A 44,486-nucleotide genomic window follows, 5' to 3' on the forward strand; every position below is an offset into this window, starting at 1 on the left:
GCCAACTCCTGTTCATGTGAGGCTGTTCTGGGGCCGGAGGGCGCCTGGGACAAGCCGGAGCGGAAGTTCTGCACAGGGCTGTCCCCAGAAACAGCCCGGTCCAAGCGGCCGAGGAAGAGCCCCAAACATGCCGGGCATGAAGGGTATCTTCACGATAAGTAAGTCCGACTCGACGGCAACCATACCGACATCGCTACGTTAGCCTGCGACCCTTCGCAGGCCATTGACGGCTCTTGGAGAGGTCGAAAACCAGCATCCAGAAGAGGAGCAGCAGATGTACAAGCTCGCTTTAGTTCTGTGTGCCTGCGTAACCATTGGAGCCTGTTCGCCCACAACGACCGGAAGCGTGGCGGGAGCCACGACGGGGGCCCTCGTCGGCGGCCCCGTAGGCGCGGTGGTCGGCGGAGTCGGCGGCGCGGCGGCCGGTGCGACTGCGGGAGCAGCCACAGGCGCTCGGGTCGCCCAGGCTTCCCCAGGATACTGCTACGTCTATGATCGGAACGGCCGCATGATGATGAATGCTTCCGGCAACCCGCGGCTCCGTCGCTGCTAGCCAAAGGCCTAACGGAAGACCTGTGCTGCGGCATGGGCCTTCCGCTTTATACCCCTTCTTTAGGCGACGGCCCCATTGCCCTTCGTACCCTCTTTGTTCTAGGATTTGAGACCTGGAATCATCCGCCGCATTGCATCCACGGGTGAGACGTCACATATCCCGGAGCCGGCCTCACTTGGCCGTTTTCCCCTCTTTGAAGGCTATTGAAGGCCATGGCTAAACTCGACGAGCTGTTCAACCGCGCCAAGGCGGGAGACCCGAATGCGCGCGTGATCTCCGTGCGCGGCGCGCGGGAGCACAATCTCAAAAACGTCGACCTCATGGTACCGCGCGACAACTTCGTGGTGTTCACGGGCCTGTCCGGCTCGGGAAAATCGTCGCTGGCCTTCGATACGATCTATGCCGAGGGGCAGCGGCGCTATGTGGAATCTCTCTCGGCTTACGCCCGCCAGTTCCTGGAGATGATGCAGAAGCCGGATGTGGACCAGATCGACGGCCTGTCGCCCGCCATCTCCATCGAGCAGAAGACCACCTCGAAGAACCCGCGCTCGACCGTGGGCACGGTGACCGAGATCTACGATTACATGCGCCTGCTCTGGGCGCGGGTCGGCATTCCCTATTCTCCCGCAACGGGCCTGCCCATCGAGAGCCAGACGGTCAGCCAGATGGTGGACCGGGTGCTGGAATTACCGGAGAAGACCCGTCTCTACCTGCTGGCCCCCGTGGTGCGCGGCCGCAAAGGCGAGTACCGCAAGGAGATCGCCGAGTTCCAGAAGAAGGGCTTCCAGCGTCTGAAGATCGACGGCGAATACTACGCCATCGACGAGGCCCCTGCCCTCGACAAGAAGTTCAAGCACGACATCGACGTGGTGGTGGACCGCATCGTCGTGCGCGCCGACATCGCCGCGCGCCTGTCGGAATCCTTCGAGACGGCGCTCGAACTCACCGACGGCATCGCCATCATCGAATATGCGGACGAGAAGGACGAGAAGGGCCAGCCGAAGCGCATCGTCTTCTCCTCCAAATTCGCTTGCCCGGTCTCCGGCTTCACGATCCCCGAGATCGAGCCGCGCCTGTTCTCGTTCAACAATCCCTTCGGCGCCTGCCCCACCTGCGGCGGGATCGGCCACGAGATGCGCATCGATGAAGCGCTGGTGGTGGACGAAACGCTCTCCCTCAAGCGCGGCGCCATCATGCCCTGGGCAAAGTCCACTTCGCCCTATTACGGCCAGACTCTGGAAGCGATCACCAAGCACTACAAAGCCTCCATGACGAAGCCCTGGACGGAGCTTCCGGAAAAGGTGCGCGACGTGATCCTCTACGGCTCGGACGGTGAAGCCATCCGCATGGCTTATGACGATGGGCTTCGTGCCTATGAGGTGAGGAAGCCCTTCGAGGGCGTGATCCCGAACCTGGAGCGCCGCTACAAGGAAACCGAGAGCGACTGGGCGCGCGAGGAGATCGGCCGCTTCATGAGCGAGACGCCTTGCGAAGCCTGCGGCGGCAAGCGCCTGAAGCCTGAGGCTCTCGCGGTGAAGATCGCGGGCTTCGACATCGGCGACGCTACAGCGCTTTCCGTGAAGGACGCGCATGAGTGGTTCGGCGGCCTGTCGAAGAAGCTCAATAAGAAGCAGAACGACATCGCAGGCCGCATTCTCAAGGAGATCCGGGATCGCCTCACCTTCCTTGTCGATGTGGGCCTGGAATACCTGACGCTCGCCCGCGCCTCCGGCACGCTCTCCGGCGGCGAGAGCCAGCGCATTCGTCTCGCCTCGCAGATCGGCTCCGGGTTGACCGGCGTTCTCTACGTGCTCGACGAGCCATCCATCGGCCTGCACCAGCGCGACAACGACCGTCTGCTCGTGACGTTGAAGCGCCTGCGCGATCTCGGCAACACGGTGATCGTGGTGGAGCACGACGAGGACGCGATCCTCCAGGCCGATTACGTATTCGATATCGGACCGGGCGCCGGTATCCACGGCGGCGAGATCGTTGCCGAGGGTACGCCCGACGAGATCATGAAGAATCCGAAGTCGCTGACGGGTAAGTATCTCACGGGTGAGATGTCCGTGAAGGTGCCGGCACAGCGCCGCAAGCGCGATCCGAAACGCATGCTCAAAGTGGTCGGCGCGAAGGGCAACAACCTGAAGAACGTCACGGCAGAGATTCCGCTCGGCACGTTCACCTGCATCACCGGCGTTTCCGGCGGCGGCAAGTCTACGCTCGTCATCGATACGCTCTACAAGGCTGTCGCGCGCAAGCTCAATGGTGCGCTGGAGCATCCGGCCCCGCATGAGCGCATCGAGGGCCTGGAGCATCTCGACAAGGTCATCGACATCGACCAGTCGCCCATCGGCCGCACGCCGCGTTCGAACCCGGCGACCTATGTCGGTGCCTTCACGCCGATCCGCGAGTGGTTTGCAGGTCTGCCCGAGGCGAAGGCGCGCGGCTATCAGGCCGGACGCTTCTCCTTCAACGTGAAGGGCGGACGCTGCGAGGCCTGCTCGGGCGACGGCGTGATCAAGATCGAGATGCACTTCCTGCCCGACGTCTACGTCACCTGCGACGTGTGCAAGGGCAAGCGCTACGACCGTGAGACGCTGGAGGTGAAGTATCGCGACAAGTCCATCGCCGACGTGCTCGACATGACGGTGGAGGAAGCGCGCGACCTGTTCAAGGCCGTGCCGTCGATCCGCGAGAAGATGCAGACGCTCGCCCGTGTCGGCCTCGACTACGTGCATGTGGGCCAACAGGCGACGACACTCTCCGGTGGCGAGGCGCAGCGCGTGAAGCTTTCCAAGGAGCTGTCCAAGCGCGCGACCGGCCGCACGCTCTACATCCTCGATGAACCCACCACGGGCCTGCACTTCCACGATGTGGCGAAGCTCCTCGAGGTGCTGCACGAGTTGGTGGACCAGGGCAACACGGTGGTGGTGATCGAGCACAATCTCGAAGTCATCAAGACCGCCGACTGGGTGATCGACATGGGCCCCGAAGGCGGCAGCGGCGGCGGCCAGATCGTCGCTGAAGGTACTCCCGAGGACATCGCCAAATCCAAGGACAGCCACACCGGCCGCTTCCTGAAAGAGGTGCTGGAGCGCAGGCCTCTGAAGAAGGAAGCTGCGGGCAAGGATGCAGGCAAGAAGCCGAAGAAAGTGACGCGGCAGGAGGCGGCGGAGTAACGCAAAGACCCTGTAAGCATTCTGTTTCGGCTAGCGCATCGTGCGGGCCCGAAGGGCCACGCTAGCGAAAAGTGGATCCGGTTTTCCGCAGTCAACGATGCGCCGCCTGAAGCAGGGAGCATGTTCGAACACCCTGCGAGCCCCCACAGCCTGATATCTGCAGGGGCTTGCAATCATACTCGACATCGCTGCCGACATTTCACACCCTTGCCCGATTAGGGGCAGGAGAACGGCAATTCATACCAATCGGCGACGGATCGGCCGCCATGCTTGACGAGGTAAACTCCATCGGCGGGATAGCCATCCGGGCAGATCTGACGGGCATAGATCCAACCGCGATCACCACCGAGGAAACCGTAATCTCCGTTGCCATGGTGGACGGTCGTTCCCGCCGGGCTGTCGCGGATATAGTCGATGTCATTCTTGTAGGTTTCCTTCGGCGGGAGCGGATTGTGCCTGGACGATCCGGGCGGCTTTGGATCGGAATGAGTTCCACCTGCGATTGGCCCATTCCCTAAATTCGTGCCTCCGTACCAAATGCCTCCACCGCCGGAATTGTTGAAGAACTCATTCATCGCTTGTTGAAGTGAAAACGCCATAGTGACCTCTCTTCGACTCGATTGCGTGATGTTATTTAGTCACGCATAAGCTTAAGTAGGCGAAAGGCTCCCCTTTCAAGCAGACGTGCAAAATCCTCCATTTCATATTTCGATCTGAAAAAAATCTTTATATTCCAATGACATCGCAGATCTAAAGATCCATACCGGCTCAAACAAGGAGCGTAAGGTGCGATAGCGCATATGGCGAGGCAGCCAAAATGCCGGTTGCATGGCCGTACAGGCAGCGATGATGGCGGAGCTAGGGTGTGACACGGCAGGCGGCGGAGTAAGCCTGCCGCAGTCTCAGTGCGATGAGAGTATTGCCAGGGCTTCCTGCGCCAGGCGCTTCGTGAGTTCCCCAGCAGGAAGCTCGCAGCATAGGCGCGCTGACTGGCCCGACCAGAGGGGCATGAAGTCTCCCAAACCGAGAGGCTCGGATTTCTGACGCAAGGGCGCGAGCGCCCCGCCCGCAAGCGGAAACTGGGGCGCAGCCGCCGAGAGGGGTCCCACCTCGCGCATGATCCGGTTGACGATGCCTCGGGCGGGACGCCCGGTGAAGACATTCGTCAAAGCTGTCTTTTCAACGTCGTTGCCCTTCAGCGCTTGTCTATGAACGGACGATATCGTGGCTTCCGGGGTGAACAGATAGGCCGTTCCCATCTGCACGGCCGATGCGCCCAACGCAAAAGCCGCGACGATGCCGCGCGCGTCGGCAATTCCGCCCGCAGCAATGACAGGTATCTTCACCGCGTCTGCCACCTGTGGCACCAGCGCCATGGTGCCCACTTGGGTCGAGAGGTCTTCGGTTAGAAAGATGCCGCGATGGCCGCCCGCTTCGAAGCCTTGCGCGATGATGGCATCACACCCCTCGCCTTCGAGCCAGCGCGCCTCATCGACCGTGGTCGCGGACGACAGGACTTTGGCCCCCGTGTCCTTTACGCGCTTCAGCAGGCCCTGCTGCGGCAGCCCGAAATGAAAGCTCACGACTTCGGGCGTGAACTCCTCCACGAGGCTCAAGAAAGCCTCGTCGAAAGGCGCGCGTGTCGACGGCGGTGTCGGCATCTCCGGATCGAGCCCGAGCTCCAGATAGTAGTTCCTCAGACGCTGTTTCCACGCAGCTTCCCGCTCCGCATCGAAATCCGGCGCTTGGTGGCAGAAGAAGTTGACGTTGATTGGTTTCGAGGTTTTCCGACGGATCCTGGACAGTTCCTCCCGGGCCTTGTCGTGGCTCAGCAGCGCGCAAGGCAGCGAACCGAGACCTCCGGCTTCCGAGACGGCGATGACCATGTCGGACAAGTTGGCTCCGGCCATGGGGGCCTGGATGATGGGAATCTCGTTTCCCAGGAGGTCAAGAATTCGCCGATCTTTCCACATGGCTTCTGCCTTTCCTGCATGGCGCATCGTGCGGAACCGAATGTCCGCGTCGGTGCCCCAGAGGTCCGCAGCGAACGATGCGCCATTAAATAAGGGAGCATCGGATCAGTCCCAAAAGTGCAAATCCACTTTTGGGATCACCTCCGCTCCTCTCCTTGTATCGTCCGGTACGGAGATCCGGAACCACTTTCCAAACGCATACGCTAGGGCGTCTTCAGTTCCTCTTCGAGCACCATTCCATAGGGTGAAGTGTCGATAGCGGCCGGGCCTGCATAGGGATGGCTCAGAGCGAGGATGAAATAGAGCGTGAGCCCCGTATAGGCTCCGTAAACGGAGAGAACGGCGATATGCAGGGCCGTCGCCGGGAATACAAGAAAGAACCCGACGGTGATGACAAAGCCCGCCAAGGCCATCCACCAGAACAAGCCGGGAATGCCACGGTGAAGCAGCGCTAATCGTGCCTTCCGGTGATCCTGAAGGTTATCCATGTTCATGATCATGCGGCCGCGAAGAGATTCCTGCTGCGGAGTCTCCGCCTTCAGGTTGAGGATGCCGATATCGAGATCGTTATAAGCTCGGCTCGCCTCTCTACTGCCTTGGGGGCGGTCAGATGCCTGCCACTCTTTTTGCAAGACGGCTCTGACGTAAACTGCGAGTCGGGTACGGAGAGTGTCTTCCTCCGGCCCGTTCCATTGATCCAGCTGCAATGCAATATGCTCGATCGTTGAAATTTCCTTCGAGACCTCCTGCTGCAGGTTCGTATGCGCCGATTGGGCCTCGGCAAAGACAAGCGCCAGGATAAGGCCATGAACCGTGCCGACGCGAATAGCGACCGTTTCGGCCACATCGCGAGCCTTCGTCGGCAAGTCATCGGTCAGCTGTCTGCGGACGATGCCGAATGGCAGGACGGAGACGGCAATTGCGATCAGCATCGCAATAATGGCGCCGAACCAGGCAGGAAGCTGCAGAATGGTCGCCATGCTTGCTCCTGGTCTGAGCGCACCCCGTTTGCTGGTAGCCGATGCCGTACAAGAGAGCATGGCATGCTCTGCGCTGCCATGGCTTTTCGGGTGTAGTCGAGACGACGTTCGCTCTCTCGCCTACTCTCGCCCACACAAGCGAACCGCACCCTCGCTCCTCCTTTTGAGCCTATTGCCCGCCTTATCCATCCGCGGGATGATGGCGCGTTTTTTTGCGGCGGAGGAGACCATGAGCGCCACCGATGCAGCTTTTGCTGGCTCGATCCCTGCCGTTTACGAGCAGTATCTCGGTTCCCTTGTCTTTGAGCCTTTTGCCGAAGATCTGGCCACGCGGCTCAAGGGTGTCACCTCCGGGCGGGTTCTGGAAGCAGCGGCAGGCACGGGCATCGTCACGCGCGCGATGGTCAAGGCCCTGCCGCCTGAGGTCGAGATCATTGCGACCGACCTCAATCAAGCCATGCTCGATCTGGCACGGACGAAGCTCCAGGCGCCCAATGTAACCTGGCGCCAAGCGGACGCGCAGTCGCTTCCCTTCGAGGATAGCTCCTTCGATGCCGTGGTGTGCCAGTTCGGCGTGATGTTCTTTCCGGACAAGCCCGCGGCCTATCGGGAGGCATTGCGCGTGCTCAAGCCCGGCGGACGCTTTCTGTTCAATGCCTGGGACAGTCTGGACGCGAACCTGGTGAGCAAGGTCGTATCCGACCAGGCGGTTGAAATGTTTCCCGAGGATCCGCCCCGGTTCATCGAGCGTACGCCCTTCGGCTATTTCGATGCGGGCCGCATTGAGGGCGAACTCCAGCTGGCGGGGTTCGAAGACGTCACCATCGAGCCGGTCGACAAGGTGAGCCACGCGCCCTCCGCACGCCACGCCGCCATAGGCCTGACCCAGGGAACGCCGTTACGCGGCGAGATCGAGGCCCGCGCACCGGGCCGTCTCGACGAGGTTACGGACAAGGCGACGCAGGCTCTCGTCGAACGGTTCGGAGATGGCCGGGTCGAGAACCGCATGCGGGCCCTTGTCGTCACGGCCCGGCGATAAGGCCCGCAGCACTATTGAGCGGAGGTCAGAGGACCGGCCGCGACGACGACATCTCGGCCGTTATCCTTCGCTGAGTAAAGTGCAAGGTCCGCTTCCTGAAGCAATGTCTTGATTGCTGTTGCGTGATCAGAAGCGGCGCAGCCCACGCTGACAGTCACTTGGGCCTGAGGGCCCAGCATGGCTTTGCCGGCGGCGGAGAATGCACGTCTTACCGTCTCGGCCAGAGCCTTGGCATCTCCCATGGACATCGGCAGGATCGCGGCGAATTCCTCGCCGCCCAATCTGCCGAAGGAGCGTCCGGGAAGGTGCTCGGTCAACACCTCTCCAAACAGCATGAGAATGCGGTCACCCATCTCATGGCCATAGCGATCATTAAAGGACTTGAAGTTGTCGAGATCGAAGACGAGACAGCTGACCGGCTTGCCTTTCCTGGCATGAATGAGCCGCGTTGCGTGCTGCAGGAAAGCGCGCCGATTGGGAATGCCGGTCAAAGGATCGATGAAGGCTGCCTGCTTATAGCCCAGTTCGACATGTTCCTTGGCCATGGACAGAAAGATGAACGCCAGGGCTGGAGTATAGACCACCAGGAAAAGGGCCATCTCGGAGGACCATCGGTTGGCCAGAGCGTCGATCCAAGGAATCGACGTCACCGCGAGCCCGGGCCAAGTCCGGAAGATGTTGAAAATAGCCAGGAGCACCAGGAGAACGACGGCGATCTGCTGGGAAGCGAGGGGATGTTTGGCATGACGCCAGAGTTCGCGAGCGCTGAGCCAGGAATAGACACCCGTCGTCAGCGCAACCAGGATCAGTCGGTAATCCTGCCTCTCATAAATGAGCGGGAAAGCCGCGATCCACAGCACGACCCCGGTCCAGATGAGCGGAGGAAAACCCCTGCGGCCGTTGAAGATCCGGCAGCCGGCATAAAGAGCCACATAGGACAGAAGGCCAAGGGCATTGCCCGCCAGGAGCGCCGGATAGGAGTTATGGGACCTTCCAAGGTTCGCAACCGCAAAGCCGCCCGCGATAAGACAGAAAGCAGCTCCCCACGGCAGGAGAGCGCGAACCTTTCGATTGAGCGTCCAGGCGAACACCAGCAACGCACCGAGAACCAGCGCGAGAAGGACAAAGGCAACATTGAGGGTGACTGGATCTAGGGTCATTGAAGCGGCGGCAAGGATTCGGCTGATCGGTCGCAGTAGTAAAGGAGTCCCTGCACACCCCTTTCCCCTAGGTAATGATTGCTAGTGCTATGTTCGATTAGTCTTCGGATGTCCAGCCCTACGCGAAGCGGCATCGCCACATGAACGGTGGTGCAGGAACTAAGCCTTGGGCGCGGCATTCTTCTTCATATTACTTCCAAAGGAGAGCTCCATGGGCCGCTATCACCGTCACGGGGTGGAGAGCACGGCCGCCATTGCCGGGCATCCGCTCCACCACATGCTCGTCACCTTTCCGGTTGCCTTCCTGATCGGGGCTTTCGGGACAGATATTGCGTTTGCAAGCACGAGCAATCCTTTCTGGGCGGACGCCTCCTATTGGTTGCTGATCGCAGGCATTGTCACTGCTCTGGTGGCAGCGATCCCTGGCCTCATCGACTTCGTGAGCATCGATCGAGTGCGCAACCTCTGGATTTCATGGACCCACATGGTTGTGAACCTTGTGGTCGTGGGCGTCGCCCTTGTGAATGTCGGCGTTCGCCTGGATAACCCTGCCGCGGGCGCTCAGGATTGGGGCCTCTGGCTCTCAGGCCTCCAAACCCTGCTGCTGCTCTTCAGCGGCTGGCTCGGAGGGGAAATGGCCTATCGTTATCACGTTGGCGCGATCCAGGACGACAGCCCCCAAGTCGAGCAGTTCCTCGTGGAGGTCGACCGCAGCGGAGTCGCGGAATCCTACGACCGCCGCAGCGGCACCGGCCGTCGGTAAGCGTCCTTTTCTTCTGGGCTCCTAGACGCTAAGTTGGGAGCCCATGAACCGCATCCTCCTGATCCTCTCTGCCGCCTTACTGGCTATGGGCGGCCCTGCTCTGGCAGCCTCATCCTGCCCGCCTGGTTTCGCGCAGCTTCAGAATTCGGACACCTGCGTGCGCATCAGCGGCCGTGTTCGGGCAGAAACCATCGTCGGCTCATCTCGGAGCCGTACATCCGACAACGTGACGACCCACGCGAGTGGGCGCGTTCAGATGGATGTGAGAAGGCAGACGGAATACGGACCTCTGCGCGCGGTCATCGCTGTGGATGGGATCGGGCGTTAGGCGTTAATCTCTTCCGCCTAATCAAAGGGCGCCCGAAGGCGCCCTGTTTGGTTTCGGATCAGTATCCGTAATCGTAATACTCTTCACGATAATAGCTCCGTCTCGGAGCCTCATAATAGCGGTAGGACGGCTCATACGTGCGATAGGTCGGGCGGGCAGTCGCGCCGAGTACACCGCCAACGATGGCCCCCGTTACGCCCGCCGCGATCGCAGCATTATTATTGCGCCGCTTCACGACATAAGCCTGAGCCTTGCCGTTCTTGTAGTGGCCATAGGCATGCCCCTTGCCTTTTCCCGGACGGGCATCGGCCGCTCCGGAGAAAGACGTGACCGCCAGAAGCGCCACGCTCATCGTCAACAGAAACTTTTTCATCAGTTGAACTCCGATATTAAACTGAAAAGAATAAGATCTTTTAGCGGCGCCGGTTCCCGCTTCCATATACTCTCAAGGCGAACAGACCCGCGCGAAAACCACATCGCTAGTATCATCTCGTTCAAGACGAGAGTTCCGTGTTTCAAACAGTCCCCATCATGCTTGAACTTCGGACCACGTGGAAGCCCCCAGCGAAGTTCCTCCTTGCCGAGACTTGTCGCTGCTTTTTTATCACCACACGTCAATGGATTCGTGATCTGCGATGTGCCAGTTCTCCGTGATGTCGAGACGGGAGCTAACGCGTGCCTTCAACCGAACCCTCGAGAGCTGCCCGGCTCTTCCGGAACTTCAGGAGATGGAAAGGGATGGTTTCCAGGCAGGCACCGGAACCATCCCGGCAATCTCTTGTTGGCCAAGGCTGGGGGCACAAGGGCTCTTGCTGAGTTGAGCTCTCAGACAGAACAGGAGATCGCAATGCACGCTCATGAGATGGTCAGCACGCATCCGCATGTCAAAGGCAAGACCAATGACGCTCTGATCCGCTGCATCGAGGAATGCTTCGATTGCGCGCAGATCTGCACCTCCTGCGCCGATGCCTGCCTCGGCGAGCAAACGGTCGCTCAACTGACCCAATGCATTCGCCTCAACATGGATTGCGCGGATATCTGCATGGCGACAGGCACCGTCGCGACCCGGCGGACTGGCTCCAATGAAGACGTGATCCGCCATATGCTGAGCGCCTGCATGACAGCCTGTCGTCTGTGCGGCGAGGAATGCGAACGCCATGCCAAGATGCACGAGCATTGCCGCGTCTGCGCCGAAGCGTGCCGCCGCTGCGAGCAAGCATGTCAGCTGGCTCTCAACAGCATGGGTGCTCATCATTAAGCTCGCACTGAGAGGTCAAAATCCAAAGCAGAGGGGCCGGTTTCCCGGCCCCTTTTTCACATACTTGGAGAGCACACGCTTACTGCGCCGTCGAGCTGTTGCCCTGCGTCTTGCCCTCAGAGGACGAGCCACCCTGCTGCGGGATCGGCAGCTTCTTGGTGGAGGTCGTCGCGTTGCTCCTCTCGGACGAGGTGTTGCCGCTGGAGGTGCTGCGCGTCGAGACCGAACCGGTCGTCGAGGGCGAGCTCGACCTGTTCACTTCGGTCGAGGTGCGGGTGGAGCTGCGGCGCTGTTCAACCGAAACGCCCACGTCCGGCGACGTATCGCGGGTGCGGACCGTCGTGCGGCGGTGCACGGACACGCTCGGCTCGTTCACTTCCTCGTAGCGACGCACCGAGCGGCGACGAACCTCCACCGGCTCATCGACAACCTGATAACGGCGCTTCTTCACCGCAAATTTCTTGGTCTTTTTCTTTACCGCCACCTTCTTGGTGGAAGGCTTCTTCTTGATCACCGTGCGGTGAACTTCGGTATCGGGCTCTTCAATGGCCGTCACACTGCGACGGCGTGTGACGGAGACACTCGGCTCATCAACCTCATGCACGGTGCGGGAGCGAACCGACACGCCCGCGCGCTCGCGGGTTTCAACGCCCACGCCGACACGCGTGCTGCCCTGCTCGCGGGTCGTCGTGTTGGACTGAGAGATCTGCGAAGACCGGGACGTCGTGCTGCCGGTCGCCTGTTCCTTGCCCCCTGATTGCTGCTTTTTGGGCAGCATCATCTGGGTGTCCGAGGTCGACGAGGAGGTATTCGAGTTCGTTGTCGTCTGCGCGTAAGCCGTGCTGCTTAACAGCAGAAGGGCCGCGCCAAGCGCGATCTTCTTCATGGATTCATCTCCACTTAACTATAATGTGGAGTGTGAACGCACACCCTGGCTTCCTGTTCCCTATTCCTTCAGTAGTACGGGAACACAATACTCTCAGTCTTTTATGAATACCTGTTCATACTGCAACAACCTCCCGGTGGTTACGAAGCATTAACGCTGTCGAGCCTTTCCCAGAACTGTGCAGCTAAAATTCAGATTCATTCGTATAAGATAAGGTTATTAAGTTACTCAACGGGGATGCGCCGCCATGGCTGTCTTTCAAGCGTTCAATACCGCCGGTGTCGGCTTCAACATGTCGGGCACCAGCCCTTCCGGCTGGTCCTTCGTCAGCGCCAATCCGTATATCGAAACGGTGAAAACCTGGCAGGGAATCTGGGAGGGTGGCGATGTCGCGGGCTTCGATGTGAACGGCAGCTCCCTCATCGACCATTACACCGCCTGGTACTGGACCGACGGCTACGATGTCGTGATCGATCATCTGGTCTACGAGAACTATGGCGACACCGTTCTGTCGATCCAGAATCTCGACCTTCAAACGACGGTTGACGACCTGAACGCCTACGACTGGTACGTCGCCCTCAACCGCGGTCACGACACTTTCTACGGCAACGATTATGCGGACGTGATCCGCGGCGGCTATGGCAATGACGCGATCTATTCCTATGGCGGCCACGACACCCTGTTCGGCGATGCCGGCAGCGACAAGCTCTACGGCGTTACCGGAGATGACGATCTCTATGGCGGCACCGGCCGCGATCTACTGAGCGGTGGATCCGGCAGCGATTATCTGAGTGGCGGCCTCGATATCGATACGCTAGCTGGCGGCACGGGCCGCGACTACTTCGTCTTCGACTCCACGCCGTCGACCTACAACGTCGATACGATCACGGACTTCACCCCCGCCGACGACACCATCATGCTCGACAACGCCATCTTCACCCGCGTCGGGCCGAATGGCTGGCTTTCCAGCGCTGCCTTCCGGGTCGGCAGAGCCGCTGCGGACTCGACGGATCGCATCATCTACAACAAGGAAACGGGCGCCCTGCTCTATGACCGCGATGGTTACGGTGGTTACGCGGCCGTCAAGGTCGCCCAGCTGAAAGCGTGGCTGCCGATTACGAAATACGATTTCTACGTTCTCTGAGCGCGACGGTATGTTCATGCCGTAAGCCCCGGCCCTCGCCGGGGCTTTTCTTTCGGGGAACACCTCGTCCTGCTTGGCGTTGCGTTTCCATGCAGGACATCACGATCTCTCTCACCAACGCTCTCGAGCGATGGCAGAGCTTGTGGCCGAGCTGGCTGGTCACCCTCGCTTTTCTTAGCCTCGCAACCCTTCTCCTTCTCTTCCTTCACTCCCTTCTTCTCAGTGTTTTGAGGTTGGCGTTGCGAGGAAGGTTGGCCGAGTTTGGGCGCAAGCTGCTGCACAGGATCGGCCCGCCGACGAAGCTCGGCATGCTGGTGTTGGGCCTCGGCGTCGTGGTCCAGGCCCTGCCGCGGCGGGGAGGAAGCTATGACCTGATCCAGTGGGGTCTGCTCTTCGGCTTCATCATCTTTCTCGGCTGGAGCGCAATCACCATCGTCAACACGGCCTCGGAGATCTATCTGCGCCGTGCCTTGAAAGGCTCCGAGGACAGCCTGCTGAGCCGCAAGCTGCTGACGCAGGTGCGCCTGCTGCGCAGAACCGTTGTCTTCGGCCTCGGCTTTATCACCCTCTCCGCGATCCTCATGACGATTCCCTCGGTCCGGCAATACGGCGTGAGCCTCTTCGCCTCCGCCGGCGTCGCTGGTCTGGCCGTCGGCCTAGCCGCGCGGCCGGTCCTCTCGAACCTCATCGCGGGCGTGCAGCTCGCGATCGCGCAGCCGATCCGGCTCGGCGACGAGGTGCTGCTGGAGGGCGAATTCGGCACCGTCGAGGAAATCCAGACCACCTACGTGGTCATCCGTCTTTGGGACTGGCGGCGCATGGTCGTGCCCCTCTCCTATTTCATGGAGAAGCCGTTCCAGAACTGGACCCGGCAATCGAGTTCCATCCTTGGTTCGGTGTTCTGGTACCTGGACTATGCCACACCCATCGACGAGGTTCGGGCCAAGTTCATGGAGATCCTGAAAAGCTCCAAGCTCTGGGATGGTGAGGTCGGCGTGCTGCACGTCACCGATGCCAAGGAAAGCACGCTCGAGCTCCGGGGCCTTATGAGCGCCGCCTCTTCGGGCGCCTCGTCGGATCTCCGCAACGAGGTCCGCGAGAAGCTCATAGCTTGGCTGCGGGAAACCTATCCCCAGGCGCTCCCCCGCACACGGACCGAGGTTCTCGGCTCCTCTCCAGAACCCATTCCTGGCGCTCGGGTCCATTAACTTGGCCTTAATGTGCTATGCTACTAAAGCATAACAGCCCTACTTTATTACCGCTCCTCTTTTGCGCCGCACAGGCATATATGCTGCATCGCACACAGCAAGAACAAAGGCCGCCGACTATAGGGGTCGGCAACTATAGGAGTTTCCAATGTTCGTGTCCTACATCCTCTCTAAAGTCCGCGCTTATATGCGTTATCGCGAAACCGTCCGTGAGCTCTCCCTGCTTTCGGACCGCGAGCTCGACGATCTCGGCATCTCCCGCTTCCAGATCGAGAGCATCGCCCGCGAGCACGCCGTCGCGTAAAAATGAGCTGCACTGCAGCAAAGGTCTAGCCCGCTTCCAGCGGGCTTTTTCTTTTGGACCATGGCATTTTCCGGCGAAGTGGATGCCGGTTCGCCGTTCGAAAATGCGTAAACTAAAGCTAGCGCCCGCCTGAAACCGGCAGAATGGCTCCGGTGATATAGGAGGCAGCGTCCGACATCAGGAACAGGACCGCTTCGGCGATCTCCTGAGGCTCGCCGATCCGCTTCATCGGGATGAAAGGCAGAAGCCGCTGCAAGCGGCCTGCATCCTGGGTGCTGCGCTCATGGATGTCGGTCCGGGTCATCCCCGGCGAAACGGCATTGACCCGCACGCCTTCCGTCGCCAGTTCCCGCGCCAGTCCGATGGTGAGAGAGTCGATGGCTCCCTTCGAAGCGGCGTACCAGACATATTCGTTCGGGCTTCCGAGATGGGCAGCGACGGACGAGATGTTGACGATGGATCCGCCTCCGCCGCCCCGGCTCTGCGACAGGCGCCGTGCCGCCTCGCGGGCCACGAGGAGAGCCCCGGTCACGTTGATGTCGATGCATTCGCGCAGCGTCTCGGCGGCAGTCTCGGCGAGCTTGCCCGACTTTCCCGTAACGCCGGCATTGTTCACCACGTGGGAGATGGGACCAATCCGCTTCTCCACTTCGTCGAAAAGACGCAGCACATCCGCTTCTACGGCAACATTGCCCTGGAAGGCCTGCGCCTCTGCACCCGCAGCCCGGCAGGTCTCGACGACTTCTTCGGCGGCAGTGCTCTCGGAGCGGTAAGTGATGGCGACGTCATAGCCACGGGATGCGGCGAGTTGCGCGATCGCCGCACCTATGCCGCGGCTGCCACCTGTAATAAGGACCACGGGTCGCTGGGATTGCATGGTGCCACCTTTCTAAGACGCAACCGGCGCAACTTGACCAGGGCTCCGAGGGGAGTCAACACATCGCCTGGGAGAATGACCATGAGCAAGATCGAACCCATTCACGTCATCGGCGGCGGCCTCGCAGGTTCAGAAGCCACTTGGCAGATCGCGCAGGCTGGCGTTCCCGTCGTCCTCCACGAGATGCGCCCCGTTCGCGGCACCGACGCGCACAAGACAGAAGGCTTGGCGGAACTCGTCTGCTCCAACTCCTTCCGCTCCGATGATGCGGAGACGAACGCGGTCGGACTGCTGCATCAGGAGATGCGCACCCTCGGCTCCCTCATCATGGCCAAGGGCGACGCCAATCAGGTGCCCGCAGGCGGCGCGCTTGCCGTCGACCGCGACGGCTTCTCCGATGCGGTGACGGCCGCGCTCGAAGCCCATCCGCTCGTCACCATCGAGCGGAGCGAGATCGCCGGCATTCCGCCGGAGGAATGGTCCTCCGTCATCATCGCCACCGGCCCGCTCACCTCTCCGGCCCTGGCGGAGGCGATCCTCAAGCTCACGGGCGAAACGTCTCTTGCCTTTTTCGACGCCATCGCTCCCATCGTCTATCGCGAGTCCATCAACATGGACATCGCGTGGTTCCAGTCGCGCTACGACAAGGTCGGCCCCGGCGGCACGGGGAAGGACTACATCAACTGCCCCATGACGAAGGAGCAGTACGACGCCTTCGTGGATGCGCTGATCGCCGGCGACAAGACCGAGTTCAAGGAATGGGAGGCGAACACCCCCTATTTCGACGGCTGCCTGCCCATCGAGGTCATGGCCGAACGCGGCCGCGAAACTCTGCGCCACGGCCCCATGAAGCCCGTTGGGCTCACCGACCCGCGCAATCCCGACGTGAAGCCCTATGCCATCGTGCAGCTGCGCCAGGACAACGCGCTCGGCACCCTGTTCAACATGGTGGGCTTCCAGACCAAGCTGAAATACGGCGCGCAGGCCGAGATCTTTCGCATGATCCCGGGCTTGGAAAACGCCGAATTCGCGCGCCTCGGCGGCATCCACCGCAACACCTATCTCAATTCGCCCAAGCTGCTCGATCCGACGCTGCGCCTGAAGGCCATGCCGCGCCTGCGCTTCGCGGGTCAGATCACGGGCTGCGAGGGCTATGTGGAGAGTGCGGCGGTAGGCCTGATGACCGGCCGCTTCGCCGCAGCCGAGCGGCTCGGCCATCCGATCCAGCCCCTGCCGCACACGACGGCGCTCGGCGCGCTCATCAACCACATCACGGGCGGTCACATCGAGACCATCGACGAAGGCCCGCGCTCCTTCCAGCCCATGAATGTGAATTTCGGCCTCTTCCCGCCGCTCGACCGCGCGCCGAAGGCGGAAGACGGCAAGCGCCTGCGCGGCTCGGCCAAGGCGATCGCGAAGAAAAAGATGCTGACGGACCGCGCCCGCGCGGATCTCGCAGCGTGGCTCGCCGCCGCCAACATGCCGGCGGCTGCGGAGTAAAGCCGCTCCACTGTCATCCCGGGGCCGCTCAGCGGAGCCCGAGATCCATAATCACTAACGATAGGGAATGAAGCGCAGTACGACATGCTGCGCTTTTTCTTTTTGCGGAACGGTTATGGATCCCCGCCTTCGCGGGGATGACGCAGAGACCTAAAACGGCCCGCGCCAGAGCGCCCAGATTTTGCGCCATTGCGGTAGATCGACAGGCGTATGGAGCGGATCGTAGTCGCGTTTTTCCATCGCCTTCAGGTAAGGCTCGATCAGCGCAAGCGGACGGAAGGCAGGCTTGGCTGCAGATGGGATCGTGGAGCGCAGCGTTTTCACCTGATCGAGATGGCGGCGCGCGATGGCGCGCATGTCGGCGAGAGCGCTCTTTAAGCCAGGTCCGCCACGTCCAGTGACGATATCCTCCCGCACGACGCCGTGACGCGCCAGGATATCGGCCGGGATGTAGAGCTGTCCCTGCCGCGCATGGATCGGGAAAGCGCGTAAGAGGCCGGTGATGGCATAGGCCACCCCCGCATGGCCTGCGGCATCCGCCGTGCCGGCATCCTTGCCATCGTTCAGGACAATACTGGAGAGTTGGATCAGGCTCGACGAGGTTTCCCCGCAATAACCTTCGAGGTCGTTCAGGCTCGGCATGGGATCGTCATAGAGATCGAACATGCGCGCCTCGATCAGATCGACCAGCGATTGCCGGGGCAGCCGGAACTTGACGATGGTGTCGTCGAGCGCGGCGGCCACGGGATTGGCCCGCACATCGCCCCTCGCCTCCCCCTGCAGCGCATCGCGCCACCATTGCAGCCGGATCTCGCCGAGCATGGGCTCGCGCACGGATTCCCGCACGCGGGCGATCTCGAAATTGAAGGCATAAAGCGCCTGAAGATACGGACGCTTGTCCTCAGGCGCGAGAAGGCTCGAGAAATACCGGTCGGGATCGGCCTCGCGCACGAGTTCTGCGCAATGGGCGAAGTTGGATTGGGGATCGGCCATCTTAAGCAACGGCAATGAGGGCAGCGGCAACCTTGCGGTTTTCCGCCAGCAGGATGTTGTAGGTGCGTGCGGCTGCCCCGGTCTGCATTACATCGAGTCCGATCTTGGCATCGCGGAAACGCTCGCGAAAGGCGCCGGGAATGGCGGCGACATCGCGACCGGTGCCGAGGAGCAGCAATTCGATCTCCTCGGCCTCGGCGAAAATCGGCTCGAGCACCTCGTCGGTCAGTTCCGCGATGGAGGCGATAGGCCAGGCCTTGATGCCCGACGGCAGCGCGAGGATCGAACCGCGATGTGACATGTCCGCGAAGCGAAAGCCGCCGTTGCCGTAGGCATCGATCTGATGGCGTCCCGGCAGGAAGCCATCGTAGAGGCGGCCAGCGCTCATGGTTTTACTCCGCGGCTGCGGCCTTGCCCTCCGGCACCTTCACGGTCTCCGATCCGCGCAGGCCGATATAGATCAGCATGGGCGAGGAGATGCAGATCGCCGAGTAGGTGCAGATCACCACGCCATAGAGCATGACCTGGGCGAAGCCCTGGATCGCCTGCCCGCCGAAGAGCACGAGGGCCAGAAGCGAGAGCGCCGTGGTCGTCGCCGTCATGATCGTACGAGACATGGTGGTGTTGATCGACAGGTTCAACAGCTCTTCCGCTGGCATGGTCTTGTAGCGGCGCATGAGCTCGCGGGTTCGGTCGAACACCACCACGGTTTCGTTGAGCGAATAGCCCACGATGGTGAGGATCGCCGCAATCGAGGTCATGTTGAACTCGTGACGGGTGATCACGAAGAAGCCGATGGTCAGCACGATGTCGTGGAGCGTGCCGATGATCGACGCCACGGCCAGCTCACGCTCGAAGCGGAACCAGAGATAGAACAGAACCGCGAGCACCGAGAGCACGATGCCGATGGTGCCGGACTGAACGAGCTCGCCCGACACGCGCGGTCCCACCGTCTCGACGCGGCGGAAGTCGTACTCGTTGCTGAACGTGTCGCGCGCCTTCTGCACCACAGCCGTCTGCGCGGCCTCACCGCCGGGCTGGATCGGGAAGCGCAGCGAGACCTCGCCGGCCGTGCCGAATTCCTGCACCTCCACGTCGCCGAACCCGAAGCCTTCGGCGGTCTGGCGAATTTGGGCGACATTGGCTTGGCCGGACCTGGCCTGGATCTCCATGAGCGTACCGCCCTTGAAGTCGATGCCGAAGTTGAGGCCGACGACCAGGAGCACGATCGCCGTCGCCACCGAGATCAGCGCCGACAGCGGGAAGGAGAAGCGCCTGAAGCGCATGAAGTCGAAGTGGGAGTTTTCGGGCCAGAGGCGAACGAGGCGCACGATACTCACTCCTTAGAGCATTTTTCGGTGAAGTGGGTCCGGTTCGCCGTCAAAAAATGCGGCAAAGCCAGAAGTAGAGCCGGTTTCATGTCAGTGAAACCGACTCTAGAACGGAAGAACTTTGGGACGCATCCACTGGTACCAGAGCGCAATCATCATGCGCGTCAGGGTGACGGCGGTGATCACCGTCGTGAGGATGCCGAGAATGAACACGACTGCGAAGCCGCGCACGGGGCCGGAGCCGAGGAAGAACAGAATCACGGCGGCAATCGCCATGGTGCTGTTGGAGTCCACGATGGTCGCGAACGCCCGGTCGAAGCCGGCCTGGATGCCGGAGACGATGGACCGTCCTGCGTGAATCTCTTCACGGATGCGCTCGTAGATCAGCACGTTGGAGTCCACCGCCGTACCGATGGTGAGCACGATACCCGCGATACCCGGCAGGGTGAGCGTGGCCTCCAAGACCGACATGAGACCGAAGATCAGGCCCACATGCACGAGTAGCGCGATGTTCGCGATGAGGCCGAAGATGCCATAAGTCGCGAACATAAACATGATGACGAAGATACCGGCCACATAGGTGGCCATCTTGCCGGCCTCGATGGAATCGCGTCCAAGGCCGGGGCCGACGGTGCGCTCTTCCACGATTGTCAGCTTGGCCGGCAGCGCGCCGGAGCGCAGCATGATCGCCAGATTGTTCACCTGCTCGATTGTGAAGCTGCCCGAGATCTGACCTGAGCCGCCGGTGATCGGCGATTGGATCGTGGGAGCGGACACCACCTCGTTGTCGAGAACGATCGCGAGCTGACGGCCCAGGTTCTCGGTCGTCGCCTGTCCGAAGCGCTGCGCACCGCGGATGTTGAAGCGGAAATTCACGATGGGCTGGTTGGTCTGCGGATCGAACGCGGCCTGGGCATCGGTGAGGTCGCCGCCTTCCGCGATCACGCGGCGTTCGACGGGAACGCGCTGGCCGCCCGCATCGCGCATGGGAAGCATGTCCACGTCGGTCGCGCCCGCCTGAGCCAGCAGGCGGAACTCGAGATTGCCGGTTTCACCCAGAAGCTCTTTCAGCTTCTGCGGGTCCTGAAGGCCGGGAACTTGGACGAGAACGCGATCCGCGCCCTGGCGCTGAATGCTGGGTTCGGTGGTGCCGCCGAAGTCGACGCGGCGGCGGACGACCTCGATGGACTGATCGACGGCGCGGCGAACCTTCTCGTTGACGCCGGCGTCCGTATAGGTCAGCGCGATGGTGCCGTCCGGCGCCTCACTGATGGCCAGAGCGGCGTTACCGGTCTGGCCGAGCATGGCGTTGCCGACCGGCTGGGCCAGCTCGCGCAGGCGCGGCATCAGGCGCTCGCGGTCTGCCTGGTTGGGCACGCGGATCTGCACGCCGCGCGGAACGGTTTGAATGCCGTTCTGTGACGCAACGCGGTTGTCGCGCAGGACGCGGCGCACGTCATCGCGCAGAAGGTTGATCTGGGTGCGCATGAGATCCGACTCGTCCACCTGGAGGAGAACGTGGGAACCTCCCTGCAGGTCGAGGCCGAGAACGATGGCGCGCGAGGGCACGAGCCAGGACGGCACCCAGCTCGGCACGGCTTTCAGATATGCCTGGCGCTGCTCCGGGGACATCATGCTCGGAACACCCAGCAGCAGACCGATGATGATGATCGCCAGCGTGGCGATGATCTTCGACTTCGAGAAGCGCAGCATCGTCAGCTCAACCTTTCTCAAACACGTGTGCCGTACATGTCGTGCGGCGGACCGGCCCTCAAGGGGGCTTTAGCCCGAGGGCCGGTTTTTGGTTTTAGGCCTTCACCGGCTCGCTCTTGGAGCGGACCTCGGAGATCATGGTACGGGCCACCTTCACCTTCACGTTGTCGGCGATCTCGACTTCGACGTCGGCCGAATCCTCGAGCACCTTCGTCACCTTGCCGATGATGCCGCCGGAGGTGACGACGGTGTCGCCGCGGCGCACGTTCTTGATCATCTCCTGGTGAGCCTTCACCCGGCGCTGCTGCGGACGGATGATCAGGAACCACATGATCACGAAAATCAGGATGAACGGGACGAACTGGATGATGGCATCCATTCCGCCCCCGGCAGCGGGGGCCCCTTGTGCGAAAGCAGGTGAAATGAACAAGCGGCTCTCCATGGATAAAGGCGCGAGGCGGGCTCTTTCTTGGCCCACCCGCGCCAGACAGAATTAAAAGTGGGCGGACTATACCGATCGACTCCACGAAATCAATGAAGTTAGAGGCCTTTCCCAAGCCTCCTGCGGGCTTTCCGGCCTCTCTTCCATGGACCGAAGGCCGGTTTTTGCGCTAAGCACGGCCTCCTCACCGTTTCTTGATGCCAGAGACCCATGTCCGCAGACCTCACCTCCCCCGAATCCATGGCGCTCCTGAAGCGCATCGCCGACGCCCTCGAACGGATAGCCCCTGCAGGCACTCCCCAGGCCGAATTCGCGGCAGCGGATGCTTTCGTCTGGCACGCGGCGGCACGCCGGCTCTCGCCAGTACCGAAGGTGAACCGGGTCGAGATGACCCTGCTGAGAGGCATCGACCGGGTGCGGGATCAGCTCGCCGAGAACACCGCCCGCTTTGCCAAGGGCCTGCCCGCCAACAACGCCCTGCTCTGGGGCGCTCGGGGCATGGGCAAGTCATCCCTGGTGAAGGCGGTCCATGCGGAGATCAACGCCACGAGGGCGGCAGACGCCCGCCCCCTCAAACTCATCGAGATCCACCGCGAGGATATCGAGACCCTGCCCGACCTCATGAGCCTTCTGCGTTCCGACCCGCACCGCTTCATCGTCTTCTGCGACGATCTTTCCTTCGATGCGGACGACACCTCCTACAAATCCCTCAAGGCCGTGCTGGAAGGCGGCATCGAGGGACGGCCGGACAACGTGATCTTCTACGCCACGTCGAACCGCCGCCACCTGCTCCCCCGCGACATGATGGAAAACGAACGCTCGACCGCCATCAATCCTGGCGAGGCCGTGGAGGAGAAGGTGTCGCTGTCCGATCGCTTCGGCCTGTGGCTCGGCTTCCACAAATGCAGCCAGGACGAATATCTTGAGATGGTCTTCGGCTATGTGGAGCATCTCGGGCTTGATGCCGACCGCGATGTCATCCGCGCAGAGGCGCTGGAATGGGCCACCACACGCGGAGCCCGCTCTGGCCGCACGGCCTGGCAGTTCATCCAGGATCTGGCGGGGCGCTTGGGCAAAGCAATCTAAAGGGGCCATTTCATGCGGGTCAAACGGATCGTCGCCAACATCTCAACATCCGACATAGCAGCCGCAAAACGCTTCTACGAGGATAGTCTGGGCCTCGAATGCCTGATGGATCTCGGCTGGATCGTGACCTATGGCAACGGCGAGCCGGGTCGCGTCCAAATCAGCATCGCACGCGAGGGTGGTTCTGGTACGCAAATACCCGATCTGTCCATTGAGGTGGACGATGTCGACGAGGCCTTTCGGCGTATGGAGCAAGCCGGATTTCCCGCGGTCTACGGACCTGCCGACGAGCCCTGGGGCGTTCGGCGGTTCTATGTTCGAGACCCGTTCGGGAAGGTCGTGAACATCCTTTCCCATCGCACCAATGAGCAAAGGGACGGTGGCTGAGCTCCACCGTCCCCTCGCCTGATCAGCCTCGGGTCCCGAAAGCCAATCCAAACTGCTGTTGAAATTAGTCGGCCAGATGCTTCATCGGGTCGACCGGGGTCGCGCCCTTGCGGATCTCGAAATGGAGCTGCGGCGAGGTCACGTTGCCGGTCTGGCCGGAGGTGGCGATCACCTGACCGCGCTTCACCTGCTCGCCACGCTTCACGCTGAGCGAGCCGTTGTGGGCATAGGCCGAAACGTAGCCGTTATCGTGGCGGATGAGGACGAGGTTGCCGTAGCCCTTCACCTCGCTGCCCGCATAGGTCACGGTTCCGGCTTCGGCTGCCTTCACCGCCGTGCCCTCCGGCACGGCGATGTTGATACCCTCGTTGCCGCCATTGGCGCCGAAGCCTGCGATGACGCGGCCACGGGCCGGCCAGCGGAAGTTGCTGGCGGACAGGCTGGCCGTCTGCTCGGGCTCAGCCACCGGAGCCTTCGCGGCCTCGGGCTGCGGAGCCGGCGCGGGAGCCGGAGCCACCGACTGCGTGACGACCGGAGCGGGCTTCAGGGGCTGAGGCTCGATGGCCGCAACCTTGCGAGGCTCGAGGGGACGTGCCGGCGAGACGAGCGGCTCACTCGTGGCCGAGGCGACCTGCTGCACCGGAGCAGGCTTGGCGGGCGCCGGAGCCGGAGCGGCAACCGGAGCCTGGGCCTGCATCGGCGCGGACATGCCGGGGCGGACGCGCTTGGCGGCAGGAGCCGGAACAGGTTGGTCGTTGACGGCAACCCTGGTCTGATCGACGAAGCGCATCTTCGGCTGAGCCGGAGCGGGATTCATCGCGACGGGGCGGGGCTGCTGGGCCGGGGCGGCGATGGGGGCCGATGCCATGCGCGACGGCTGGGACAGCGGTTGAGCCTGCACCGGGGGAAGTGCCTGCGCCTGAACGGGGGAGGTCGGCATGGAAGCCGCTGCATAGGATGGAGCGGGCTGGGAGGCCTCAGGCGTACCGGGCGCGACGCGCTCGCTGTTCGCAAACGGATTGGAGAACGGGTTCTCCGAGAACCGCATGCTCTCGCCACTACAGGCGGCCGCCGCACTGCCGATCAAGCTCACCAGAGCGATCCGCGAAGCCGCAACCCGATACCCAGAACCCACACGCAAACGCATGACTTAATTACCCCAACCGCACGCAACTCGATGGGGCTATTAAAACCCTGTTCAGGTTAAGCAAGGGTTGACGACATGAACAATGTCGTAACCCTGCCGTGAAAATTTTTCGATTCGATCAGAGTGTCGCCGCAATGCCGGTGACGAGCGGAGAAATACGCAACGGCGCTCCCAGGCTCTGGGTGAATTCGCCATCCGGCAAACGGTCGATCTGCACGAGGCGCGGCGCGCCTTCCTGTGTCAACGCACCGACGAGACGTCCGCCGTGGCCGAGAAGCGATGTCAGCGTCTGAGGGATTTCCGGCCGCGCCCCATTGAGCAGGACGCGATCGAACCGCTCGCGCACCCGCACGGCAAGGCCGTCGCCGATTTCCATCCGCACCCTGCCCGCTTCCACGATCTTGAGATGCTGGGCCGCGCTCTCCGCCAGCGTGTTGAAACGCTCGACCGTCGTGACCTCGGCGCCGAGATGCGCCAAAAGTGCCGTCACATAACCGGTGCCCGTGCCGACTTCTAGAACGCGCTGCCCGGGCGCGACGCCCAGCGCCAGCAGCATCGTGGCCACCGCGCCCGGCGCGGTCATGGTCTGGCCGCAGGGAAGCGGCAATGCCACGTCGGTGCGGGAGAGATCACGGAAACGGCGCGGCGCGAAGACGTCGCGAGGCACGAGCTCCATGGCGCGCAGCAATGCCGTGTTGCGAATGCCCTTGGCGCGCAGCGACAGGACGAAGGATGCAACGCCGATGGCCTCCTGCTCACTGCGGGCTTCCGCTCCGGAGAAGAAAGGCTCTCGGCTCATCGTGTCCCTACCCGAAGGCTTGCGCGTAACGCGTAAGCGTCGGCTCGTCTGTCATGTCGATGCGCAAAGGCGTGACCGCGATGCGCCTGTTGGCGAGTGCCCAGAGATCCGTGCCGTTGCCGGGCGTGAATGGGGTACGCTCGAAGGCGATCCAGTAATAGGGATTGCCGCGTCCATCGAGCCGCGCATCGAGACGCAGGAGTTCCTGCGTGCGCTGCCCCTGATTGACCACAGCCGTGCCTTCAACGTCTTCCGGCTCGCAGCCCGGAAAGTTCACATTGACGAGGATACCCTTATCGATGCCGGCATCCAGGATCTTGCGAATGATCTTGGGACCGTGATGCTCCGCGCAATGCCACTTCAACGCATTGCGATCTCCTGCGCCATAGGCCTGAGACAGCGCAATGGAAGGGATGCCGAGAAGCGTGCCCTCGATGGCTCCCGCGACCGTTCCGGAATAGGTCACGTCCTCAGCCGCATTCTGCCCACGATTGACACCCGAGAGCACGAGATCGGGCTTGTGCTCGCGCATCAGCTCGCGCACGCCCATGATCACGCAATCCGTCGGCGTGCCCTTCACGGCAAAGTGCCGGTCGGAAATTTCGCGCAGGCGCAACGGATCGTTGAGCGAGAGCGAATGCGCAACGCCACTCTGGTCCGTCTCGGGCGCCACCACCCACACATCGTCGGAAAGGTTGCGGGCGATGGACTCCAGGGTCTTCAACCCTGGCGCATGGATGCCGTCATCGTTGGTGCAGAGAATGCGCATGTCAGGCCTGACGCTCGATGCGGGTGAGGCCGCCCATGTAGGGCTGCAATGCTGTCGGGATCGTCACGCTGCCGTCTTCGTTCTGGTAGTTCTCCAGAACCGCGACGAGCGTGCGGCCGACGGCAAGACCCGAACCGTTGAGCGTGTGCACGAAGCGCGGCGACTTCTCGGAGGCCGAGCGGTAACGGGCATTCATGCGGCGCGCCTGGAAGTCCGAGCAGACCGAGCAGCTCGAAATCTCGCGATACATCCCCTGCCCCGGCAGCCAGACCTCGATGTCGTAAGTCTTGGTCGAGGAGAAGCCCATGTCGCCCGTGCAGAGCGTCATGGTGCGGAACGGCAGCTCCAGCTTCTTCAGCACGTTTTCGGCGCAGGTGAGCATGCGCTCATGCTCGTCGGCAGACGTTTCCGGCGTCGTGATCGAGACAAGCTCGCATTTCACGAACTGGTGCTGGCGGATCATGCCGCGCGTGTCGCGGCCGGCGGAGCCTGCCTCGGCGCGGAAGCTCGGGGTCAGTGCGGTAAAGCGCAGGGGCAGTTCCTCCTCGGAGAGGATCTGCTCACGCACGAGATTGGTGAGCGTGACCTCCGCCGTCGGGATCATTCCGTAGCGGCTATCCTTGATGATCTTCTGAACGGCCTCGCGCGGCTGACCTTCAAGTGCGGCGGCGACGGCCTGCTCAAGAGAATTGCCCGGGAAGGCCCAGAACTGATCGTCCTCGAATTTCGGCAGCTGCGCCGTGCCGAACATGGTGTCGTCGCGCACCAGCAGCGGCGGATTGACCTCCGTGTAGCCGTGCTCGGTGATGTGCAGATCGATCATGAACTGGCCGAGCGCACGCTCCAGGCGGGCAAGCTGACCTTTCAGGATCACGAAGCGAGCCCCCGACATCTTGGCGGCGGCCTCGAAATCCATCAGGCCGAGGGCCTCGCCGATTTCGAAATGCTGCTTGGCATTGTTGATCGTCGGGGGCGTGCCGAAACGGTGACGCTCCACGTTGCCGTGCTCGTCGGAACCGACCGGCACATCCTCCTTGGGAATGTTCGGAATGGCGGCCAGAGCCTCGAACAGGGCCTTGTCGGCGGCGCGCTCGGCCGCCTCGAGCTCCGGCATCGACTCCTTGATGCGAGCGACCTCGGCCATCAATTCCTGTGCACGCGCCTCATCCTTCTTCGCCTTGGCTTGGCCGATCTCCTTGGACATGGCATTGCGGCGCTCGGTGGCAGCCTGCAGCGCGGAGACGGCGCTTTTACGGGCATCGTCGAGGGCGATCAGGCGCTCGGACAAGGGCTCCATGCCCCGGTTCCGGAGGCCTTTGTCGAAAGCCGCGGGATTCTCGCGGATGGAACGGATGTCGTGCATGGGATCTAGGACCTGCTTGATGATGCGGCCCGCCCTTAGCACAGGCCGCCTCTTTGTTCACGCCAAAGTTAGACGGCCTTCTGGAGGCTTTTTAAGAGCCCTACCCTTCCGCCGCACGCGCGGCCTCGGCCTCCGCACGCCTCTTCTCCACCATACGGACGGAGAAGATGGACGCCTCGTAAAGAAGCAAGGTGGGGACCGCAAGGGCGAACTGGCTGATCACGTCCGGTGGGGTCAGAACCGCCGCAAGGATGAAGACAAAGACGATGGCATAACGCCGCTTGCTCTTCAGGAAATCCGAATCGATGATCCCGGCTCGCGCCAGCAGGGTGAGAACCACGGGCAGCTGGAAGCAGATGCCGAAGGCGAAGATCAGGGTCATGATCAGCGACAGGTACTCACTGACCTTCGGCAGGAACTCGATGGAGGGCGAATTGTCGGTCGCCAGCTGCTGCATCCCCACGGAGAAGCGCATCAGCAGCGGCATGGCGATGAAATAGACGCAGGCCGCACCAATGGCGAAGAGAACGGGCGTCGCAATGAGATAGGGCAGGAAGGCCCGCCGCTCGTTCTTGTAGAGTCCCGGCGCCACGAACTTGTAGATCTGCACCGCAATCACGGGGAAAGCCAGGAACCCGGCGCCGAAGGCCGCCACCTGGATCTGCGTGAAGAGATATTCGAGGCCGTGCGTGTAGACGAGATGTGCCTTCTCGGGCGAACCGACCGCCAGCACATAGGGCCACACGAGTGCATTGTAGATGTACTTCGCGCCGGCAAAGCAGACGAAGAACATGGCGACGAACGCCACCATCGCCTTGATGAGGCGCGAGCGCAGCTCGGTGAGGTGCTCGATCAGAGGCGCGCGCGATGCCTCGACCTCATCCTCTTCAACCGCAGTGGTCATCAGGCTTTTGCGTCCGTTTGTTCTGGAGCCGGTTGGGCAGCGGCAGCTTTCTGCGTCTCGATCTCGGCCTCCCGGCGCAGGGACTCGGCAATGGCTTCAGCCGGATCGTCCATGGGCGGGGGCGGCAGATCAATCTGCGGGAGCGGATTGTCCGGCGCAGGCGCGCGGCCTTCCACGATCGCCTGAACCGACGCGTCACCGGTGAGCTGCTGCGCAGCAGGTTCAGGCGCAGCCTCCACCGGCTTCTCGACCGCACCCTTCAGCTCATCGCGAATGGTCTGGATGGGGTTGAAAGTGTTGCCGTTAAGGTCGGAGAAGGAATCGTTGACGCCCTGGAGCTGCTTCTTGACCTCGTCGAGCTCGGCTTCGCGCATGGCCTCGTTGAACTGACCCTGGAACTCCGCCGCCATGCGGCGAAGCTTGCCCGTGACCTGTCCAACCGTCCGCAGGGCGCGCGGCAGGTCCTTTGGGCCAATTACGATCAGCGCGACGGCGCCGATCACCATGACCTCACCCCAGCTCATGTCCAACATGGCGTGGCCTCGACCCTGCCTTTACTCACCGCAGCCACGAAAGATGGCTGCTACCCAAAACTCAACCGACCTTGTGGTCCGTCGTCGCGGCGTTGGTCTGCGTGCCGGCCTGATGATCGATCGTGCGGACCGGCTCGGAAGGCTGCACCGGCTTCGGAGTCTCGTCCTCGGCCATGCCCTTCTTGAAGGCTTTGATGCCCTTCGCGACATCGCCCATCATGTCGGAGATCTTGCCTCGTCCGAACAGCAGGACAACGATCAGACCGACAACGATCCAGTGCCAAATACTAGCGCCACCCATGGCAATCCTCCTGCGCCCCGAGAGGCGCGAATTTGGAATATGAACTCGCCGTCAACCTATGCGTCGGCAGCGGCGAAAACAAGGACATCCTTTGGTCCAACCTCGATGCCCACGTCCTGTCCCTCCCTCACGCCAACGGGATCGTGAACGCGGGCCTGGAGCGGCCGGTCGAGGCCTGGAACGTCGATATGGACCAGATCGACCTCGCCGAGAAAGCGACGTGATACCACACGTCCCGGCAGGCAGAAGCCTTGCGGCTTGAGCCTCACCCCTTGCGGCCGCACGCAGACGATGGCTGGGCCATCCTCCAGATGCGGGGCGGGAAACACGCCCACCGGACAGGTCACCTGCCCGTTTCTCACGGTGCCCTCGATCTCGTTGAAGTCGCAGAAAAACCTGGCTGCAAAGAGACTGACCGGCTTGCGGTAGATCTCCTCGGCAGGTCCCTGCTGGACAATGGTTCCGGCGCTCATCAGAACGATCCGGTCCGCAATCCGCATGGCCTCTTCCGGATCATGCGTGACCACGATGGTCGTAGCGCCGGTTTCTCTCAAGATTGCGACAGTCTCGTCGCGGATCGCATCGCGCATGCGACGGTCGAGGTTCGAAAACGGCTCGTCCATGAGCAGCACGCCGGGTCTCGGCGCGATGGAGCGCGCCAGCGCCACACGCTGCTGCTCGCCACCGGAGAGCGTGTGAGGGAATTCGTTGGCATAATGCTCGAGGCCCACGCGGGACAGGGCGCGGCGGGCGGCGATATCGGCCTCCGAGGCCGAGAGATCCTTCAGGCCGAACATCACGTTCTGCAGGATCGTCATGTGCGGAAACAGGGCGTAATCCTGGAACATGAGGCCGATGCCGCGCCGCTCCGGCTCCACGAAATTCTTCAGCCCGCTGACCTCACGACCATCCATCAGGACCCGACCGGATGTGGGAGCTTCGACGCCCGCCGCAATGCGCAGGAGCGTGGTCTTGCCGCAGCCCGAATGCCCGAGAAGACAGACAAGCTCACCGGGCTCGACGGTGAGAGACACACCCTTGAGGGCCTCGATGGAATTGTAGGTCTGGACGATGTTCTCGAAGGAGAGCTGGGCCGGGATGGACGCGCCAGCCGTGCCGCGCTGCCCCCATCGGGGCAACCGGAAACGGTCGCGGGCGGACACGGAGGGCTTGTCGCTCATTCCTCGCTGGTCTCGCCGATCTCGGTCTGATGCATTTCAAGCGGCTCCTGGAAAAGATCCTCGTGATCCAGGGGATCCTCGTCCTCGCGCAGGGCCTCCGCGTCGGAGGGCACCGGCACGGACATATCCGAAGGAACGCGCCCTTCGATGAAGCCCGCCCCCTTGAGCTCCTCGAGGCCAGGCAGGTCCTCGATGGCATCCAGGCCGAAATGTTCCAGGAAGGCGGGCGTGGTGCCATAGGTTACGGGACGGCCCGGCGCCTTTCGGCGGCCGCGAAGGCGAATCCAGCCGGTCTCCAAAAGCAGGTCGAGGGTACCTTTGGAAGTGGCGACGCCGCGGATCTCTTCGATCTCGGCACGGGTCACCGGCTGGTGATAGGCGATGATCGACAGGGTCTCCATGGCGGCGCGCGAAAGCTTGCGCTGCTCCAGCACGTCACGGGCAAGTACGAAGGCCAGATCGCTCGCCGTGCGGAAGGCCCACTTGCCGGCGACGCGGACGAGATTGACGCCACGGGGCGCATAGATCTCCTGGAGGTCCGCCAGAATCTTACCGATATCCGCGCCCTCCGGCAGGCGGCCGGCCAGTTCCTCGGCGCTCAGCGGCTCGGCGGAGGCGAACAACAGCGCCTCGGCGATGCGGATCGCTTCGCCGTGATCGGGCACGCGGCTCTCGACGGAGTTCTCCGCGGGAGCCTCGACGTCTTGGATTTCGGCTGTTTCATCCATCATGATTGGGCTCCTGTCTCGGCCGGGTCGGCGACGGGTTTGACCCAGACCGGAGCGAAGGCTTCATCCTGCCTCACCGTGAGCTTGCCCTCGCGGACCATTTCCAGGGTCGCGGACAGGGCGGAGGCCAGAACGGTCGGCCGCATGGAGGGCTCGACCATGTATTCCACCAGATAAGTATCGAGCGTCACCCAGTCGCTCAAGTGGCCCACAAGCCGCTCCAGGGCCTCGCGGGCATCGATCAGCGACCAGACGGTACGCTTGTGAAGCGAGACCCTGCTGTTGAACTGCACCTGGCGCTGCTGGGCGTAGGCCTTGAGCAGGTCATAGAGACTTGCCTCGTAGCGAGTATCCCGGCGGATGGCCACGGGCTCGGGCGCGCCGCGGGCGAACACGTCGCGCCCCAGAAGCGAACGCTCGCCCAGCTTCTTGGCGACTTCACGGATCGCTTCGAGGCGGCGCAGGCGCAGAGCCAGAGCCGTGGCGAGGTCCTCCGCACTCGGCTCCTCGCCCTTCGGCGGCTCAGGGAGCAGCAGGCGGGATTTGAGATAAGCGAGCCAGGCCGCCATCACGAGGTAGTCGGCCGCCAGCTCCAGGCGCATGCGGCGCGCGGCTTCGATGAAGGTGATGTATTGCTCGGCCAAAGCCAGGATCGAGATGCGGTGCAGGTCCACTTTCTGGCGGCGGGCCAATTCCAGCAGGAGGTCGAGCGGGCCCTCAAAGCCATCCACATCCACGAGAAGCGCGGGCTCGCTTTCCGCGCGCTCGGCGGTGGGCTCGACATCCTCAAAGGGTAAGGGCTTGGCCATGGACGATACTCAACTCGGTGGGGGCTCGACCTTGGGCTGCTCAGGCGATCATCGCAAGCGCAGCATCGAGTCTTGCACGCGCATCCACAGGATCGAGCGGCTCCGGCTCGTGCCGGATGCGGGCCAAGGCAGCCTCTGCTCGCCTTGAGGAATCTCCCTCGAGGATGGGCGCTCCCTCGGCCACAGCCGACATTTCTTCCATATCGCCATTGCAATGGAGGGCCATGTCACAACCTGCCGCAAAGGCAGCTTCGGTCTTTTCCCGGAAGGAGCCCGACAGGGCCTTCATGGACAGGTCGTCGGTCATGACGAGGCCGTCATAGCGGATATGGCCCCGGATGATCTCCTCCATGATGATGGGGGATGTCGTGGCGGGCCGCTCCGGGTCGAGCGCGGTGTAGACGACATGAGCCGTCATCGCGAGAGGCATATCGGTCAGCATGCGGAAGGGCGCGAAATCGTGGCGCTCCAGCTCCTCGCGGGACGCGTCCACCACCGGCAGCGCCAGATGGCTGTCGGCCCGTGCGCGCCCATGGCCCGGCATATGCTTTACGACCGGCAGGACACCGCCCGCCAGAAGCCCTTCGGCGGCAGCCCGGCCGAGGACGGCTACCTTTTCCGGCGTCTTGCCATAGGCCCGGTCGCCGATAACGTCGTGAGCGCCCGGCGAAGGCACGTCGAGCACGGGCAGGCAATCCACTGTCACACCCACGGAACGCAGGTCATGGGCGATCAGCCGCGCTCCCAAACGGGCGAGTTCCCGTTGGACCAGGGGATCATTGGCATGCAGGGCGCCGTAAGCGGCGCCGGAGGGATATTTCGGCCAATGGGGCGGGCCCATGCGCTGAACCCGGCCACCCTCCTGGTCGATCAGGATGGGAGCATCCTCGCGTCCGACCGTTTCCCGCAGGGCGGCGCAGAGCGCCCTCACCTGTTCAGGACTATCGATATTCCGGCGGAACAGGATGAATCCCCAGGGAGCGGCCTCCCTGAAGAAGGCAACCTCGTCGGGGGTGAGCTCATGGCCGGAACAGCCAGCAATAAAGGCGCGGATTTTCATGCCCGCGCCTTAAGTCTCTTAAGTGTAAGGGTCAAGAAGTCTTGGCGGCCGAGGTACCGGCCAAGCCTGTCTTTAGTTCTTGGCGACGAAGCACTGGCCACCCTGCCCCTGCAGCTTGGAGCAGAGAGAGGACGCCTCTTCCCGCGACATGGGTCCGACCCGGATGCGGTAGATCGTGTTGCCATTCACCTCGGCCTTGCGGATCAGGGACGTCGCGCCGGCCAGATCCGGATACTTGCGCTGATAGGAGGCAAAGGCAGAAGCCGCCGCATCCTCCGAGTTAGCCAGACCCAGCTGGACCGCGTAGCCGCCCGAGGTGACTGTATCCGCAGTCGCCGCAGGAGCCGCCACCGGAACCGGCTGGGTTGAAGCGACCTTCTGCGGCGCGGGAGTGGCGGCAGGCGTTGCTGCCACGGGCGTCGCGGCTGCAGGCGCAGGCTTTGGAGTCGCAGCCGGGGTCGCAGGAGCCGCCACAGGCTTGGGCTGAGCGGAAGCCGTCTGAACCGCTGCGGGCTGTGCTGTCGCAGCGGCCGGCATGGTCATGGCCGGAACCGGAGAAGCAGCCGGAGCGGGCTCCGGCGCTCCAACCACGGAGCCATCGGGGCGGATCGTGACGGTTCGCACTTTGCGCGGCTCACCAAGGTTCAGGCTGTTGGGCGCATTGCGAGCGTGACCGGGCGCACCGGGAACGGTCGCACCAGTGGCATCGGCCACGGCTCCAGCGGTCGAACGTACGGCCTGCTTGACATCGACAGGCTGCTCCTCGCGGTTCACGACCTTGGTCTCGGTCTGCTGGGCGCGCTCGTAGATCTGCTTGTTCTGGTTCGGGATATCGACCCCACCCGGATTTTGCGGCTGCACCTTCACCGGATCTGTCGTGGCCTGGACCAGGATCGGCTCGCCGCTCGCTCCGGTCGAAGGCTTGGTCAAGACATAAGCGCCACCGCCACCAATCACGATGGCGCCGACAACGGCGCCGATGGCGACCAGGCCCTTGCGCGACCGGGGCTTCTCGACCGGCGGATAATCCAATCGCTCGGGTTGTGCGTAAGCATTATCGGCATAGGCGTCAACGCCGTCGTCGTAATACTCATCCGCGTAAGCCGCCTCGTTGTAGGAGGCCTGCTGCTGAGCCGGAGCCGGCTGCTGGTAGGCATAGGCCTGACCGTTGCTGCGCGGAGCCTCGGATTGGGGCGCATAGCCGCCGAGATCGAACTCGGTCGAGCGCGCCTGTGCCTGAGGCCGACGTGCAGCCGGCGTCACAGTGTCGCGGGCTACAAAAAGGTCGTCGATCGCAGACGGCTGTTGGCGCGGGCGCGCCGCGCCGTCATTGGCCAAAATGGCCTGAAAAGGGTCGTCCTGGCCCACGATCCGGGCCAATTCGGCCAGCGGATCGTTGCTGCGCGGTGCGGCGGCGGGCTGGACGTGAGGGGAGCCCGCCTGGGCAAGGTGCCGCTCGATCTCATTGAGGTCGACGGCAAAACGGGGCTTCACTGATTCGCTCATGCGCCGGTTCTCCAGTTACGCGACAGGAGCCCAAACGCTCCGCCGGCACGACGTGACAGCATCCGGCACAAACCTCCCCTAAACGGCTGAGCCGCTTATGAAAATGTTAGCGCATTTCATCGGGTGCCGTGACGCCCAGGATCGCGAGGCCAGATGCGAGCACACCCCTGAGGGCATGCACGAGAGCGAGCCTCGCTTTCGTTGAATCTTTATCAGTTAGATTAACAAAGCGTAATTGCGGCAAGTCTTTGCCCTTATTCCATAAGCTATGGAAGGCGCTGGCGAGGTCGTAGAGGTAGAACGCGACTCGATGCGGCTCGTGAGCCTCGGCGGCGGCCTCCACCATGCGCGGGAACTGGGCGATGCGGTGGATAAGATCCATTTCCGACTCATCCGAGAGAATCGTGAAATCGGCCTTCTCCAACTGCGCGGCCGAGAAATCCTCGCCCGGATAGGCCTCCGCCGCCTGACGGAAGACCGAAGCGCAGCGGGCATGGGCGTACTGCACATAGAAGACCGGGTTGTCCTTGGACTGCTCGACCACCTTCGCGAGGTCGAAGTCGAGCGGCGCGTCGTTCTTGCGGAAGATCATCATGAAGCGCACCGCATCGCGGCCGACCTCGTCCACCACGTCGCGCAAGGTCACGAAGTCGCCGGAGCGCTTGGACATCTTCACCGGCTCGCCACCACGCAGGAGCTTCACGAGCTGGCAGAGCTTCACATCGAGGTCGCCCTTGTTGTCCGTCACGGCCTTCACCGCCGCCTGCATGCGCTTCACATAGCCGCCGTGGTCAGCGCCCCATACGTCGATCATGGAGGCGAAGCCGCGCTCGTACTTGGAGCGGTGATAGGCGATGTCGGAGGCGAAATAGGTATAGGAGCCGTCGGACTTCAGCAGCGGACGATCCACCTCGTCGCCGAAGGCGGTGGCGCGGAACAGGAGCTGCTCGCGATCCTCCCAATCCTCGTCCTTCTGCCCCTTGGGCGGAGGCAGGCGGCCCATATAGACGAGATCGCGGCCGCGCAGGTCTGTGATGAGGGCCTTCACCTGATCGACAGGGCCGAGCTGCAGGGAGCGTTCGGAGAAGAACACGTCGTGATGGATATTGAGCACCGCGAGGTCGTTGCGGATCATGTCCATCATCGCGTTGATGGCAGCCTCGCGCACGAGCGGCAGCCATTCGGATTCCGGCTTGTCGAGCAGGTTCTGGCCATGCTCCTTGGCCAGGCTCTCGCCGACGGGCTTGAGGTAATCGCCGGGATAGAGGCCTTCCGGGATCTCGCCGATATCGTGGCCCAAGGCCTCCTTGTAGCGGAGATAGGCGGAGCGGGCGAGCACATCGACCTGCGCGCCTGCGTCGTTGATGTAGTACTCGCGGGTCACCTTGTAGCCGGCGAAGTCGAGAAGTCCGGCAAGCGCATCGCCGAACACCGCGCCACGGCAATGGCCCACATGCATCGGGCCAGTCGGATTGGCGGAGACGTATTCCACGTTGATGGGCTCACCTGCCCCCTGCCCGCTGCGGCCAAAGCCTGCGCTGTCCACCACGACGGCGCGCAGCACCTCATGCAGCACCTGAGGCGCCAAGCGGATGTTGATGAAGCCCGGACCTGCGATATCCACCTTCGTGATGCGCGGGTCGTTCTGAAGATCGGCCACGAGCAGTTCGGCGAGAGCGCGCGGGTTCATGCGCGCTTCCTTCGCCAGCACCATGGCAGCATTGGTGGCGAGATCGCCGTGGGAAGGATCGCGCGGCGGCTCGACCACGACGCGGCTCACGTCCAGCCCCGATGGAATTTTGCCCTCGCCCGCCAGACGGCCAAGCGCATCGGCAACCCGATTCTCAAACAACCCGAAAATGTTCATGGTACTTTGTCTCGATAGGGCATCCTGCCCCGAAATGCTTCGCTGCGCCTAACGCAGGTCCGGCGTTACGTCAAACAGACGTCGGTGTTCAAGGATCGCATAACGGTCCGTCATGCCCGCGATGTAATCCGCCACGCGGCGAGCAAGACGCGGCTCGTCGTCCTTGGAAAGGTCCGCCTGCCACTCCTCCGGCATCAGCTCCGGCTCGGCCTTGAAGCGGCTGAACAAATCCCGCAGCACCTGATCGGCCTGGGCGCGGACGCGCATCACCTCGGGATGGCGGTACATGCGGGCATAGAGGAAGCGCTTGATGGCGGCGTCGGCCTCGCGCATCTCCTTGGAAAAGCACACCATTGTCTCGCCGGCCTTGCGGATCTCCTCGGCGCTCCGAGGATTGAGAGCCGCGATCCGCCGGTCGCCCTCGGCCACCACGTCTTCCACGAAGCGGGTGATAACCCGGCGGGTCAGTTCGTGGATACGCCGGGAGAGTTCAAGATTCGGCCAGCGGCCGTCGATCTCGGCGAGAATCCCTTTGAGGAACGGCACCTCGCGCAGATCGTCGATCTTGAACAGCCCTGCCCTCAGGCCATCGTCGATGTCATGGGCGTCATAGGCGATGTCGTCGGCAATCGCGGCGGCCTGAGCCTCGCCGCTGGCAAAGGTGGCAAGCTCCAGATCCTGGACAGCGTTGTATTCCATGATGGCGAGTGGCACGCCGCGCTCGGCATAGCGCAGGGTCGGCTGCCCCTTTGCATCGAGCAGCGGGCCGTTATGCTTCACCAGCCCTTCCAGGGTCTCCCAGGTCAGATTGATCCCGTCGTAATCGGGGTAGCGGCGCTCAAGGCGCGTGACGACCCGCAAGGCCTGGGCATTGTGGTCGAAGCCGCCGAAGCCCGTCATGCACTCGTCGAGCGTATCCTCGCCCGTGTGGCCGAAGGGCGTGTGGCCAAGGTCGTGGGAGAGCGCCAGGGCCTCCGCCAGATCCTCGTCGAGACCGAGCGAGCGGGTCAGGGCGCGAGCGATCTGACTCACCTCGATGGTGTGGGTCAGGCGCGTCCGGAAGTGGTCGCCCTCGTGATAGACGAAGACCTGCGTCTTGTGCTTCAGCCGCCGGAAGGCCGAGCAATGGATGATCCGGTCCCGATCGCGCTGGAAATCGCTGCGGGTCGGCGACACCGCCTCAGGATACAGCCGGCCGCGGCTCGCCCATGGATCGCAGGCATAGGGGGCTCGCCATCTCTCGCCAAAGGGCCGCACTGGTCATTCCCGGGTTGAAGCCTTGTCAGGGCGCACTTACCTTGTCTTGAAAGCTTGTCCAAGACTTATGTCCTTATAAGGACCGGAAAGACCCATGACTGGAATTTCCCTGACTGAACGCGCCGCCCGCCGCATCAACGAGATCATGGCCTCGGAACCTGAGGGCTCGATGCTGAGAATCAGTGTCAACGGAGGCGGCTGTTCCGGGTTTCAATACGCCTTCGACGTGGACCGGACGCGCCAGAACGACGACCTCGTGATCGAGAAGGACGGGGCGACCGTCGTGGTGGACGAAGTGTCGATCCAGTACATGGACGGCTCGGTCATCGATTTCGTGGACGACCTGATCGGCCAATCCTTCAAGATCGAGAATCCCCACGCCACCGCTTCCTGCGGCTGCGGCACCTCGTTCTCCTTGTGAAACCCTGTCCCTCGCTTTAGCTTTCCGCAAGGTTGTCGGCCTGAAGCTTCTCAACAGCTTCAGGCCTTCTTCATCGCGGGGGATATGATGAAGCTTCTTCACCGTTCAGGCATTTGCGCGCTCGCCCTGATGGCCGGCACCGCGGCCATGCAATTCGAACCGATTGTCCTTCGCGATCTCGCCTTCGGCAGCGGCACGCAGCACATCGCCATCGGGGCCGTGAAGACCTCGCTCTGGAGCGCGGCTTTCGCTCAAACGGCTGACAGCTTCACCCTCGACAATGTCCGCTTCACTTGGGGCGGAGCCACCTATGAAGCGAAGCAGGTCTCGTTCAGCGGCGCCTCCGTAGCCCGCCGGGATATCGAGGGCCTCTTCTCTTCCACGGCCGAGCCTCTCGCGGACAAGCTCGCCAGGATCGACGTCAAGCAGGTGACCATTCCCGAGCTGAAGGTCTCGCAGAAGCTCGGCCAGGAAACACAGACGGCTTTCTACCGGAACATCTCCCTGAACGACGTGGTCCGGGGCAAGATCGCCTCGCTGACGATCGAGACGACGGCCGTCGAGGGGACAGGTGGCAAGAGCAACACCCTCATCAGTTACGGACGAACCATTCTCAACGACCTCGACACGCCCGCCTTCGCGAAGCTCTACGACACGAAGGACGCCTCCGCTCCCCTCGCCAGGATCTACAGCACCTTCTCCATCGAGAAGATCGACATGGTGGACGGTGCCGGCACCTACAGCGCCCAGATCGCCCGCCTCAGTGGCCGGGACATCATGGCCCGGCCGACGAAGGATTCCTGGAACGGCACCATCGCCGCCATCAATGAACTGGCCCAGAAGGAGGCGGCGTCGCCTGACGAGCAGACCCGTCTCATGCACATTGTCGCCGACCTTCTCGGTGCCCTCGATGCCGGTCTCCTGGAGGCCACCGGCATCACCTTCAAGGGCAACGGGAAAGAGAACAAGGAGACCGGCTCCATCGCACGCATCGCCTATACCGGCGCCAACGGCTCGCAAGCATCTGAGATGCGCGCGGAAGGCATCGACGTCACGGACACGGATGCCCGGGTCAAGATCGGGGCTGTCAGCCTTTCAGGCTTCTCTCTTGCGCCGACGCTGGAAGGGCTCAAGGCCCTCGACAGCAAGTCTTTGAAGGAACTCGACAGCACCGCCGTGCGCAGCCTCATCCCCACCCTCGGAACGCTGCGCATCACGGACATGGACTTTGATGCTCCCGCAACCGAAGACAAGCCTGACGAGCACGTGCGCGTCGTTTGGAAGCTCATGGAGATGACAGCGGACAAGCCCATGAACGGCATCCCGACGAATATCCGCTTCGAGCAGCGCAATGTCTCCATGACCCTTTCGGATAGCAGCGACGATGAGCTTGCCCAGCAACTTCGGGCCCTCGGATACAAGTCCATCGACGGCTCCTTCGTCGTGGCAGCCGCCTGGAACGAATCGGCGCACGAGATCGCCATCAAGGAATTCTCGATGGATGGAAAAGAGATGGGAAGCGTGCGGGTGACGGGGCTCATCGGCAATGTCACCCCGGATCTCTTCAGCCCAGACGAAGCGACCGCGTCCGCCGCGCTGATCGGCGCCAAGGCGAAGTCGGCCAGCGTCGTGGTGGAGAACAGGGGATTAGTCGAGCGCTATCTCGCCAAGACTGCGAAGGAGGAAGGCACGACGCCCGAGGCGCTGCAGAAGATGTATTCGGGCGCTACGCCCCTCGTTCTGTCGAGCATGATCGGCAATTCGGAACAGTCCCGGACATTGGGTCAGGCCATTTCCCGCTTCATCGAGAAGCCCGGCAAACTCACGATCGAGGCACAGTCGAAAAATCCGTCCGGCTTCGGCGTGATGGACGTGATGCTCGCGTCAGACCCCAAAGTGCTGCTGGAGAAGCTGAAGATCACCGCAAAGGCGGAGTGAGTTTTGCTCGAAGCAAAATGGCCGCACTTGTTGCGGCCATTTTCGTTTCACACTCACCTCCACATCATCACCGGCCTTGTGCTGGTGATCCCGATCTGCGCGAAGCACCCTTCTGAAACGAGCTGGCCGGGACAAGCCCGGCCATGACGAACAGAGATCGCTTCTTGAGCAGCGATCAAATCAGCTGCGGCTGATCCTGCTCGGCGGCCTGCGCCTCGACCACGGCGATGGCCGTGAGGTTCACGATGCCGCGTGCCGTCACGGACGGCGTGAGAATGTGCGCGGGCTTCGCGGGACCGATGAGGATCGGGCCGACGGGAAGCGAATCCGCCAGGATCTTCGTGAACTGGAAGGCGATGTTGGCGGCATCCAGGTTCGGCATGATCAGCACGTTTGCCTCGCCGGTCAGGCGCGATCCGGGATTGACGCGGTCGCGGATCATCTGGGAGAGAGCGGCATCCGCCTGCATCTCGCCATCGACTTCGAGATCGGGCGCGCGCTCGTTGATGCAGGCGAGCGCCTCGCGCATCTTCACGGCGGAGCGGGTATCGGCCGCACCGAAATCGGCATGCGAGAGCAGCGCGATCTTCGGCTCGATGCCGAAGCGGCGCACATGGCTGGCGCAGGCGATCGCCATGTCGGCGATCTCCTCCGCGCTCGGGTCGAACTGCACATGCGTATCGGCGAGGAAGTAAGCGCCCTTCGTCGTGATGACGAGCGACAGAGCCGCCATCTCGTGCACGCCGGGAGCAAGGCCGATAATGTCCTTGATGTGCTTCACGCGGGACTGGAAGCGGCCTTCGAGCCCGCAGATCAGCGCATCCGCATCGCCGCGCCGCACGGCGAGCGCGCCGATGACCGTGGAGTTGGTGCGCACGAGCGTCTTCGCCGCATCCGGCGTGATGCCCTTTCGGCCTGCTGCTTCAACGTAAGAGGCAACGTAATCGCGGTAGCGCGGATCGTCTTCCGGATTCACCAGCTCGAAGTGCCTGCCGATCTCCATCGAGAGACCGAAGCGCCTGATGCGCGCCTCGACCACGCTCGGACGTCCGATCAGGATCGGCTTCGCGATGCCTTCCTCGACGATGACCTGCACGGCGCGCAGCACGCGCTCGTCCTCGCCCTCGGCATAGATCACGCGCTTCGGGGCGGATTTCGCCTGCGAGAAGAGCGGCTTCATGATGAAGCCGGAGCGGAACACGAAGCGGCCGAGGGACTCGGTGTAAGCCTCCAGATCCTCGAGCGGGCGCTGGGCGACGCCGGAATCCATGGCGGCCTTCGCCACCGCCGGCGCGATGCGCAGGATGAGGCGCGGATCGAACGGGCTCGGGATCAGCGACTTGCGGCCGAAGGGATGCGCCTCGCCGCCATAGGCGCGCGCCACGACTTCGGACGGGGCTTCGCGGGCAAGGCTCGCGATCGCCTTCACGGCGGCAGCCTTCATCTCCTCGTTGATGGTGGTGGCCTGCACATCGAGCGCGCCGCGGAAGATGTAAGGGAAGCAGAGCACGTTGTTGACCTGGTTCGGGTAATCCGAACGGCCGGTACAGATCATGGCGTCGGGACGCGCGGCCTCGGCCTCCTCCGGCATGATCTCAGGATAGGGATTGGCGAGCGCCAGGATGAGCGGACGCGGCGCCATCTTCGCCACCATCTCGGGCTTCAGCACGCCGCCGGCCGAGAGGCCGAGGAACACGTCCGCATCGGGGATCACATCACTGAGCGTGCGCGCATCGGTCTTCTGCGCATAGACCGACTTCCAGCGGTCCATGAGCTCGTTGCGACCGTCATGGACCACGCCTTCGATATCCGTCACCCAGATGTTCTCGCGCTTCGCGCCGAGCGAGACCAGAAGGTTGAGGCAGGCGAGCGCGGCCGCGCCCGCGCCGGAGGTGACGATCTTCACCTCAGCGATGTTCTTGCCCGCGAGCTCCAGCGCGTTGGTGACGGCCGCGCCCACGATGATGGCAGTGCCGTGCTGGTCGTCGTGGAAGACCGGGATGCCCATGCGGGCCTTCAACCGTTCTTCCACCTCGAAGCATTCGGGAGCCTTGATGTCTTCGAGGTTGATGCCGCCGAAGGTGGGCTCCAGCGCCGCGATCACCTCGACGAGCTTGTCGACGTTCTTCTCGGCCACCTCGATGTCGAACACGTCGATGCCGGAGAACTTCTTGAACAGAACCGCCTTGCCCTCCATAACGGGCTTGGAGGCGAGCGGGCCGATATCGCCCAAGCCCAGCACGGCGGTGCCGTTGGAAATCACGGCGACGAGGTTCTGGCGGGAGGTGAGATTGGCGGCCTCGGCCGGATCGGCGGCGATGGCCTCGCAAGGGGCGGCCACACCCGGGGAATAGGCCAGCGCCAGGTCGCGCTGGTTGCCGAGAGGCTTGGTGGGCTGGATCTCGAGCTTACCAGGGCGCGGATGCTGGTGGTAGAACATCGCCCCCGATTTCAGATCCTGCGAGATGTTGTCTCCCATCTCCAACGCTCCTTACACCAGCCGTTTAACTTGAATGGTCCTTGTGCGCGCCCTTCGCCATCGCGTCAATGTTCTTCTCTCGCGGCGAGATTGAGACGAAGGATGCAGGCATGACAGGTCTGCCTGGAACGCAAGACGGCTGGGATGATGGAGCGATCCGTCTCACTCCCTCGCCTTCTGCAGGAAGGAGGCAAGCGTGGGGGTGAGGATGACCTGATGATGGTCCAACCCAGCGAAGCTGTCATAACCGCCCCTTCTCCGTCATCCCCGGGCTTGTCCCGGGGATCCACGTCTTTGAGGTGCTGCGGTTCCCAAAACGTGGATGGCCGGCACAAGGCCGGCCATGACGAGGTGGAGTGACAAGTCGGCGACGCGGCTACTAAGCTCACACTCTCCGGATGAGGGTCACTATTTCTCCGGCAGGTTCGTCCGGATGTGCAGCTCGCGCAGCTGCTTGGGTGTCGCCTCGGTGGGCGCGCCGAGCAGAAGGTCTTCCGCCTTCTGATTCATCGGGAAGAGCGTGATCTCGCGCAGGTTCTGCGCGCCGCAGAGCAGCATCACGACGCGGTCCACGCCGGCTGCCATGCCGCCGTGAGGCGGAGCGCCGTACTGGAACGCGCGGTACATGCCGCCGAAGCGATCCATGACTTCCTTCTCGCCGTAGCCTGCGATCTCGAAGGCCTTCACCATCCGGTCGGGGCGGTGGTTACGGATCGAGCCCGAGGCCATCTCGTAGCCGTTGCAGACCATGTCGTACTGGAAGGCCGTGATCTTGAGGATCTTGTCCTTGTCGTTCGGATCGAGCGCCATGAAGGCGTCGTGGTCCATGTTGCCCATGGAGAACGGGTTGTGGGAGAAGTCGATCCTCTTCTCGTCCTCGTTCCACTCGTATTGCGGGAAGTCGACGATCCAGCAGAAGGCGAACTGATCCTTGTTACCGAGGCCCAGCTCGTCACCGATGCGCACGCGCGCCTTGCCGGCGAGCGAGGCGGCCTTGTCCTCAGGCCCGGCCGAGAAGAACACCGCGTCGCCGGCCTTGATGCCTGCCTTCTCGCGGATGATGGCCTGAGCCTCGTCAGGGATGAACTTGGCGATGGGGCCCTTAGCCTGGATCTGGCCGCCCTCTTCCTCGAACACGATATAGCCGAGGCCCGGCGCGCCTTCCGTGCGGGCCCAGTCGTTGAGCTTGTCGAAGAAGGAACGCGGCTGCGAAGCGGCACCCGTCGCCGGGATCGCGCGCACCACGCCGCCGGACTTGATGACGTTCTTGAACGCGTTGAAGGTCACGTCCTCACGCTCGAACACCTCCGACACGTCGGCGATGACGAGCGGGTTGCGCAGGTCCGGCTTGTCGGAGCCGTATTTCAGCATCGCCTCGAAGTAAGGGATGCGCGGGAAGACATCCGTCACCGGCTTGCCGTCCGCAAACTCCTTGAAGGTGTCGCGGATCACCGGCTCCATGGTCTGGAAGATGTCCTCCTGCGTGACGAAGCTCATCTCCACGTCGAGCTGATAGAACTCGCCCGGCAGACGGTCGGCGCGCGGGTCCTCGTCGCGGAAGCAGGGCGCGATCTGGAAGTACCGGTCGAAGCCGGACATCATGATCAGCTGCTTGTACTGCTGCGGAGCCTGCGGCAGCGCGTAGAACTTGCCGGGATGGATGCGCGAGGGCACCAGGAAGTCGCGCGCGCCTTCCGGCGACGAGGCCGTCAGGATCGGCGTCGTGAACTCGAAGAAGCCGCTCGACTTCATGCGGTTGCGAAGCGAGTCGATGATCGCACCGCGCTTCATGATGTTGCTGTGCAGCTTCTCGCGGCGAAGATCGAGATAGCGGTACTTGAGCCGGGTCTCCTCCGGATATTCCTGGTCGCCGAAGACCGGCATCGGAAGCTCGTCCGCAGGGCCGAGCACCTCCATGTCGGTGATGTAGACCTCGATTATGCCAGTGGGCAGCTCAGGGTTCTCGGTGCCGGCCGGACGCTTGCGAACCTTGCCGTCCACCCGGATCACCCACTCGGAGCGCGCGGTCTCGGCCAGCCTGAAGGCTGGGGAATCCGGGTCGATCACGCATTGCGTCATGCCGTAATGGTCGCGCAGGTCGATGAACAGCACGCCGCCATGGTCGCGGATACGGTGGCACCAGCCGGAAAGGCGGGCCGTCTGGCCGACGTCGGATTCGCGGAGCGCGCCGCAGGTGTGGGAACGGTAACGGTGCATGGAGGCGGACATTGAAAAAGCCTGCTGGTTCGGAGTTACGCGCAACATCCATGGGAGGCCCGGGAAGTCAAGGACGAAGGATGAATGAGAGCCATGTTCG

The 44,486-nt window shown here is 62.7% G+C and carries 42 protein-coding genes; 14 read left to right on the forward strand and 28 right to left on the reverse strand.

Annotation, left to right across the window (positions count from 1 at the left end; genetic code table 11):
- Positions 1–274 precede the first annotated feature (274 nt).
- Together ACUXUR_RS25035 and uvrA are read left to right on the forward strand one after the other, a co-directional pair.
- Positions 275–553: a hypothetical protein gene (locus ACUXUR_RS25035; RefSeq protein WP_445505064.1), complete on the forward strand. Its 279-nt coding sequence runs from the start codon at positions 275–277 to the stop codon at positions 551–553.
- 212 nt (positions 554–765) lie between these two features.
- A complete protein-coding gene (uvrA, locus tag ACUXUR_RS25040) occupies positions 766–3,735 on the forward strand; it encodes an excinuclease ABC subunit UvrA (RefSeq protein ID WP_445505065.1) in 2,970 nt (989 codons plus the stop codon).
- Positions 3,736–3,950: 215 nt separating this feature from the next.
- Here the strand turns inward: uvrA and ACUXUR_RS25045 are convergent, their stop codons facing one another.
- The 3 genes from ACUXUR_RS25045 to ACUXUR_RS25055 all read right to left on the reverse strand — a co-directional run bounded on the left by ACUXUR_RS25045 (position 3,951) and on the right by ACUXUR_RS25055 (position 6,688).
- A complete protein-coding gene (locus ACUXUR_RS25045) occupies positions 3,951–4,334 on the reverse strand; it encodes a hypothetical protein (RefSeq protein ID WP_445505066.1) in 384 nt (127 codons plus the stop codon).
- A 303-nt stretch (positions 4,335–4,637) separates the two neighbouring features.
- Entirely contained in the window at positions 4,638–5,708 is a 1,071-nt protein-coding gene (locus ACUXUR_RS25050) for an NAD(P)H-dependent flavin oxidoreductase (protein WP_445505067.1), read from the reverse strand.
- A gap of 203 nt (positions 5,709–5,911) precedes the next feature.
- Complete coding sequence (locus ACUXUR_RS25055; protein WP_445505068.1) at positions 5,912–6,688, reverse strand: bestrophin-like domain; 777 nt, start codon at positions 6,686–6,688, stop codon at positions 5,912–5,914.
- Positions 6,689–6,917: 229 nt separating this feature from the next.
- On the opposite strand from ACUXUR_RS25055, the gene ACUXUR_RS25060 reads away from it, so the two are divergent.
- Positions 6,918–7,727, forward strand: a complete 810-nt coding sequence (locus ACUXUR_RS25060) for a class I SAM-dependent methyltransferase (protein WP_445505069.1) — start codon at positions 6,918–6,920, stop codon at positions 7,725–7,727.
- Between the two features lie 11 nt (positions 7,728–7,738).
- Here the strand turns inward: ACUXUR_RS25060 and ACUXUR_RS25065 are convergent, their stop codons facing one another.
- The gene (locus tag ACUXUR_RS25065) at positions 7,739–8,887 is read right to left on the reverse strand and encodes a GGDEF domain-containing protein (protein WP_445505070.1); all 1,149 of its coding nucleotides are present in this window, start codon (positions 8,885–8,887) and stop codon (positions 7,739–7,741) included.
- A gap of 211 nt (positions 8,888–9,098) precedes the next feature.
- On the opposite strand from ACUXUR_RS25065, the gene ACUXUR_RS25070 reads away from it, so the two are divergent.
- Positions 9,099–9,650 carry a DUF2231 domain-containing protein gene (locus ACUXUR_RS25070; protein WP_445505071.1) on the forward strand — a complete coding sequence of 184 codons (552 nt, stop codon included), beginning with the start codon at positions 9,099–9,101 and terminating at the stop codon, positions 9,648–9,650.
- Between the two features lie 43 nt (positions 9,651–9,693).
- The gene (locus tag ACUXUR_RS25075; protein WP_445505072.1) at positions 9,694–9,978 is read left to right on the forward strand and encodes a porin; all 285 of its coding nucleotides are present in this window, start codon (positions 9,694–9,696) and stop codon (positions 9,976–9,978) included.
- A 58-nt stretch (positions 9,979–10,036) separates the two neighbouring features.
- Here the strand turns inward: ACUXUR_RS25075 and ACUXUR_RS25080 are convergent, their stop codons facing one another.
- Positions 10,037–10,351, reverse strand: coding sequence for a hypothetical protein (locus ACUXUR_RS25080; protein ID WP_445505073.1), 315 nt, complete (start codon positions 10,349–10,351; stop codon positions 10,037–10,039).
- Between the two features lie 474 nt (positions 10,352–10,825).
- Here ACUXUR_RS25080 and ACUXUR_RS25085 point away from each other — a divergent pair, with 474 nt between their 5' ends.
- The gene (locus ACUXUR_RS25085; protein ID WP_445505074.1) at positions 10,826–11,236 is read left to right on the forward strand and encodes a four-helix bundle copper-binding protein; all 411 of its coding nucleotides are present in this window, start codon (positions 10,826–10,828) and stop codon (positions 11,234–11,236) included.
- A 79-nt stretch (positions 11,237–11,315) separates the two neighbouring features.
- On the opposite strand, the gene ACUXUR_RS25090 is transcribed toward ACUXUR_RS25085, so the two are convergent.
- Positions 11,316–12,122 carry a hypothetical protein gene (locus ACUXUR_RS25090; protein ID WP_445505075.1) on the reverse strand — a complete coding sequence of 269 codons (807 nt, stop codon included), beginning with the start codon at positions 12,120–12,122 and terminating at the stop codon, positions 11,316–11,318.
- A gap of 247 nt (positions 12,123–12,369) precedes the next feature.
- Here ACUXUR_RS25090 and ACUXUR_RS25095 point away from each other — a divergent pair, with 247 nt between their 5' ends.
- From ACUXUR_RS25095 to ACUXUR_RS25105, 3 genes are all read left to right on the forward strand, one after another.
- A complete protein-coding gene (locus ACUXUR_RS25095) occupies positions 12,370–13,266 on the forward strand; it encodes a calcium-binding protein (protein WP_445505076.1) in 897 nt (298 codons plus the stop codon).
- A gap of 251 nt (positions 13,267–13,517) precedes the next feature.
- Positions 13,518–14,474 (forward strand): mechanosensitive ion channel family protein, encoded by a 957-nt coding sequence (locus tag ACUXUR_RS25100; RefSeq protein ID WP_445505077.1) that lies wholly within the window; start codon positions 13,518–13,520, stop codon positions 14,472–14,474.
- A 148-nt stretch (positions 14,475–14,622) separates the two neighbouring features.
- On the forward strand, positions 14,623–14,778 hold the full coding sequence (locus tag ACUXUR_RS25105; RefSeq protein ID WP_084731585.1) for a DUF1127 domain-containing protein: 156 nt from the start codon (positions 14,623–14,625) through the stop codon (positions 14,776–14,778).
- Between the two features lie 118 nt (positions 14,779–14,896).
- Here the strand turns inward: ACUXUR_RS25105 and ACUXUR_RS25110 are convergent, their stop codons facing one another.
- Positions 14,897–15,655 carry a glucose 1-dehydrogenase gene (locus tag ACUXUR_RS25110; RefSeq protein WP_445505078.1) on the reverse strand — a complete coding sequence of 253 codons (759 nt, stop codon included), beginning with the start codon at positions 15,653–15,655 and terminating at the stop codon, positions 14,897–14,899.
- 81 nt (positions 15,656–15,736) lie between these two features.
- Here ACUXUR_RS25110 and trmFO point away from each other — a divergent pair, with 81 nt between their 5' ends.
- Positions 15,737–17,155: a methylenetetrahydrofolate--tRNA-(uracil(54)-C(5))-methyltransferase (FADH(2)-oxidizing) TrmFO gene (trmFO, locus tag ACUXUR_RS25115; RefSeq protein WP_445505079.1), complete on the forward strand. Its 1,419-nt coding sequence runs from the start codon at positions 15,737–15,739 to the stop codon at positions 17,153–17,155.
- Positions 17,156–17,305: 150 nt separating this feature from the next.
- Here trmFO and ACUXUR_RS25120 read toward each other — a convergent pair whose 3' ends face one another.
- The 5 genes from ACUXUR_RS25120 to yajC form a co-directional block, all read right to left on the reverse strand.
- Complete coding sequence (locus ACUXUR_RS25120; RefSeq protein WP_445505080.1) at positions 17,306–18,148, reverse strand: phytoene/squalene synthase family protein; 843 nt, start codon at positions 18,146–18,148, stop codon at positions 17,306–17,308.
- Between the two features lies 1 nt (position 18,149).
- Entirely contained in the window at positions 18,150–18,536 is a 387-nt protein-coding gene (locus ACUXUR_RS25125; protein ID WP_445505081.1) for an Mth938-like domain-containing protein, read from the reverse strand.
- Between the two features lie 4 nt (positions 18,537–18,540).
- Positions 18,541–19,479 carry a protein translocase subunit SecF gene (gene secF, locus ACUXUR_RS25130; protein WP_445505082.1) on the reverse strand — a complete coding sequence of 313 codons (939 nt, stop codon included), beginning with the start codon at positions 19,477–19,479 and terminating at the stop codon, positions 18,541–18,543.
- Between the two features lie 105 nt (positions 19,480–19,584).
- A complete protein-coding gene (gene secD, locus ACUXUR_RS25135; protein WP_445505083.1) occupies positions 19,585–21,192 on the reverse strand; it encodes a protein translocase subunit SecD in 1,608 nt (535 codons plus the stop codon).
- Between the two features lie 94 nt (positions 21,193–21,286).
- Positions 21,287–21,571, reverse strand: a complete 285-nt coding sequence (gene yajC, locus ACUXUR_RS25140; protein WP_445505101.1) for a preprotein translocase subunit YajC — start codon at positions 21,569–21,571, stop codon at positions 21,287–21,289.
- Between the two features lie 273 nt (positions 21,572–21,844).
- On the opposite strand from yajC, the gene ACUXUR_RS25145 reads away from it, so the two are divergent.
- Both ACUXUR_RS25145 and ACUXUR_RS25150 read left to right on the forward strand, forming a co-directional pair.
- The gene (locus ACUXUR_RS25145; protein ID WP_445505084.1) at positions 21,845–22,720 is read left to right on the forward strand and encodes an ATP-binding protein; all 876 of its coding nucleotides are present in this window, start codon (positions 21,845–21,847) and stop codon (positions 22,718–22,720) included.
- Positions 22,721–22,732: 12 nt separating this feature from the next.
- Positions 22,733–23,107: a VOC family protein gene (locus tag ACUXUR_RS25150; RefSeq protein ID WP_445505085.1), complete on the forward strand. Its 375-nt coding sequence runs from the start codon at positions 22,733–22,735 to the stop codon at positions 23,105–23,107.
- A 64-nt stretch (positions 23,108–23,171) separates the two neighbouring features.
- Here ACUXUR_RS25150 and ACUXUR_RS25155 read toward each other — a convergent pair whose 3' ends face one another.
- From ACUXUR_RS25155 to ACUXUR_RS25220, 14 genes are all read right to left on the reverse strand, one after another.
- On the reverse strand, positions 23,172–24,200 hold the full coding sequence (locus tag ACUXUR_RS25155) for a M23 family metallopeptidase (RefSeq protein WP_445505086.1): 1,029 nt from the start codon (positions 24,198–24,200) through the stop codon (positions 23,172–23,174).
- Between the two features lie 172 nt (positions 24,201–24,372).
- On the reverse strand, positions 24,373–25,053 hold the full coding sequence (locus tag ACUXUR_RS25160) for a protein-L-isoaspartate O-methyltransferase family protein (protein ID WP_445505087.1): 681 nt from the start codon (positions 25,051–25,053) through the stop codon (positions 24,373–24,375).
- A gap of 7 nt (positions 25,054–25,060) precedes the next feature.
- The gene (surE, locus tag ACUXUR_RS25165; RefSeq protein ID WP_445505088.1) at positions 25,061–25,822 is read right to left on the reverse strand and encodes a 5'/3'-nucleotidase SurE; all 762 of its coding nucleotides are present in this window, start codon (positions 25,820–25,822) and stop codon (positions 25,061–25,063) included.
- Position 25,823: 1 nt separating this feature from the next.
- A complete protein-coding gene (gene serS / locus ACUXUR_RS25170) occupies positions 25,824–27,185 on the reverse strand; it encodes a serine--tRNA ligase (RefSeq protein WP_445505089.1) in 1,362 nt (453 codons plus the stop codon).
- A 100-nt stretch (positions 27,186–27,285) separates the two neighbouring features.
- A complete protein-coding gene (tatC, locus tag ACUXUR_RS25175) occupies positions 27,286–28,089 on the reverse strand; it encodes a twin-arginine translocase subunit TatC (protein WP_445505090.1) in 804 nt (267 codons plus the stop codon).
- Complete coding sequence (tatB, locus tag ACUXUR_RS25180; RefSeq protein WP_445505091.1) at positions 28,089–28,622, reverse strand: Sec-independent protein translocase protein TatB; 534 nt, start codon at positions 28,620–28,622, stop codon at positions 28,089–28,091. Before tatB ends, tatC begins: the two co-directional genes overlap by 1 nt.
- 61 nt (positions 28,623–28,683) lie before the next feature.
- Positions 28,684–28,923 carry a twin-arginine translocase TatA/TatE family subunit gene (locus ACUXUR_RS25185; RefSeq protein WP_445505092.1) on the reverse strand — a complete coding sequence of 80 codons (240 nt, stop codon included), beginning with the start codon at positions 28,921–28,923 and terminating at the stop codon, positions 28,684–28,686.
- Between the two features lie 56 nt (positions 28,924–28,979).
- The gene (locus tag ACUXUR_RS25190; RefSeq protein ID WP_445505093.1) at positions 28,980–30,104 is read right to left on the reverse strand and encodes an ABC transporter ATP-binding protein; all 1,125 of its coding nucleotides are present in this window, start codon (positions 30,102–30,104) and stop codon (positions 28,980–28,982) included.
- Positions 30,101–30,832 carry an SMC-Scp complex subunit ScpB gene (gene scpB, locus ACUXUR_RS25195; protein ID WP_445505102.1) on the reverse strand — a complete coding sequence of 244 codons (732 nt, stop codon included), beginning with the start codon at positions 30,830–30,832 and terminating at the stop codon, positions 30,101–30,103. Before scpB ends, ACUXUR_RS25190 begins: the two co-directional genes overlap by 4 nt.
- Entirely contained in the window at positions 30,832–31,641 is an 810-nt protein-coding gene (locus ACUXUR_RS25200; RefSeq protein ID WP_445505094.1) for a segregation and condensation protein A, read from the reverse strand. Before ACUXUR_RS25200 ends, scpB begins: the two co-directional genes overlap by 1 nt.
- 40 nt (positions 31,642–31,681) lie before the next feature.
- Positions 31,682–32,701: a beta-N-acetylhexosaminidase gene (gene nagZ / locus ACUXUR_RS25205; RefSeq protein ID WP_445505095.1), complete on the reverse strand. Its 1,020-nt coding sequence runs from the start codon at positions 32,699–32,701 to the stop codon at positions 31,682–31,684.
- 72 nt (positions 32,702–32,773) lie between these two features.
- Positions 32,774–34,207: an SPOR domain-containing protein gene (locus ACUXUR_RS25210; RefSeq protein ID WP_445505096.1), complete on the reverse strand. Its 1,434-nt coding sequence runs from the start codon at positions 34,205–34,207 to the stop codon at positions 32,774–32,776.
- A gap of 106 nt (positions 34,208–34,313) precedes the next feature.
- Positions 34,314–36,074: an arginine--tRNA ligase gene (argS, locus tag ACUXUR_RS25215; RefSeq protein ID WP_445505097.1), complete on the reverse strand. Its 1,761-nt coding sequence runs from the start codon at positions 36,072–36,074 to the stop codon at positions 34,314–34,316.
- 48 nt (positions 36,075–36,122) lie between these two features.
- On the reverse strand, positions 36,123–37,331 hold the full coding sequence (locus ACUXUR_RS25220; RefSeq protein WP_445505098.1) for a deoxyguanosinetriphosphate triphosphohydrolase: 1,209 nt from the start codon (positions 37,329–37,331) through the stop codon (positions 36,123–36,125).
- Positions 37,332–37,425: 94 nt separating this feature from the next.
- Here ACUXUR_RS25220 and erpA point away from each other — a divergent pair, with 94 nt between their 5' ends.
- Complete coding sequence (erpA, locus tag ACUXUR_RS25225; protein WP_116527901.1) at positions 37,426–37,752, forward strand: iron-sulfur cluster insertion protein ErpA; 327 nt, start codon at positions 37,426–37,428, stop codon at positions 37,750–37,752.
- An 84-nt stretch (positions 37,753–37,836) separates the two neighbouring features.
- The gene (locus ACUXUR_RS25230; protein ID WP_445505099.1) at positions 37,837–39,690 is read left to right on the forward strand and encodes a hypothetical protein; all 1,854 of its coding nucleotides are present in this window, start codon (positions 37,837–37,839) and stop codon (positions 39,688–39,690) included.
- A gap of 175 nt (positions 39,691–39,865) precedes the next feature.
- Here the strand turns inward: ACUXUR_RS25230 and ACUXUR_RS25235 are convergent, their stop codons facing one another.
- Positions 39,866–42,169, reverse strand: coding sequence for an NADP-dependent malic enzyme (locus ACUXUR_RS25235; RefSeq protein ID WP_445505100.1), 2,304 nt, complete (start codon positions 42,167–42,169; stop codon positions 39,866–39,868).
- A gap of 408 nt (positions 42,170–42,577) precedes the next feature.
- Positions 42,578–44,386, reverse strand: a complete 1,809-nt coding sequence (gene aspS / locus ACUXUR_RS25240; RefSeq protein ID WP_445505103.1) for an aspartate--tRNA ligase — start codon at positions 44,384–44,386, stop codon at positions 42,578–42,580.
- Positions 44,387–44,486: the final 100 nt, after the last annotated feature.

The organism is Microvirga medicaginis (genome assembly GCF_052658925.1).

Excerpts from the sequence above, each read along its gene's own strand:
- ACUXUR_RS25150 (WP_445505085.1), top strand. The coding sequence starts at position 22,733 with ATGCGGGTCAAACGGATCGTCGCCAACATCTCAACATCCGACATAGCA.
- surE (WP_445505088.1), bottom strand. The coding sequence starts at position 25,822 with ATGCGCATTCTCTGCACCAACGATGACGGCATCCATGCGCCAGGGTTG.
- ACUXUR_RS25070 (WP_445505071.1), top strand. The coding sequence starts at position 9,099 with ATGGGCCGCTATCACCGTCACGGGGTGGAGAGCACGGCCGCCATTGCC.
- ACUXUR_RS25110 (WP_445505078.1), bottom strand. The coding sequence starts at position 15,655 with ATGCAATCCCAGCGACCCGTGGTCCTTATTACAGGTGGCAGCCGCGGC.
- ACUXUR_RS25200 (WP_445505094.1), bottom strand. The coding sequence starts at position 31,641 with ATGGCCAAGCCCTTACCCTTTGAGGATGTCGAGCCCACCGCCGAGCGC.
- serS (WP_445505089.1), bottom strand. The coding sequence starts at position 27,185 with ATGCACGACATCCGTTCCATCCGCGAGAATCCCGCGGCTTTCGACAAA.
- uvrA (WP_445505065.1), top strand. The coding sequence starts at position 766 with ATGGCTAAACTCGACGAGCTGTTCAACCGCGCCAAGGCGGGAGACCCG.
- ACUXUR_RS25185 (WP_445505092.1), bottom strand. The coding sequence starts at position 28,923 with ATGGGTGGCGCTAGTATTTGGCACTGGATCGTTGTCGGTCTGATCGTT.
- ACUXUR_RS25235 (WP_445505100.1), bottom strand. The coding sequence starts at position 42,169 with ATGGGAGACAACATCTCGCAGGATCTGAAATCGGGGGCGATGTTCTAC.
- argS (WP_445505097.1), bottom strand. The coding sequence starts at position 36,074 with ATGAACATTTTCGGGTTGTTTGAGAATCGGGTTGCCGATGCGCTTGGC.
- ACUXUR_RS25125 (WP_445505081.1), bottom strand. The coding sequence starts at position 18,536 with ATGAGCGCTGGCCGCCTCTACGATGGCTTCCTGCCGGGACGCCATCAG.
- trmFO (WP_445505079.1), top strand. The coding sequence starts at position 15,737 with ATGAGCAAGATCGAACCCATTCACGTCATCGGCGGCGGCCTCGCAGGT.
- ACUXUR_RS25080 (WP_445505073.1), bottom strand. The coding sequence starts at position 10,351 with ATGAAAAAGTTTCTGTTGACGATGAGCGTGGCGCTTCTGGCGGTCACG.
- ACUXUR_RS25095 (WP_445505076.1), top strand. The coding sequence starts at position 12,370 with ATGGCTGTCTTTCAAGCGTTCAATACCGCCGGTGTCGGCTTCAACATG.
- ACUXUR_RS25090 (WP_445505075.1), bottom strand. The coding sequence starts at position 12,122 with ATGAAGAAGATCGCGCTTGGCGCGGCCCTTCTGCTGTTAAGCAGCACG.
- scpB (WP_445505102.1), bottom strand. The coding sequence starts at position 30,832 with ATGGATGAAACAGCCGAAATCCAAGACGTCGAGGCTCCCGCGGAGAAC.
- ACUXUR_RS25085 (WP_445505074.1), top strand. The coding sequence starts at position 10,826 with ATGCACGCTCATGAGATGGTCAGCACGCATCCGCATGTCAAAGGCAAG.
- ACUXUR_RS25120 (WP_445505080.1), bottom strand. The coding sequence starts at position 18,148 with ATGGCCGATCCCCAATCCAACTTCGCCCATTGCGCAGAACTCGTGCGC.
- ACUXUR_RS25050 (WP_445505067.1), bottom strand. The coding sequence starts at position 5,708 with ATGTGGAAAGATCGGCGAATTCTTGACCTCCTGGGAAACGAGATTCCC.
- ACUXUR_RS25230 (WP_445505099.1), top strand. The coding sequence starts at position 37,837 with ATGATGAAGCTTCTTCACCGTTCAGGCATTTGCGCGCTCGCCCTGATG.
- tatC (WP_445505090.1), bottom strand. The coding sequence starts at position 28,089 with ATGACCACTGCGGTTGAAGAGGATGAGGTCGAGGCATCGCGCGCGCCT.
- ACUXUR_RS25210 (WP_445505096.1), bottom strand. The coding sequence starts at position 34,207 with ATGAGCGAATCAGTGAAGCCCCGTTTTGCCGTCGACCTCAATGAGATC.
- tatB (WP_445505091.1), bottom strand. The coding sequence starts at position 28,622 with ATGTTGGACATGAGCTGGGGTGAGGTCATGGTGATCGGCGCCGTCGCG.
- erpA (WP_116527901.1), top strand. The coding sequence starts at position 37,426 with ATGACTGGAATTTCCCTGACTGAACGCGCCGCCCGCCGCATCAACGAG.
- ACUXUR_RS25145 (WP_445505084.1), top strand. The coding sequence starts at position 21,845 with ATGTCCGCAGACCTCACCTCCCCCGAATCCATGGCGCTCCTGAAGCGC.
- nagZ (WP_445505095.1), bottom strand. The coding sequence starts at position 32,701 with ATGAAAATCCGCGCCTTTATTGCTGGCTGTTCCGGCCATGAGCTCACC.
- secD (WP_445505083.1), bottom strand. The coding sequence starts at position 21,192 with ATGCTGCGCTTCTCGAAGTCGAAGATCATCGCCACGCTGGCGATCATC.
- ACUXUR_RS25105 (WP_084731585.1), top strand. The coding sequence starts at position 14,623 with ATGTTCGTGTCCTACATCCTCTCTAAAGTCCGCGCTTATATGCGTTAT.
- ACUXUR_RS25035 (WP_445505064.1), top strand. The coding sequence starts at position 275 with ATGTACAAGCTCGCTTTAGTTCTGTGTGCCTGCGTAACCATTGGAGCC.
- ACUXUR_RS25190 (WP_445505093.1), bottom strand. The coding sequence starts at position 30,104 with ATGAGCGACAAGCCCTCCGTGTCCGCCCGCGACCGTTTCCGGTTGCCC.
- ACUXUR_RS25060 (WP_445505069.1), top strand. The coding sequence starts at position 6,918 with ATGAGCGCCACCGATGCAGCTTTTGCTGGCTCGATCCCTGCCGTTTAC.
- ACUXUR_RS25055 (WP_445505068.1), bottom strand. The coding sequence starts at position 6,688 with ATGGCGACCATTCTGCAGCTTCCTGCCTGGTTCGGCGCCATTATTGCG.
- yajC (WP_445505101.1), bottom strand. The coding sequence starts at position 21,571 with ATGGATGCCATCATCCAGTTCGTCCCGTTCATCCTGATTTTCGTGATC.
- ACUXUR_RS25045 (WP_445505066.1), bottom strand. The coding sequence starts at position 4,334 with ATGGCGTTTTCACTTCAACAAGCGATGAATGAGTTCTTCAACAATTCC.
- ACUXUR_RS25075 (WP_445505072.1), top strand. The coding sequence starts at position 9,694 with ATGAACCGCATCCTCCTGATCCTCTCTGCCGCCTTACTGGCTATGGGC.
- ACUXUR_RS25065 (WP_445505070.1), bottom strand. The coding sequence starts at position 8,887 with ATGACCCTAGATCCAGTCACCCTCAATGTTGCCTTTGTCCTTCTCGCG.
- ACUXUR_RS25160 (WP_445505087.1), bottom strand. The coding sequence starts at position 25,053 with ATGAGCCGAGAGCCTTTCTTCTCCGGAGCGGAAGCCCGCAGTGAGCAG.
- aspS (WP_445505103.1), bottom strand. The coding sequence starts at position 44,386 with ATGCACCGTTACCGTTCCCACACCTGCGGCGCGCTCCGCGAATCCGAC.